We start from the raw sequence: 57,671 nt of genomic DNA, 5'->3' as shown, positions 1-57,671 counted from the left end.
TGCGTCAAAGGGCCTCACTGCCGATCCGCCTTCAGGTTTCCGCACAGCGCGGCAAGGCGGACGAGGTTGCCCAAAAGCTTTCCGGGGAACGCAGCAACGGGGTGATGGTCGATCTGGTGTGCAGTTCGCAGGAAAAACTCGCGCGTCTTGGCGATATCTCGGCACTGGGGCCGTTGGTCGATGATGTCGACGTCATTCCGCCCAGCCTGGAAGATATCTATAGCCATTTCAGTAAACGGGGGAACGCATGAACAAGGTTCTGGCGACAGCCCATAGCGAATTCATCATTGCCCTTCGTAACCGCTGGATTGCGATCTCCGTCGGGATGATGGTGTTGTTTGCGCTTGTATTATCGGCAGCAGGCAGCGCTCCGACCGGTACGGTTGGTGCAGATAAACTGTCAATCACTGTCGCAAGCCTGACATCCCTTGCGGTATACCTTGTGCCGTTGGTTGCACTTTTGATGTCATTTGATGCAATCGCTGGCGAGATAGAACGTGGCACCTTGTCCCTTGTTCTGACCTATCCCGTGGCCCGTGGAGAACTGGTTTTCGGGAAGTTCCTGGCCCATCTATCGATCCTGACTATCGCCGTCTTGGCGGGGTATGGAATTGCCGCCGTCGCTGCCATTGCAACCGACCCCAATGCACTTGTCGGTATCCCCGCACTGTTCCGACTGTTCTGGTCGTCACTTCTTCTTGGCGCAACATTCCTTGGGATCGGTTATGGCATATCATCATTTGCACGCAGACCCGGCGCAGCAGCGGGATTGGTGATCGGGCTCTGGCTAGTTCTGATTGTTTTATATGACCTTGGCCTGTTGGCGGCCATCGTCGCCGATGATGGCGGCACCTTCACTACGCACTATTTTCCCTGGCTGTTGCTTGGCAATCCCGCCGATGCATTTCGGATATACAACCTCGCCGCTTCGGATGCGACCGCGGCTGCAGCTGGATTGACAGGGGCTGCCAACAGCATCCCCGCTATTCATGCCCTGATATCCATCCTGGTTTGGCCGGTGATTGCCACAGTCCTCGCCTGGCTGACTTTCCGGAGGGTCACGCCATGATATCCCCCCCAACGTTGCTTCTGATCGTAATCAACCTGATGTTTCTTGCCGGATGTCAGCAACAAACTGAAGAAACCATGCCGCCTCCGGTTGCCATGACCGAAGAAGCTGTCGGACATTTCTGCCAGATGGACATTCTTGAGCATGCCGGCCCCAAGGCACAAATTCATCTTGACGGCTTGCCCTACCCTCTGTTTTTCAGCCAGGTTCGCGACGGCATCGCCTATGAACGCATGCCCGAACAAAACTATAAAATCAGCGCCATCTACGTCAGCGACATGTCCAAGGCCCATGACTGGGAAAATGTTGGACGAGAAAACTGGATAACGGCAAGCAGCGCGCATTATGTCGTCGCCTCTACCATGACCGGCGGCATGGGGGCATCGGAACTTGTTCCCTTCTCCGATCAGGACGATGCCAGAAAATTTGTCGCCCGCCATGGTGGCCAAATAATGCGCCTTGACGACATTGATGACGCGCTCGTTCTAAACAACACCACGGTCATGCCATCTAACGAGCCGCTCGAAACGGCGATCATTCCAGATGACGACGATTATCGCGCGCGTCTTGAAAAACTTCGCAAAGAATGAGGTTCGCCATGCCCGAATTTTCACGACGTCGGTTTCTGACCATATTTGCCGCCGCAGGCACACTCGCGACGGTGCCGTTTACATTAAAGGCACAGCAACCAATCCGAACATGGAAGGGCGTTGCAATGGGGGCTGCTGCCTCGATCAGCCTGTCGCATCCTAATGCTGACAATATCCTGTCGCGCGCAACCCGCGAACTCGAACGACTGGAAAATATCTTCAGTCTTTATCGCGAACATTCCACGCTTGCACAATTGAACCGCGATGGCGTGATTGATGCACCGCCGTTCGAATTTTTGGAATGTTTGGGGCTGTGTGGGATCATAAACCGGGCAAGTGGTGGGCTTTTTGATCCAACGGTTCAGTCACTTTGGCGACTATATGCGCAAAGCCATTCACAGGGCCGCCCCCCCGAGAATGAGTCAATCCGTGAGACGCTTTTTAGAACAGGCTGGGACAAGGTTGCTATCAATCAGGGTCGAGTCAGCTTTAAAAGACCGAATATGGCAATGACCCTGAATGGAATTGCCCAAGGCTATGTTGCAGACCGAATTGCCAAGCTGCTTCGACATGACGGATTGAATAATGTGCTGATCAATACCGGGGAATTCGCAGCACTTGGCGGTCACCCGGAAGGTAAAGACTGGCCTGTTTCGATTGATACCGGTTTGGGAATTCGAAAAGAAAAGGTGATGTTGCGTGACAACGCCTTGGCAACTTCACTGCCAAACGGCACCTTTTTTGATCAGGCAGGTTTGGTTGGACATATCATTGATCCACGCACAGGCCGTCCCACGCAAGCACGCACCGAGGCTGTTAGTGTAACAGCAACCTCTGCTGCCGTGGCAGACGGGCTCAGCACGGCCATTTGCCTTATGAGTAAAGGCGAAGCAGCCAAGTTTCTCACGCAGTTCCCAAGTGCACAAATGGCTTAACTTTGGCACCGGTTGCGATGTGCGTCGCTTACACGTGGCTGAAATACTGCTGCCCTAACGCGCCAGTTCCAGAAGTGCGGCTCGATCAAGGACTTGCAGTTTCGGCCCCGCAGATATGGCGCCAGTTGCTTCGAGCTTGCGCAACGATCTGGAAAACGTTTCTGGTGTAATACCGATCCGGCTGGCGATTTGGCGCTTATCTGGGAAGTTTTTGCCACTTGCGCCGTCGATGGTTGCGCCATTCCGGTCTTCAAAATCGATCAGAAACGCTGCAATCCGTTGGATCGGACGTGTGTGGCGCAGCTTATAGATTTCTTCAAGGAAGAACCGCTCCCAACGTAACAGGCTTGCCAACACATCACCAAGAACGTCAGGCGCACTTTTCAAAATGCCAAGATAGGCCATGCGCGGAATGGCAACGATTTCGCAATTTTCAACAACCTGACATTCAACCGGATAGGACCGACCGGCAAAGGAAACTGCCTCTGCAAACGACCCGGCCTCGGTCAGGAAATGCATTACCGTTTCATCCCCCTGTGCGGATGTTTTCACGAGGCGCAAATGACCGGACAGCAGAATATAGAAATACTCGGCCACATCCCCCGCCCGGAAAAGATGTTCCCCGCGGGCGTGGCTTTCGACCTTGCATGTTCCGAGCAAAGTATTTAGCCGCTCTTCCCCAAGTGCGGCTAACAGTGGCACCTGAGAGATCACATCGTGATCCGCGCTAGATAGCGACCTTGAAACCATCTGACTGTTCCTCCCAGGTTCCACTGTTTGAAAGGCCACACCACTCGGCCAGCATCTCGGTATCTGCAATACGGATGATGTGTCCGCTGGAATGCTGGGACACGCCATGTTCCGACAACTTTTTAAGTGCCCGGGAGAACGTCTCGCTGGTCATGCCAATCTTGCGGGCCAACGCGGACTTTTCCATGGTAAGCGGTGTGTCATACGCATCCCCGACAGGAACGGCATTGGCAAGCAAATAGATCCCCAGACGTTGGGCCGCTGACCGGCATTTCAGTTCCTCGGTCTGGCGCAGCATTTGACATAGTCTTTCTGTTACGACCGACATCATGGCTAATGCCCGTTCAAAGTGCGCGGAAAGAAAGTTGGCAAAAGCAGCCCCGTCAATTCGAATGGCGGTCGTCGCGTCCAACGTTTTGATAGAAGCGGCGTAACAAGCTTCCGGCGCCAGCGCACACTCGCCGACAAGCTGGCCGTCCCCCAACAAATCAATAACGCCGTTCTTGCCATCTCCATTCGTGTAGGACAGCTCAACATGCCCATTCACAATCAGAAACAAGGCCGAAGCAGGGTCTTCGGCACGGATCATCACCGTATCGGATTCATACCGGACCCACGTGCATAATGATGCCAGTTCCAGAATGTCGTCTTGCGGCCAGTTTTTGAAATAGCGGCCAGACTGGAGAACACCCGAGATTCGATCAATATCTCTCATTGTGAAGTTTCCATGGAAAAACGCGGTTTTTGTTAAGCATTGGAAGAAATCTAACATTCAACCGGGCGGGTTGGATTGTTCCATGTCAAACACGTCGGTCAGGTCCATAAAACCAGGTACACTATCCAGTAAAAAAGCCCTGCCAATCAGCAGGACTTTGCCAAAAAATGCGCTACGACATCGCTGTCACATTGTGCAAAAACTATTCAAACCGTGGGAACAGGATCGAGTTTTCCAAATACATATGGGCAACAAGATCTTCGATCAGCTTGCTGGTCCCGCTGTACAATCTGCGCCACGAACCACATACCCCGTCGGGCAAGGTGCAATTGTTCGTCAGTTTCTGCAGTTTGTGAATGACTTGACTATGATCGTCATGCTCTTCGCGCATACAATGGATAGGCATAGCCAATGCTGGCGTGATCGGGGTATTCCGGCTCATTTCACGCATCGCTGGGAAAAGAACATTTTCCTCTTTGGTCATGTGCATATCAAGGTTTTCGGCCATTTCGATCAATGCATCAGCCAGCCCTACCGGTGCGTCCGGATGGTCACCATGGACAATTTCAATTTCGCGAGACAACGCAATTAGCTCAATCAGTTCATCGCGGTGAACATCGTGATAACGCGTAAGAATGAAATCGATAAACCCATCGACATCCCCCACATTTGGCAAGGTCAAAGGCCCCTTGGGAAGCGCACAGAGTTCCTCCGCAATCACATGCGGATCAAGCTCCTTGCGCTTTGCAGCTTCTTCAAGCGTCCGGTCAGGATGACAACAAAAACCGATGCGATGGCGGCGAAAAACCAAGGTTGCGCCGGGGAAACATGAAATCAAGCCCCCCAGGGGCTGATCAAGAAGTTCGTTAGGCGTAACGGTCAATGTTGCCGTATTCAATGCATCTTGCATAAAGGTGTCCTCCCTAAAATCGGCATCCAGCAAACGAAAGGGAGTTTAAACCAGCGATAATTTGGCAGATTGACGATGGTCAAATGATATCATCCCCAAAAAAAATGCTGCGGTCGCCTCTGACCGGTTATCCCGTCAAAATAACGTTCTGTCGGGTTATTCCAACTAAGCGTAATTCCAATCTCGCGGCGACTTGACAAACATCAAACACCAGTCTGTGCAGACCAGCGATACTTCGCCATACAAAACGCCGGAGTACGCTGTGACAGAAACCTATCCATCCTTTACGCCATTTTTGCTGGCAAACCCGTTCATACGCAATGCACCGACATTTTTGGTCGCGCGCATATGCCACCAAGCGATGGCGACGATGCATCATCGCTACAGACCGGTATTTGAACGGATCGCCGAACAAGAAGCATTCGCCCTACTGATTTCTCCGACTGACCTAGATCTGCAATTCTATTTAAAAATAGATGCCGATCATCCTGAACTCCGACCCGCGAGACATGGCGAAGAAGAAACTATCGCAGCACAGATATCAGGCCCGCTTCCCGCACTGCTGGAGCTTCTTCAGGGGTCATCAGATGGTGACGCACTGTTCTTTTCGCGCACATTGCGGATCGAGGGACGCACCGAACTTGTTGTCGCACTTCGCAATGCCCTGGATGGAGAGTCCATTGATCTGCGATCCGCTGTGGCGGAAAGCTTTGGCATAATGGGACCTGCAGCCAAGGTAGCACTTGGCCTTGCGGAAAAGATTTATCGGCAACTTCAGCACGACATGAACCGGACGGCAGACGCGTTGACGTCACCTACTGCCACACGTTTGCTCGGCTTGGAGAAACGCACGTCCGCGCAAGCGGCCACAATGGCTGAGATTGAGAAAACAATACAAAGGCGGAACCGCCATACGCGTGTCAAACCTTCCGGCACGGCCAAGGATGATTTCGCGCTACCCGCCAATCCCTGATCCACAACCAGTTACAGGTTCAATATGGAACTCGTATGTCCTGCAGGAACACCTGCCAGCCTGCACGCTGCCGTCGCGGCGGGTGCTGATGTTGTATATTGCGGTTTTCGGGACGCGACGAATGCCCGAAACTTTCCGGGATTGAACTTTTCACGTGCTGAATTACGCGATGCCGTCGAACATGCACACAAGCACGGAGTTCATGTCTATCTTGCCTGCAATACCTATCCACAGGCCGGGGCAGAAGAAATCTGGCATAAGGCAGTTGATGACGCCGTGGCAATTGGTATCGATGCTATCATCCTTGCGGATATCGGTTTGCTGCGATATGCGCGCGACCGTCATCCGGACGCCCGTTTGCATCTATCCGTACAGGCGTCGGCTTCGAATGAAGAAGCCATTCGATTTTATCATCAGGAATTCGGTGTGCGGCGTGTTGTGCTGCCCCGTGTTCTCTCGCTTGATGAGATACGTACCCTGAATCAGCGCATACAGGTTGAAACAGAAGTATTCGCATTTGGCGGGATGTGCGTCATGGCCGAAGGTCGTTGTTCACTGTCTTCATACGCGACGGGCGAAAGTCCGAATATGAACGGTGTCTGTTCACCAGCGGCACATGTTCACTATGAAGAACGCGGTGACGCGACAGTTTCCCGACTGGGTAACTTCACCATCAATATCTATGACAGCGATGAAAAAGTCGGATATCCGACGCTCTGCAAGGGTCGGTTTCGCGCCATGGACAAATCCGGCTATCTGTTTGAAGAACCCACGAGCCTTGATGTCACCGCCATACTGCCGGAATTGGCCGATGCCGGTGTTTCAGCCCTTAAGATCGAAGGACGACAACGCGGGAAGGCATACATATCACAGGTCGTCGGCGCTTTTCGTGCGTCACTGGACAAAATCGCCAAGGGACAACACGACGCGCGATCAAAACTCAGCACGCTGAGTGAAGGTCAAAGCGATACCACAGGTGCATACCGGAGAAATTGGCAATGACAAGATCGCGATTGGTGATGGGCCCGGTTCTTTTTCATTGGGATGAGAGCCGTAAAATAGACTTCTACAACCGCATCGCAGATGAAACCGACATCGATACCGTCCATGTCGGCGAGGTCGTCTGCGCAAAGCGGATGCCATTCTTTGACAAGCGCTTGCCTGACGTTATCGAACGACTTCAGCGCGCCGGAAAGGAAGTGGTTCTTTCAACCTTGGCACTGGTGATGAATGAGCGCGAAGTTAACCAGCTACGTGACATCGCACAAATGCCCGGCATCCTGATCGAGGCCAATGATGTTTCCATTTTGCGCTTGCTCGCAGGCCAAACGCACATGATTGGCCCTTATATCAATACCTATAATGAAGGGACGTTTTCCTATTTTGCCGATAAAGGTGCAAAACGGATTGCCCTTCCTTGGGAATTGCCTATGTCTTCGATTGCCAAATTATGTAACGTGCGCAAGGCGGTCGAGATAGAGGTTCAAGTGTTTGGTCGCATCCCGTTGGCCATTTCGGCCCGCTGCTATTCAGCAAGGGCACACGGCCTGCACAAGGACGGATGCCGTTACGTATGCAGTGAACATCAGGACGGTATGGATGTTGAAACTCTGGATGAAACGCCATTTCTGGCGGTGAACGGGTTACAGACCCTGTCCTACCACTATACAGAACTCTCCGACCATATCGCACAGATGCAGGATACTGGTGTTTCTGCATTCCGCCTGTCCCCGCACAGCCTGAATATGACAAAGGTTTCAGACCTCTATCGCCAGGTGTTGGCACACGAAACCAGTCCGGAAGAACTCAGGCATCACCTAAACGAGATGCACTTCCCGATGTCCTTCGCCGATGGTTTCTTGCACGGTGTTCCCGGCGCAGAGTTTCGTCAGACACTTGATCAAAGAGCAGAGTAGACATAGAAAACCGCAGCTTCCCGAACGTATTTAGCACATTGGTTTGGGCATCTATAAATCGACTATCGCTATACCAAAGCGCTGCAAGAACAGTTGTCTTCCAACCATTCGAACAACTCATTCTCTTCTGGGTTCAAAACGACCTCAAGCCCACCGGCAAACGCCTTAAAGGCGTCAAGGTTTAACTGGTTAAGCCCCACCAGAACCGGGATGTTATTCACTAGCGCATCAGCAATGACATCACGAAAGCCATGCCCTTCAGCCTCGTGTTTACCAAATTTGTTAATGACCAGAACATCCGCACCTTTACTAATTTCTTGGGTCACATGACCAACAGCATCTTCAAGCGCACTGGTATCCAGTCGACATCCGCGGGAATGTTCCCCCAATGTCTGGGAAATGCGAATGATCGGACCATCCGGCAGCACCTTAACATCCATATCGCATGGCCCATCAGTCTCGCGCTCGGAATTGATTTGCACGGTTCCACAAACGCGCCACCCCATTTCTGTAATACGCTGCGTCACGCGCGAAAGAAGCAAATCGGTATCTCCCCTGCCAGGAGCCATTGTGTAAGCGATTTTCATCTTAGTGTTCCTTTATATTCCGCTGATAGCAATGCTTCGTTCTGCGTCAGAACGTGACTTCATCAGATGTCTGAACGTCAGATGCTCGGATCGTGCAATCGAGATCACGTAGAAGACCGTCTTTCAGGCTATAGATCAGACCGTGAATCTTGATGTCCGCACCGGCCCGCCAAGCGCGACGCATAATCGGAGTTTCTGCAACCCGACCAACACCTTCGATAACATTGAGCTCTGCCAACCTGTCGCGCCGCACCTCGATATCACCGTGCTGCGCTAGTTCGCGGGCATGAAAACGTGCTTGGCGTCGGATGGGTTCAAGCCAGTGATCGGCAAGACCATGGGGATAGTCTTCGGTTGCGGCTTTCACCCCGCCACAGCCGTAGTGACCACAGACAATAATCTCACGGACCTTCAGGCTCTCGACCGCAAACTCAAGAGCAGACAGCAGATTCAAATCCGATGAATGCACCACATTGGCGACATTGCGGTGAACAAAGACTTCCCCGGGATCGAGTCCGGCGACTACGTTCGCAGGAACGCGGCTGTCTGAACAACCGATCCAGAAGAACTCAGGGGCCTGATGACTTGCCAGTCTGGAAAAGTATCCAGGTTCTTCTTTTTGGCGAGAACGCGACCAGACCTTGTTGCGTTCCAATAGGTTTTCAAGCATGGAAACCTCAAACCGGTTGGAGGTACTACGCACAAAATGCGTACCTAGTTTGGCTTCGTATTGTTGGCGGCTTGCCCAAGATCCGTGCCGGTAATCGAGGCCGACGCAATAAGTCCATCGACAAACAGCTTTGCTTTACGAGCCCACTGGGCTTTTTCCATTGCTTCGGAGATTTTTGGTTTCACGGCCTCAAACGGCAGTGGCTGCCCCTCTGCCAATGCATCCAGCCGGAGGACATGATAGCCATATCTGCTCAGCACAGGCTCTGACGCAACTTCACCCTCAGAAAGCTGGCGAAGAGAGGCTTCAAATTCTGGCACCGTATCGCCGGGGCGCAACTGACCAAGCGACCCGCCCGCAGACCGAGACCCACAGTCGCTTTGCGTGCGTGCGATCTTTTCGAATGTATTACCGTCTTTACGAAGGTCACTGAGGATATCGTTTGCCCGTCTGAGGGCCAGTTCTCTCTCCACGGCGTCATTCGGATCGCATTTGCAAAGAATATGGGAAACTTCCCACAGGGGCATGGTACGAAACCGTTCGGGGTCCTTCTGCCATTCTGTGCGAATCTCTTCCTCACTCGGGCGGGTGATTTCGATTTCTGCTTCAAGCAATGCGCGGATCATCGCCTCTTCGCCGGTTTCGAACCGGTTTGGCGAGACTTCCTGCGGTTCAGCTTCAATGCCGTTTCTGCGCGCTTCTTGAAGCAACAAGGTTCGGATGACCAATGCGTTGGCCGCGTTGCGCAAGGCGTCAGCAAAATTGTCCTTTGACGCCGTGTGGTTTTGCAGTTCCGCAGCAACGGCTGTCTGCGGGATGGTTTCGCCATTGATGACGAGGTCAGGAAACATTTGTATATTCATAGCGCTTTGTCCTTTGTGTGCAGAAGGAAGTCGGCGCATGAATGCGCCGAGCGTCCATTATCGGTGTGACAAAGGTTTGGTCCGGCGTGAACGGACAATCTGATAGCCCGGACGCATGAAGTACCGCACTGGAACTGAAAGCATGTGCACAAGGCGCGTGAACGGGAACACAAGGAATATCGTCAGTCCCAGAACCAGATGCAGTTTGAAAATCCAGGCCACATCGGCAATGTGGCTGGCGGCATCAGACTGGAAAGTGAAAATTCCCTGTGCCCAAGACATGAACTTGGTCATTTCATGCCCGTCGAGATGTTCGAGCGACACAAAGATGGTACCAATCCCAAGAACAAGCTGTGCCAGCAACAGCGCAAGAATGCCGATATCGGCAAAGCTTGACGTTTTGCGGATACGCGGGTCGGTCATCCGACGATGGAACAGCATCAGACCACCAATGAGCGCCATGACACCGGCAATACCGCCGGCAACAACGGCCAGTGTCTGCTTGGCCCCATGACTGATGCCCAAGGCGTCAAAAATCCAGATCGGCGTCAATAGGCCAATCAGATGGCCAAAGAAGATCACCAGAACACCGACATGGAACAAAACCGAGCCCATCATCAATTGTCTGCGACGCAGAAGCTGACTTGAGGATGTTTTCCAAGTGAACGGATCGCGTTCATATCGGGCGATAGAGCCGATAATCAGGACCGATAGCGCGATATAGGGATAGATCCCGAAAAGGAAGTTATGCATTTGGGCCTCCTTTACTCTGCTGCTTCCGGCGGTACCGGTCCAGCGGGTTGATCAATACGCGACAGAATGTCACGCACCTGCGGGCAACCGGCATTCGGGTCCGGTCCGAACGTGACCTCGCTTTCCTCCCAGACCTCATCAAGTGCTTCGAGGTCATCGGGATCGTCTTCAGGCTGTTCAAGCAGTTCGGCAACAGCAGTTGCACTGACTGTTACGTCTGCCAACTGCGTTAAAGCGGCAAAGACTGCCTGATAGGGGCTTTCGCGATGCTCAAGACGGGCGCGAACGGCATCGAAAATATGAGCCGCATCCGCAAGGACCTCCTTCGCATCTGCCGGGGGCTGGGTTGCAAGGAATTCCAGTAACACAGGCAAATGATCGGGTAATTCCGTTGTTGCCGGTTCAAAGCCGCCAGCCCGATATGTTTCAAGCAGGCTAACCATGGCCCCGCCACGATCACGGCTTTCGCCGTGAACATGTTCAAACAGATTGAGCGAAAGGGTCCGTGACCGATCGAACAGCATGACAAAGCGTTCTTGCAGATCGTAAATGTCGTCGCTCGATAGCTCTTCGACCAGCGGGCGTAAATCGCGACGGGTCGCAGCTGTCAGCCGCGTTTCGGATGCCAGCACAGCGCCGATTTCAGGCATGGCACCTTGCAGTTCCTCCGTCGGGTAGCTCAACAGAAGCGAGAGTGATTTGATCGTGCGGTCCATCAACGTACCTCCTGTGGCATTTTCAGAGGCTTCTTGCTGCCTCCAAACAGGGAACCCTGACTGATCCCCGAAGAACAGCCATTGCAGTTGGTGAACCCTTCACCGCCACGCAGATCATAGGCTTCTTCGACCTGCTCGCGATGTGTCGTTGGAATGACGAACCGGTCTTCGTAGTCGGCCAGCGCCATGATTTTGTACATATCTTCGATGGTTGCACCATCCAGACCGACGCGTTTTGCCACGGTCTCGTCGATGACACCTTCGACGGTTTTTGAACGCATATAGGCACGCATTGCCAACATCCGCTCAAGCGCATGTGCCACCGGCTCTTCGTCGCCAGCCGTCAGCATATTGGCGAGATACTTCAACGGAATGCGGAGATTGCGTACATCAGGCATCGCACCGTCCATACCGATCGCACCTGCTTCCGCTGCATTCTGAATTGGGGAAAGCGGCGGGATGTACCACACCATCGGAAGCGTGCGGTATTCCGGATGTAGCGGGAAGGCAACCTTCCACTCCATGGCCATTTTCCAGATCGGGCTTTCCTGTGCCGCCTTGATCCAATCTTCGGGAACACCATCAGCACGCGCAGCGGCAATGACTTCCGGATCTTTGGGATCAAGGAACACGCCAAGCTGGGCGTCATAAAGATCGGTGGTTTCTTCAGCATTGGCCGCTGCTTCGATCTTGTCTGCATCGTAAAGCATCACACCAATATAGCGGATGCGCCCGACACAGGTTTCCGAACAGACGGTCGGGTTTCCCGATTCAATACGCGGATAGCAAAGCGTGCATTTTTCCGACTTTCCCGTTGACCAGTTATAATAAACCTTCTTGTACGGACAGCCCGAAACGCACATGCGCCAACCACGGCATTTTTCCTGATCAATCAGGACAATACCGTCTTCTTCGCGCTTATAGATTGCACCGGAAGGACAACTAGCTGCACATGCTGGGTTCAGGCAGTGTTCGCACAGGCGCGGCAAATACATCATGAATGTATTTTCGTATTCACCGTAGATGTCTTTCTGGATGCCCTCGAAGTTATAATCTTCCGAGCGCTTCGAAAATTCCCCGCCCAGAATTTCTTCCCAATTCGGACCCTTTTCGATTTTTTCCATCCGTTCGCCGGAGATGCGCGAACGCGGACGTGCGGTCGGAAAGGCTTTCATTTCCGGGGCGGATTTCAGGTGGTCATAATCGAAATCGAATGGCTCGTAATAGTCGTCGATTTCCGGCAGATCCGGGTTGGCAAAAATGTTTGCCAAAATCCGCCATTTCGATCCCTGTTTGGGCTGAAGCTTTCCCGACTTGGTGCGTTCCCAACCACCATTCCAGCGGTTCTGGTTTTCCCAATCGGTCGGATAGCCAGTGCCCGGTTTGGTTTCGACGTTGTTGAACCAAGCGTATTCAACGCCATCGCGGCTCGTCCAGACATTTTTGCAGGTGACCGAACAGGTATGACAACCGATGCATTTGTCGAGGTTCAGCACCATGCCGATTTGTGCGCGGACTCTCATTTCCCGATCTCCTTGTCGTTTGCTTCTTCGTCGAGCCAGTCGACCTTCTGCATTTTGCGGACAATGACGAACTCATCACGGTTAGCACCGACGGTTCCGTAGTAGTTGAAACCATATGATTGCTGGGCATAGCCCCCAATCATGTGCGTAGGTTTAAGGGTCGTGCGGGTGACAGAGTTATGAATGCCGCCACGTTTGCCGGTTTTTTCCGAACCGGGCGTATTCACGATTTTTTCCTGGGCATGGTACATGAAGGTCGTACCATCCTTGATGCGCTGGGAAACGACCGCACGTGCGGTCAAGGCACCGTTGGTGTTGTAAAGCTCCACCCAGTCGTTATCGACGATCCCCGCGCGCTGTGCGTCGTTTTCGCTGATCCAGATGACCGGACCACCACGGTTGAGCGTCAGCATCAGCAGGTTGTCGGTATAGGTCGAATGGATGCCCCATTTCTGATGCGGTGTGATGAAATTCAGCACCACATGCGGTACACCATCGCGGGCTTCATCGTTGATTTCCTCTGTCACCGTCTTAAGGTCGACCGGCGGACGATAGGAAACAAACCCTTCCCCGAAGGCCCGCATCCAGAGGTGATCCTGATAAAGCTGCTGACGCCCCGTCAGGGTTCGCCACGGGATCAACTCGTGAACGTTGGTGTAACCCGCATTGTAACAGACATGTTCTGACTCAAGCCCCGACCACGTTGGCGAAGAAATGATCTTGCGCGGCTGGGCGGCAATATCGCGGAAGCGGATTTTTTCATCTTCCTTGGGCAGGGCAAGATGGGTGTGATCCCGTCCGGTAACCTTGCCAAGCGCATCCCATGCCTTGACCGCCACCTCTCCGTTGGTTTCCGGTGCCAGCATCAGAACCACTTCCGTGGCATCGATATCCGTATCAATCTTCGCACAGCCTTTGGCAGCCCCTTCCTGCCACATGCCGTTCAGATCGCGAAGATGTTGCACCTCTACCTCGGTTTTCCAGTTGATGCCCTTGCCACCATTGCCCAACTTGTCGAGCAACGGACCAAGTGCAGTAAAGCGGTCGTGGATTGCGGTGTAATCGCGTTCAACGGCGATATAGTTCGGTGCGGTCTTGCCGGGAATAAGTTCGCATTCGCCTTTCTTCCAATCCTTGACCTGATCCTGGGCGACTTCACCCGGGGTATCATGCAGGATCGGTAGAGCGACGATGTCGGTTTCCTTACCAAGGTAACCCGGTACGATTTCCTGGAACTTCTTGGCAATGGCCTTGAAGATTTCCCAATCCGACTTGCTTTCATAAGCCGGGTTAACAGCAGCCTGAAGCGGGTGGATGAACGGGTGCATGTCCGATGTATTTAGGTCGTTCTTCTCGTACCAACTTGCAGTTGGCAGAACGACATCGGAATAGACCGCGGTCGTGCTCATACGGAAATCAATACAGACCAGAAGGTCAAGCTTTCCGCGCGGAGCTTCTTCATGCCATTTGGCTTCCTTCGGCAGTTGCCGACCTTCTTCACCAAGATCCTTGCCCATAACACCGTGATCGGTGCCAAGCAGGTGCTTCAGGAAGTACTCGTGACCCTTGCCCGAAGAACCCAACAGGTTGGACCGCCAGACGAACAGGTTGCGCGGCCAGTTTTTGGGATCATCGGGATCTTCGCAGGACATTTCCAGATCACCGGCTTTCAATTGCTCGGCAACATAGGCGGGGATTTCCTTGCCGGCTTTTTTAGCCTCCTTGGCAACATCCAGAGGATTGGTTTTTAGCTGCGGTGCCGATGGCAACCACCCCATCCGTTCTGCACGGATATTGTAATCGATCATTGAAACATCCCAATCGCCTTCCGGTGCGGTCGGAGACAGGATTTCATTGGCCGTAAGGGTCTCATAACGCCACTGATCGGTATGGGCATACCAAGCACTGGTGGAATTCATGTGCCGAGGCGGACGTCCCCAATCAAGAGCAAACGCCAGCGGTTGCCAACCGGTTTGCGGACGGAGTTTTTCCTGTCCGACATAGTGGGCCCAACCGCCACCCGATTGGCCGACACACCCGCACATCACCAGCATGTTGATGACACCACGATAATTCATGTCCATGTGGTACCAGTGGTTCATCGCCGCACCGATGATGACCATTGATTTGCCTTTGGTCTTTTCGGCATTCTGGGCAAACTCACGGGCGACATGAATGATCTTGTCGGCCGAAACACCGGTAATTTTTTCGGCCCAGGCCGGGGTGCCTGGCATACCGTCAGCATAGTCATTGGTGACCCAGTCACCACCCAGTCCTCGATCAAGGCCGTAATTGGCACAGAACAGGTCAAATACGGTCGCAACCATGACCTCGCCATCGGCAGTCTGGACGCGTTTGACCGGAATGTTGCGGGTCAGGACATTGGGATGCTGAGCGTCAGTTGCAAAATGTTCCGAGGCATCACCACCGAAATAGGGGAAATCGACACCGGTAATCTCGTCATGATCTTCTTCAAGGATCAGCGACATTTTCAGAGAGGTATCCGCCCCGGCAGCGCGCTCTTCGAGGTTCCATTCACCAGCTTCACCCCAGCGATATCCAATCGAGCCATTCGGCGCGACCAAGCCACCCGACTTTTCGTCGATTGCGATGGTTTTCCATTCCGGATTATTTTCTTCGCCGATCTTGTCGCTAAGGTCTGCGGCACGCAGGAAGCGGCCGGGTATTAGCGAACCGTTTTTTTCGTCGAGTTTAACCAACATCGGGAAGTCCGAATATTTGCGGCAATACTCTTCGAAATAATCGGTCTGACGGTCGAGATGGAATTCGCGCAGGATCACATGACCAAAAGCCAATGCCAATGCAGCATCCGTACCCTGCTTGACGTTCAACCAGACATCGCCAAATTTTGCTGCTTCGGAATAATCCGGGCAAATAACGGCCGATTTGGTTCCGCGATACCGGGCCTCGGTATAGAAATGGGCATCCGGTGTTCTGGTTTGCGGCACGTTCGATCCCCAAAGGATCAGATATCCGGCATTATACCAGTCAGCCGATTCCGGAACGTCGGTCTGCTCGCCCCACGTCATCGGCGATGCCGGCGGCAAATCGCAATACCAGTCATAAAATGACATGCACACGCCACCCAGAAGGCTGAGATAGCGTGAACCGGCCGCATAGCTGATCATGGACATTGCCGGAATGGGCGAGAAACCAAACACACGGTCAGGGCCATATGTTTTCGCGGTAAAGGCGTTGGCGGCTGCAACCAGTTCGGTTGCCTCATCCCAGGTTGCTCGGACAAACCCGCCTTTGCCGCGGCTCGCAACATAGCTTGCACGCAAGACAGGGTCATTTTGAATGGCTGTCCATGCCTGAACCGGGTTCATTGTCGAACGCATCCGGCGCCACAGCTTCAAAAGCTTGCCACGGATCAGCGGGTTTTTGACACGGTTGGCAGAATACAGATACCAGCTATAGCTTGCCCCTCGGGCACAGCCGCGCGGTTCATGGTTTGGCAGTCCTGCACGAGTACGCGGGTAATCGGTTTGCTGGGTTTCCCAGGTGACGATCCCGGACTTAACATAGATTTTCCAGCTGCACGATCCGGTACAGTTTACACCGTGTGTCGAGCGAACGATTTTGTCGTGGCGCCAGCGGTTGCGATAGGTATCTTCCCAGTCGCGGTTCTCGCGGGTGACCTGACCGTGATTGTTTGAAAACCTTTCCAGTTCCTTGTTCTGGAAAAAGTTAAGTCTGTCTAACAGGTGACTCATGGCGTTTCTCCTGAAGGCTGCGGGCCCTGCCTAACCGGTTAGGTTGGGCAGGGAGAATTTCGGTTAATCAGCACGAAACCGGTGCGTTCTTGCGGCTGTAATAGAACCAGGTGATGGCAACACAGACCGCATAGAAGCCTGCAAAGCACCAAAGCGCGCCTGCGGGACCGCCAGTCAGTGCGATGGAGGTGCCATAGGCTTTTGGAATGAAGAACGCGCCATAGGCAGCAATCGCACTGGTAAAGGCGATGATGGCGGAGCTTTCGAGTTCCGACTGTTTAAGCTGGGCTGCCTGATCAGCATCGGGCATCAGGCGCGGGATTTCCTGACGCATGATCGATGGAATCATCTGGAAGGTTGACGCATTGCCGACACCGGTCAGGAAAAACAGCGCCATAAAGCAGGCAAAGAAGCCCCAGAAATGACCGCTGGTTCCGCCAAGCGGCAGGAATTGAAGGACGCTGACAACCGCAACAATCATGCCGATAAAGGTCCAGAACGTTACCCGTCCGCCACCAAGCTTGTCAGAAATCCATCCTGTGCCAGCACGGCTCAGCGCGCCAACCAGCGGGCCGAGAAATGCATATTGCAAGGCATCAACTTCCGGGAACTGGGTTTTCATCAGCAGCGGGAACCCAGCGGAATAGCCGATAAAACTGCCAAATGTGCCGGTATAGAGGATGCACATGATCCAGTTATGTTTGCGGCTAAAAATGATCGACTGCTTTTTGAAGCTGGCTTTGGCATCAGCGATGCTGTTCATGCCAAACCATGCCGCAATGGTCGAAACCACGATGAACGGCACCCAGATGAAACCGGCATTCTGCAGGAAGATTTCGCCGCCACCTGCAACGCTTTGGGCTGCTCCACCAAAGGCGCCGAACACACCGGCCGTGATCACAAGCGGGACCACAAACTGCATGACCGAAACACCAAGATTGCCAAGTCCCGCATTCAGGGCCAGGGCGTTACCCTTTGCCCTTTTCGGATAGAAATAGGCGATGTTTGCCATCGAGGAGGCAAAGTTCCCGCCCCCGAACCCGCACAACAGTGCGAGAATAAGGAACCAGCTGTAGGACGTGTTGGGGTCCTGTACGGCAAAGCCGATACCAAGTGCTGGCAGCAACAGGGATGCCGTGCTGAGCGTTGTCCAGATGCGGCCGCCAAAGATTGGAACCATAAAACTATAGAAAATGCGAAGCGTTGCCCCAGACAGGCCCGGAAGTGCGGCCAGCCAGAACAGTTCACCGGTGGTGTAGGTAAAGCCGATGACCGGCAGCTTGGCGACAACAACTGACCAAACCATCCAGACCGAAAATGCCAGCAAAAGGCACGGAATGGAGATCCAGAGATTGCGGGTGGCAATTGCACTGCCCTTGCTTGACCAGAACTCTGTGTCTTCGGGTCGCCAATCGGTCAGGACAGCGCCTTTTTGGCCATTGTTTGCATGCGTGACTTCCAAGGGAACCTCCCGATGAAACTGGTGGAGAGGCAGAGCGCAACCTGCGCTCTGCCGGTTTGCATTACTGAGCAGGTTTGGTAACGCCCGACGTCTTGCCGGCTTCAGTTTCCGGCTTTTCCAGTGGTTTCTCGGGCACATCCGAAAGGTATTTTTCGTCGGCCAGTGCCGGATGACGCGAACGTTCCATGCGGCGGATCACGACATGCATCCAGATCGTGGACACTGCGACCAGAACGAACAGCAGCATGAATGGCGCGGTCCAGACATTGGTCAGATCAAGAAGCACGCCGAAGGCGATTGGCAGGAAGAAACCGCCGAGGCCACCGATCATGCCAACCAGACCGCCAACCGATCCGACGTGATGTGGGTAGTAAACCGGGATGTGTTTGTAGACGGCGGCTTTGCCGAGGCTCATGACGAAGCCGAGAACGACTGTCAGGGCGACAAACATGCCAACCGAAACACCGAAATTAAACTCGATGGGGCCGTTGATTCCCGAAACCAGATAGGTCGTCTGCGGGTAACTCATGATGAACAGGACGACCAGGGAGACGATGAAGGTCATATACATGACCGCACGTGCCCCCCATTTGTCCGACATCCAGCCACCCAGTGCTCTAAAGACCGAGCCAGGCAGCGAATAAAGTCCGGCAAAGACACCCGCCGTCGTTAGTTCCAGCCCATAGGCGCCGACATAGTAACGTGGCAAAAAGCTTGCGAGTGCGACAAAGGCTCCAAAAACGAAGAAGTAATAGGTTGCAAAACGCCAGACCTGAATGTTCTTAAGCGGCTCAAGCTGCGAGCTGGCTGATACCGGGCCTTCACCGGATTCCTTGCGCGCTTGCTGCACTGGGTCGGTTTTTGCAAACAGGAAGAACAAAACGGCAGTGATGACAAGGACAACGGCATATACACGGGCCGTTCCTTCCCAACCAAGAGCAACCACCAGAAATGGGGCGGCAAAGTTCGTTACAGCCGCGCCAACGTTACCAGCGCCAAAAATACCCAGAGCAGTACCTTGACGTTCCTTTTCAAACCAGCGTGACGTATAGGCGACACCAACGATAAAGGACCCACCCGCAAGACCAAGCCCCAGGGCGGCGACAAGAAAAATTTCATAACTGTGAACAGACGTCAGGAGCCAGACGCAGACGGCTGTGATCAGCATCTGCAGCGGAAACATGACTCGACCGCCAAATTGCTCTGTCCATACGCCGAGGAAGATACGGCTGACTGAGCCGGTCAGAACTGGTGTTGCGACCAGCAAACCGAACTGGGTGTCACTCAGCCCCAGTTCCTGTTTGATCTTCACCCCGATGATGGAAAAAATTGTCCATACCGCGAAGCATATCGTAAAGGCAAAGGTGCTAAGACCTAGGGCACGATATTGATCAGTTCGTGAAACCCCTTTTAACGTATGCATGGTCGATCCCCTCGAACATCTGTCTGCACATTGCAGCGCTTGCTGCGGTGCTGATCATCGAATGAGACGAGGGCAATCAGGGTTGATCTAAATCAGAAAACATGGAACCCTTCGGTGAAATAAACAGGCTCGCCAAGTATTTCGCGCAACGATTTGCTAAAGCTCAAGCCAGAGAGAGATCAGGAGCAAATAGACGCTTGATAAATATCAAGTGACTGGTCGATATGTTCCTGAACAGGGTTAGAAGTGAGGAACAAATGCTCGATTCGACCTTCCCGGAGGTACGTAGCCTTGATCTCTTCGCAGATATGAGCGACGAGAGTTACGCCAAGCTGATGCGTGGCGCCTATCTGCAAACTTTTCCGCCGCATGTTGACTTGATCACAGAAGGCGAAGAGGCCGACTTTCTGCATGTACTCGTTTTGGGTTCAGTTGACCTTTTCTCCAGTTGGAATAACCGAGAAACCAGTGTCTCAATTGTCAAACCTGTGTCGACCTTCATTCTGGCGGCGACAATCCGTGATGCACGCTACTTGATGTCAGCCCGAACCATGGAAAAAAGCCGTATCGTGATGATACCCAGTCAAGATGTCCGCGAAATTTTCGATCTGGATGCGGGTTTTGCACGTGCAGTGGTGGTTGAACTGGCCGCTTGCTATCGCTCAGTAATCAAGACCACAAAAAACTTGAAACTGCGCACAGCACTTGAACGACTTGCAAACTACCTGCTCAGTCGCTCCAAAGACCACAATGGCGCTCAACACTTTGCTTTGGACCTCGAAAAGCGTCAGCTTGCCTCTGTTTTGGGAATGACACCTGAAAACCTGAGCCGTGCTTTCAAAGCCTTGCAAGCATACGGGGTGACCGTGAGCGGGGAGAACGTTGAGTTAAGTGATATTACCGAGCTCGAAAAGTTCGCCAAACCGACAACTCTTATTGACGACAATCAAACGTAAGGAGCGAAGTTATGGTTAAATCTATGCCCGGTGCTGCAGGAACATTGGCGGAACAGTATCCGGATATTTGGAAGGCTTATGCTGATCTTGGTAAGGCGACAGCAGAAGCAGGCCCACTGACAGACCGTGAACGTCGTCTTGTAAAACTTGCGTTGGCAATTGGTCTTGGTTCAGAGGGCGCTGTGCATTCCCATACCCGGCGTGCGAAGGCAGAAGGCATCGGGCTTGATGACTTGTTGCAAGTCGCGATGCTGTCGATTGGACCAGCCGGTTTGCCACGTGCAGTTGCTGCCAAAACCTGGATCGAAGACATCTAACAGGTTCCTTGAGCACCTTAGGAATTGAACAGGCTCACGCAACCAACTTTTTGTGTTGCGTCTCGGCGTCAGGCGGCTTTTGTCTGGAAACGCCAATTTGCCTAGAAACATTAAGGTGCAGAAATGGCAACCAAAATCAGGATTCAGGAACCGCAGCAAGGGAATACAGGCTTCCTCAGCCACGGCTTTCGACCGTTCTTTTTGCTCAGTTCGATTTGGGCGGCCGCTGCGATGATCATCTGGGTACTTTTGCTCATGAATGTCATCGCGTTACCTCTGACGTTTGATATCGTCTCCTGGCACGCACATGAGTTCCTCTTCGGATATCTTGGCGCCGTCATTGCAGGTTTCATGCTAACTGCTGTTCCCAACTGGACAGGACGGCTTCCTATTCGCAATCGACGTTTGGGAATGCTTGTGTTGCTTTGGATGGCAGGGCGTATTGTAATTTTGCTCGCAGCACATTTTCCTGCTGGCATTGTTGTTTCCATCGATTTGTCATTTTTGATCGTCTTTGCCTTGATGATTGCACGAGAAGTCATCGCAGGAAAAAGCAAACGCAATTTTATCGTCCTCGGGCTGCTTGGGACTTTGGTCCTCGGCAATGCAGTTTTTCATTGGGAAATCTTGCAGGGAGAATACGCGGCACAAGGCGTAGGTTTGCGTCTGGGTCTGGCTGCGAGCATCATGCTGGTGGCATTGATTGGTGGACGCATCGTTCCATCTTTCACCCGAAACTGGCTCGCCAAACAAAAAGTAACTTCACTTCCTGCACTGGTTGGAAAATTTGATATGGCCTGTCTGGTCATGTTGTTTGTTGCGGTAATGCTTTGGGTCGTTTTCCCTTTCGAGGACTTTACTGCCCTGGCACTTGCTCTCGCAGGCAGCCTTCATTTTGTGCGCCTATCACGCTGGCAAGGACATCAAACAGGGAAAGAGCCACTTGTATGGATTCTGCACGCTGGATACGCGTTTGTCCCCTTGGGGGCTGTTGCACTTGCAGTCGCAACCCTCATGCCCTCACTGATGGATAGGGCCTCGGCACAGCATCTCTGGATGGGGGGTGCGATCGGTGTGATGACAATTGCGGTAATGACGCGAGCCACGTTGGGGCATACTGGTAGCGATCTGGTAGGCGGCGCAGGCACAACTTCTTTGTATGCCTGCATCATTTTAGCGACGCTAACGCGGGTTACAGCTGGTTTTCTGCCCACATTTTCGATGTCTCTTTACGGAATTTCTGCCGCTTTGTGGGTTGCGAGTTTCACTGGTTTCGCACTTCTGTATGGACCACTATTGCTCAAAAAAAGAACATGACAGACGGAAGCTAAAAGCTTGGCCAGTTAACTACACGTCAAGCGAAGCATAAATATCTTGCTTCGCAGTCGGAGTGGCTATCAAAGAAATCGGGGTTTTGTGCTCCATACCCCCGAATTATGACAAACCATTTGCGGTACCGACGCATATATGCGTCGGCTTGAGGCGGCATAAATTTTGGTGTCACGTGCCACAAAAGCTGACATTCAACATACAGCAAAATCAGCTACTTAGAATTTCCGATTGCCAGATAAGTTGACATGGATTGACACATAAGCTGACAAAAAGCTGCGGAATTGACAGAAAAGATGACAATTCCTGGATCTGCGCAAACCTAGCCTGGCTAAGACCTTTCCGAACGCACTTTTGTCTGATCATTCGACCAGCTCCAGGCCTTTGGTGATTTGCGTCGCTGGGCATCCATCAGATGTTGGCGAAGACGATAGGATGCATCTACGACCTGTCCGGTTTCCAGAAGGTCCAGAATTTCAAGATGCTCGCCCGATTCATTGATCAAACGCGATTTATCGACCTGTGCCCGGTACTCCATCAAGCGGCGCATCCGGTTGACACGTTCGAGTGACATGACAAAGAACGGATTTCCCGACATCCGCACAAGGGCCTCGTGAAACTGGGTGCCGTGCCCCAAAACCGTTTCATTTGGCGTTTCTTCCGGGTCCAGTTTGTAAAGCCATTCCTGGGTTTTGCGGAGTTCGGCCAGCACCGCGCGATCCAGCTTGAAGTTCGGTTCAAGCATCGCAATCGGCTCGATCGCAATTCGGAAACGGTAAATCTGATCAAATGCCTCGGGAGTTTTGGCGACAGGCAGAAAACGCCAACCGTGACCTTCCTTACGCTCGACCCAGCCTTCGCGAAGGGCACGGGCAAGGACTTCGGCAAGACGTGCCTTTGTCAGATCATAACGTTCACGCAGTGCCTGTTCGGTCATTTCATCGGGAATACGATCCGCAAGCCAGTCATCCGCAAGCTGATGATAATCGCGCGAAAGGTCATCCTTCTCGGACCTGGCCTGTGAAAGAGCTTCCTCCGGAATATTCCGGGCAACGAAAAATCCGCGATTTTGCTCACGAATCAGAACGCCGCGATCAGCCAGAATATCGAGCGCATTGCGCACCGGAGTCCGGGAGACTCCATAACGATCGGCGATCAATTGCGCTCCGACGTGATCGCCCGACACAAAATTCCCTGCAGAAACATCCTGCATCAGCCGGACGGCAATTTTTCGGGACAGATCATTCGATCTCATTTCGGGAAGTGCTCCATCATTGGATATTTAACGTCGAAAAAGCACGACTTTCACTCCAGCGCAAGCATTTAGCCGATCCACGATCAGCAAGTTTTACTTAGCACGAATGCCCATTCAGGAACATCACAAAACACACCTCTGATTTTTTGTATTGCATTTTTAAATCTAAAAGACCAATCTTTGCATCCCAAACCAAATAAGGGAGGAAACTCATGAAACGATTTATCGGTGCGCTTGCGATTGCAGCAGCCATCACCACGCCGGCCATGGCCCAGGATTTCAAACCAACCAATCCGGAATGTATTGCGCCGGCATCGCCTGGTGGCGGATGGGACTTCATCTGCCGCACGGTTTCGAAGCTGTTCAACGATCTGAACCTTGCCGATAGCGCGATCCAGGTTACCAACATGACCGGCGGCGGCGGCGGCGTTGCTTATGCCCATGTCGTTGCCAAACGTAACGAAGACGACAATCTTATTGTTGCTGCTTCGAATGGCACCACAACCCGCCTTGCACAGGATGCCTATCCGGGCAACACCGAGAATGATGTCCGCTGGCTGGCATCGTTTGGTGCTGAATACGGTGTAATCGCCGTTGCCGCAGATTCGGAAATTGATGATCTGAAGGAACTGGTCGAACAGGTAAAAGCCGACCCGCGTTCTGTTGCCTTTGCCGGAGGCTCCGCTGTTGGCGGTTATGACCATCTGAAAGTGCTGAAACTTGCAAAAGCTGCAGGCGTTGATGACGTTCGCCAGATCAAATATGTCGCGTTTTCTGGCGGCGGCGAAGCAATGGCACAGGTTCTTGGTGGCTCTATCCAGGCCTTCACTGGTGACTTTTCGGAAGTTCGCGGCTTTGTAGAAGCAGGCGACATTCGTATTGTTGCGGTCCTTGCGCCGAAGCGTCTGGAAAACTTCAACCAGTTCCCGACTGCTGTTGAGCAGGGCTATGCGGTAACCGGCCCGAACTGGCGCGGTCTCTATGTCCCCAAAGGCATGTCTGACGAAGCATATGCCTATTGGAGCGAAGCCGTTCAGAAGATGGTTGCATCCCCGGAATGGCAGAAAATCCGTAGCGACGCCGGCATCGAGCCGCTTGATTACTTCGGTGAAGATGTTGCTGCCTTTGTTGAAGGCAACGTCTCGGAAATTCGTGCCCTTTCCAAAGAAATCGGCCTGATCAAGTGACCAGCCGGGCGGTCATCAGAGAGAGGTGACCGCCCCCTTTCCCGGAGCGCGCAATGAGCGATCGCATCATGGGGATCATTGGTCTCGCCCTGTCCGGATTTTATCTTTGGGCCGCATCAATTATCCCCGAAAGCTTTATGATGGATGCCATCGGCCCATCAACTTTCCCGAACATTATTGCCGCCATCTTTGGCATCTGTTCGATCTACTTTATCGCCAGACCAGATCCCGAACCACGTTGGCCAGCACTTAATCGCCTTGCGGAAATCGGCTTCACTGTTGTGGTTTGCCTGTTTTACGCAATCTTGCTGCCCCATCTTGGCTTTGTCATTTCCACGGCATTGGCCGCCTCTTATATGAGCTGGCGCCTGGGTGGCAAGCCGCTGGCAGCAGTCCTGATTGGCTTAGGCATTTCGGTTGGCATTTATGTCTGCTTCAAGCTTGTGCTTGGCCTGTCACTGGCCACCGGTCCGCTCGGCTTCTGAGGTATTCAAATGGACATTTTTTCTACTCTAGGAGACGGCTTTGCCGTTGCCCTGACGATTGATAATCTTGGCCTTGCATTGGTTGGTGCCTTTCTGGGCACTCTGATGGGGGCTTTGCCCGGCCTTGGCCCGGCGAATGGCGTTGCCATTCTGATCCCGATTGCATTCTCGCTCGGTCTTGGCCCTCTGCCCTCGTTGATCCTGCTGACAGCGGTGTATTACGGGGCAATGTATGGCGGGCGCATTTCATCAATCCTGCTTAACATTCCGGGCGACGAACCCGCAATGATGACCTGTCTTGACGGATATCCCATGGCGCAAAAGGGCAAAGCTGGCGAAGCATTGTCGCTGTCTGGCATTGCATCTTTTGTCGGCTCCATCATCGCGACCCTGGGGCTTGCCATTCTGGCACCACAGCTGGTCAAGATCGCCCTTCTGTTCGGACCTGCTGAATATTTTGTCCTGTTCACCATTGCTTTTGCGACGCTTGGCGGGATTTCATCGACCAACCAGGCCAAGTCTGCTTTTGCAGCAATGCTTGGATTGGGCATTGCGATGATTGGAGTTGATACGCAAACCGGTGTTCAGCGCTTTACCTTTGGCGAAGTTCATTTGTTTGACGGCATTGACTTCCTTGTCGCAATTGTCGGTCTTTTCGCGCTGTCAGAGGTGTTTGTTTTCCTTGAACATCGCGATGATCAGAAAGCGGATGCAGACAAAATGCGACCACTCGGGCGTTTGGTTGCGCCTTTGGCAACAATCCGGTCCTGCATACCGACGATGGGCCGCGGAACAATCATCGGCTTCATTGCCGGTATTCTGCCAGGGGCCGGGGCATCACTTGGGTCATTCCTTGCCTATTCCGTGGAAAAGCAGGTTGTTGACAACAAAGGCGATACATTTGGCAAAGGCGATCCGCGCGGGGTTGCCGCCCCGGAAGCAGGCAACAATGCGGCTGCTGGCGGCGCGCTGGTCCCGATGCTTTCACTTGGTGTTCCAGGATCTGGAACGACGGCTGTACTGCTTGCAGTCTTGCTGTCATTGAACATCACCCCGGGCCCGCTGCTGTTTACCAAAAGCCCGGACATCGTCTGGGGCCTGATCGCTGCGATGCTGATTGCAAACGTGATGTTGCTGATCCTCAACATTCCGTTGGTCGGACTGTTTTCACGTGTATTGCTGATCCCGACACATATCCTGATGCCATTGGTGGCGATGGTTTCATTTGTCGGTGTTTATGGCATTTCGGGTTCAAGCTTTGATCTGATCCTTATGGTCATGTTTGGCGTTCTGGGCTGGATCCTGCGCAAGCTTGATGTCCCATTGGTTCCGATCATCCTCGGAATTCTTCTGGGGAACGAAATGGAGGTGAACCTGCGTCGTGCGATGACCCTGTCGGATGGCGACTGGACTGTCCTGTTTGCAAGCCCGCTTGCCATTTCGCTCTGGGTTATTGCTATCGTCGGCTTTGTTGCACCGATGATTTTCGGCGCAAGAATGCGCAGAAAACTCGAAAAAAGCCGCCAGCAATCCGAAAACGAACTTGCTGATTAACAAGTCGCTGGCGCCGGACTCCGTTCTGGCGCCAGCAAAATTCATCGATTGCATTTTTCGATCAGAAAAAACACCACAGCAAATCTGCGCGCAACCGGCTTCCTGCGAAGATACGGAACTGCTGCCCACAGCCCATGTTGATGAAAACGACCAAAGGCCACACCATGACAACGCCCTTACACCTCAATCTGGCCTCTGGCTCTCTTGAAGTTACCGATCTGCGGTCCGTACTCGGTCCGCTTCTGCCAAAACTTCCGCACGTGCTGCGCCTGCTTGCCGAAAACCACCTTCGGACAGCAGGCCAGCCCGACCAACTGATCGATGCCTTGGAAGCCTGGGTCCATAACAGGAAATGCGATTTCGAGCTGATCTTCCGACCGAACCGCCTCTTGATGCATGACACGACCTGCACACCGGCACTGGTCGATGTTGCCGCCATGCGCGATGTCATTGCAGAAGCAGGCGTTGATCCCGAAACCCTTTCCCCGTCGCTTCCGGTACAGGTATCCATCGATCATTCGGTGGCTGTCGACGCCTTCGCGGTCAAAGACGCGCTTCGCCAAAACCTTCAGAACGAGATCGAGCGCAACGAAGAGCGTTATCGCTTTATGAAATGGGCGTCGGAAAACATGGAAACAGTCCATGTGAACGCGCCAGGCACCGGCATCATGCACACCATCAATCTTGAGCAGCTGGCAACTCTGCTTGTGCTGAATGACGATGGCACCGCCCATCCTGACATGATGCTTGGCACTGATAGCCATACCCCAATGATCAACGGGATCGGCGTTCTTGGCTGGGGCATTGGCGGACTTGAAGCCGAAAGCATCATGTTTGGCGAAACGGTTTCGATTGCCCTTCCCGATATTGTCGGCGTCAAGCTGACCGGAAAGCTGTCCGCAGGCGTGCTTGCCACCGATCTTGCACTGGAAATCACACACAGGCTGCGTGAACTGGGCGTCACAGGAAGCTATGTCGAATTCTTTGGTCCCGGCGTCAAAACCCTGAGTGCCGATGCCCGTGCCGTAATCGCCAACATGGCCCCGGAATATGGTGCCTCAACGGGCTTCTTCCCGGCTGACAGTCAGGCTGTTGACTATCTGAAACGCACAGGCCGCCCGGAAAATCTGACAACAAAGATTGAACCGGCTCTACATGCAATGGGATTGTGGTTCGATCCGCACGAAAATCCGAACTTCAACCGGATGATCACGATTGAGCTCGACAGCCTAAAGCCTACGATCGCAGGCCCCAGACGCCCGCAAGACAGCCTTTTGGCTTCTGCCGCCCGCAAGGCAACTGAAAAAACCATTCAGCGCAACCTCCCAGCCCTGACCGGCAATCCGCTCGACATTCCCGATGGCGCAATCGGTATCGCAGCGATTACAAGCTGCACAAACACAAGCGACCCCCGCCTTTTAATCGCTGCGGGGTTGCTGGCCAGCAAGGCCCGTGCACGCGGCCTGATGCCACCGGCCTGGGTGAAAACCTCGCTCGCCCCCGGATCCCCCTCGGCAGCATCCTATCTTGAGCGGGCAGGCTTGCTTGATGACCTTGAGGCTATTGGCTTCAACATTGTCGGGTTTGGATGCACGACCTGTATCGGCAATTCCGGTGCCCTGCCTGAAATTGTTGAAACAGCCCTGCAAGACGGCAAAGCCGTCACCGCCGTATTGTCTGGCAACCGCAACTTCCCGGGTCGCGTTCACCCGAAACTGGATCTTGGCTTTCTGGCTTCGCCACCCATGGTGATTGCTTTTGCACTTCGCGGACATATCCGAAGCGACATCATGTCCGACCCGATCAGCAACGATCAAAACGGCATCCCCGTCTATTTGACTGACCTGTGGCCGGACGAAGCCGAGATCGAAGCTGCCTTTGCACGGGCCTGTCGCGCCGAAGACGTGCAGGATGACTTCAAAAAAGCCGCCAGCAACCCGATATGGGCGAACCTTGATGTCCCCAAACAGGCAAGGTTCCCTTGGGACAGCAAGTCACGCAGCTTGCGCCCGCCAAAATTTGTTGCACGCGATCAGGGATCCCGTCTGGGGACCTACCAGGCACGCGCACTTATTGTTCTTGGTGATGACATCACAACAGATCACATTTCCCCGGCGGGCTGGATTGATCACAAAAGCAGTGCCGGCCAGTGGCTGGTCGAACGTGGTGGCGATCCGGAAAACCTCAATGTCTACGCCAGCTATCGAGGCAACTGGGAAGTCATGCTCCGGGGCCTGTTTACCAATAAATCGGCCAAGAATCACCTCGCAGAGGACCTGCCACCGGCAACAACGCCGATGCCCGATCACCGTATCCTTCCGCTTTTTGAAGCTGCAAAGGAACTTGAAGCAAGCCATCAAGACACCATTATTCTGGCCGGTGAACGTTATGGCATGGGGTCCAGTCGCGACTGGGCGGCCAAGGGTGCTGCACTTTTGAATGTACGCGCGGTCATAGCACGAAGTTTCGAGCGCATTCACAGAACCAACCTGATTGGTATGGGGGTTCTTCCCGTGGTGATCGAAGGCGATTTCATTCCATCGGAACAATCGATTACCATTCACGACCGATTTGAAATCGATATGCCCGACGACCTTCTGGCTCCGGGATACAAACCGACCGTCAGGCTGCTTCGGGGGAACGGCACAACAGAAAACATCCTGTGCAAGGTCGCGGTTGCAACATGGCAGGAGGTCGGAACCCTGCGGGCAGGCGGTGTTTTACCTAAAATCCTGCATCAGACCATAGCAAGCCTAGACGAATGACTTAACTGCTTTTTCCTTATGGGTCCTCCCACAAACCCATAAGGTACACTGCCTGCCATGGTAGCGTTGAACGTTACGCCCAACCTTCTGCAAAACTGTGGCAGGCAACTTTCTATCTGGCAAAACCGCCAACACACAACCGAGGGAAAAGCATATGGACATACGCAATGAATTTGCACCAACCGGCACCTTGCGCGTTGCCGTCAATGTCGGAAATGGCGTGCTGACCAGTTATGATGAAGAAACCGGCCAACCGGGCGGTATCACGGTCGAAATTGCACATGCACTGGCCAAAGAGCTTTCCTTACCGGTTGAACTGAAGATATTCCGGTCTGCCGGAAACGTCGTCGAAGCCGTTCAGAATGGCGAATGGGATGTCGCGTTTCTCGCTCGCGACCCAAAGCGCGCAGAAGTGATCGGCTTCAGTTCCCCCTATATCCTGATCGAGGGCAGCTACCTCGTTCGTGAAAACTCGGATTTCCTGCGCAACGAAGATGTCGACAAACCGGGCGTCCGGATTGCTGTTGGCAAAGGGGCGGCATACGACCTTTATCTGTCACGCAACCTGCAACACGCCACTTTGGAACGCGCCTCTACCACACCCGGCGCGGTTGATCTCTTCCTTGAACAGAACCTTGATGTTGCAGCAGGTGTGCGCCAACCCCTTAATGAATATGCCGCACAACATGACGGCGTGCGTGTTCTTCCCGGTCGCTTCATGGTGATCGAACAAGCCATGGCTGTTCCGGCAAACAGGGTCAAAGCCGCCCGCTATCTGGAAACATTTGTCCATCGCCTGATCAGCTCGGGAAAAGTTGGCGAATTGATCACCCGCTTTGACAAACATCAGGCTTCCGTTCCCAAATTGCCCTAACCCCGCACACCAACCATATCGTCCGACTGGCAACGTCTTCATGGCATTACCCAACCACCTGACCGAACAAAGCCGTTTTGTCTTCGCCCTTTTGATCGGGGCGGCCGGCGGCACCGTCTTTAATGCATTTGCACTGCCCTTGGCCTGGATGCTTGGATCAATGACCGCGGTCGGGGCTGCCGCAATTATGGGATTGCCGATTGCGGGCTCCAAGCCTGCACGACCGCCAATGTCTGCCATTATCGGTGCAATGCTTGGCACACAGTTCGGACCACATCTGATTGCGGATATGATCAACTGGTGGCCCGCCTTGATCGGGCTGGCCGTTTACCTCCTGATCGCGGCAACACTGGTTTATTGGTATCTCGTCAAGATTGTCGGACTTGATCCGGTGACCGGATATTTTTCCGCAATGCCCGGCGGTTTGGTCGATATGGTGTTGCTTGGCGCAGAACGCGGCGGCGATGAACGCACCATTGCCTTGATGCATTCATCCCGGGTTTTCCTTGTGGTGTTTTGTATTCCGCCATTGATTACGCTTACAACCGGCGCCCAAGCCGGAAGCGGCAATGCCACCAACTATGTTGCCCTGTCCGAAATGATGCCCGTCGACGCGATGTGGTTTCTGGCGGCGATCATTGTTGGCGTGGGATTTGGACGTCTGGTGCACCTGCCTGCGCCCTATATTCTTGGCCCGATGATCGTCAGCGGCACCCTGCATTTTGCCGGTGTTTCAAACTTTGTTGTACCGACCTTCATCATTTCTGCTGCACAGGTTGTTCTTGGAACTTTGATCGGTTGCCGCTTTGTTGGAACAGCCCCCAAAGAAATCTTGCGCATCATGCTGATGTCTGGCGGATCGACCCTTATTCTTCTGATTGTCGCGCTCACCATGTCCTATGCACTGCGGTTTGAAATCGACATCCCGATCGAGGGTATTTTCCTTGCATTTTCGCCGGGCGGACTGCCAGAAATGAGCTTGGTTGCTTTGGCCCTCAACATTGAAGTCTCATTTGTCGCTCTTTGCCACATCAGTCGAATTGCGATGATTGTACTTGGGGCAACCCTGCTTTCGCGCCTCAGAAGTTAGGCAGAGTTCGAGAATTCTCGATTTGTTCAACCGTTCTATTCCCAATCATTGCGTCAACGCGGCTCGTCTGCTTCGAAATTGAGAAAATCGCAACGCACGTCATCAGGTAAATTCGTTGCGGCAGGGTTTTCGGCCAACACTTCACGGAACGTGAGTGGATTGCCGAATTGCTCGATAATCGCGGACCGGTTCTTTCGAATATGACTAAAAAATTCGGTTATTAGAGCCACTTTAATATCAACATTCTTGCCTTGCGCACTATTTTTGGCGGCAGTCGAAATTGATATCGACTCGCACAACTTATCTGCATTGATTTTACGTCACAAAACACCGAAAGGAACAGTTCGGGAAAAGACTTAATGATCAGGAAGAAGTAAGACAAGAACCGCACCAGAGCGGTTCTTGTTCTAGTGGATTGTGATGCGCCTACAGTCCGAATTCGCGTCTTTTCTCTGGGAAACGCAGTACCTTCCTTATGTCGCCACGTAAACTCGATCTCCAGCGATATCCCAAGCATCTCACTCAGTGGCACGCAACAACAATGGCCTGCCTTTTATCGAACCGGTCCACTAGTGCCTGGATAAAACCGCTCTGGAGTTTTTCAGAGATAATTTGGTTAATTCCCACTTCCAATGCTGCGTATCGAACTGGCAGCGCAACCGTCTGTTCGATGGTCATGAAACTCTCAGACAAAACTCGAAACCCTGGTGTTTGTGCCACAAAAGCTTGTAGAGGTTGACGCACTCCAGCGGCCGCCTCAAGTTTTTGTTCTATAAACAGATTGACCGCACTTGGTGTCGTCGAGGCACGCAGCAAGGTTGCAAACTTCAACGTTCGAGACAGATACAGGTCGTAAGCTGCTCCTTTGCCGACAGCGATCCGTGTACCCGGCTGGTCAACGTCGGCGTTACTCTGAAAGTCGGACTCTTCTCGAACCAAGTAACTACCCTCAATTAAAAGGTAAGGTTCCGAGAACCAGATCGCTTCTGCACGTTTGGGATCACGTGCAAGAAATGCAATATCCCAGACATCCTGCCCGGCAGCTTCTACAACCTCACGTGCAGAATTGAAAATGACATACTCAACAGGGAGATCGAAGTCCGATGCAATTTGGCGGACAAACTCCACAGATATCCCGGATGGAGGAGCCTTTTCATCTCCTTGTTCTGCTAAAACGTTGTTACCAAGGTTAATAGCTGCTCTCAGCGTTCCATAAGGAGCAAGTGATTGCTTAATCTCTTTCATCTGACCAATCCAGTTGATGTGGAACAACGGCTAAAAAAATGGCCGCCTGTAAGGCGCAATGTGGTTTGTTGGGCGTAACAATCCATCGATCACGTCGGTACAGGCGGCCTACCCGAGAAGGTTGTGGGATCCTTTTCGAGCGTTTAGTCAACGTCTGATGCGGTAACTTCTCGTTCCAGTTTTCTGCGCAGGCGACGTGCCATAAAAATAGGCAGGATGAAACCAACGACCGCCACGGTCCAAATCCCAATTGATAGCGGGGACGCAAACAAGATACCCCAGTCACCATCGGAGATTGTCATCGCTCGCCGCAGGTTCTGCTCCATCAGGTTCCCGAGAAGCACACCGAGAATTACAGGAACAAGTGGTACGTCCAGTTTACGCAAGACCCAACCAACAACACCAAACACCACCATCACGATCAGATCAAAAGTTGATCCAGAGATACCGTAAATCCCAACAAATGAGATCATAGCAACACCAGGCATAAGATAATGCGTCGGGATCATCAGCACTCGAACAAACATTCCAACAAGCGGAATATTAAGCGCCAGCAACATAAAATTGCCGATGAAAAGTGCGGCGATGAGACCCCAAACAACATCAGGGTTGTTCTGGAAGAGCAAAGGTCCGGGTGTGATGTTCAATGCAAGAAGCATTGCCAGCAGAACAGCTGTCGTACCCGAGCCCGGAACACCAAGGGCCAACATCGGGACCAATGCACCACCAGCTGCTGCATTATTCCCAGCCTCTGGCGCGACGACACCACGCGGGTCACCTTTTCCAAATGTGTTCTCGCGATCAACAAGTTGTTTTTCGAAGCTATACGAGATGAACGACCCCAAAGATGCTCCAGCACCAGGAAGCACGCCAGCAAAGAAACCAAATAGCGTGCTGCGGCACATGGTGGGAAACGTTTTTCTTAGCATCCACAAAGGCGGGGTGATTCTGCCAAGCTTGATACCAGACGTGTCGCTTTTTTTCAGCGAAGACTTGTGTTCAAGGAAAACAAACACTTCTGACAGCGCAAAAAGGCCAACAATAGCAACAAGAAAGTCGATGCCGTCATAAAAGTGTACTTGTCCAAACGAGAACCTAGGCACACCTGTCTGCGTATCGACACCAATCATTGCAATCGCCAGACCAAGCGCTGCAGCAAATGCGGCTTTGGCCTGATTGGTACTGGCCACTCCGCCAAGTGTAGCGAACGCAAGCACGAAGAGGGCAAAATACTCTGCAGGTCCAAAAAGAAGCGCAACCTTAACCAGCAGTGGCGCCAAAAATACCAAGCCCCAAGTCGCAAAGAAAGCGCCGAAGAACGAACCGAACCCAGACAATGCAAGAGCTTCGCCTGCTTGGCCCTTACGTGCCATCGGAACGCCATCCAGTGTGGTCATCATGGCAGGCTCGTCACCTGGTATGTTCAATAATATGGACGAAATTCGTCCGCCATACATTGCGCCGTAGTACACACTGGTTAAAAGGATGAGTGCCGGTGTAGGCGCCAATCCCAGGCTAAAAGCCAGAGGAATCAAAATAGCAACGCCGTTAGATGGACCTAAGCCCGGCAATGCACCAATTACAGTACCCAAGAGACAACCGAGGAAAGCCAAAGCGAGGCATTGGAATGTCAATGCAACACCGAAGCCGTCAGCGAGAGACGAGAGAGTTTCTAACATTTATCCAATCCTCAAAAGCCCCAGGGGCCTCGCGCTAGTGATAGGCCTAGCACCAAATGGAAAAGTGCATAAATCCCCAAAGAGATCGACACTCCCCCTATGGCAGCTCCTTTCAATGGAGCTCCAAGACGCAGGCAAAGGTAGAATGCGGCAAAGATTGTCGAGACGACGAAACCAACCAGTGGCAAGACAAACGAATACGCAATCAATACGGCAACTGCCGCTGAAAGTTCGGCAAAGGTTCTCATTCCCGGCCAGTCTGCGCTGCCGCCGGGCAGAAGCATGATCGCGACGCTGGATAATGAAAGCACTACGCCAAGAATGATTGGGAATGTCTTGGGCCCAATTGGGTCAGAGATGAAACTGAGCGGAATGAGTGTGGCCTGCCAGATGAAGAAAACCCCCAAAAGCAGTCCAATTCCGCCAAACACGCGATCGCTCACGAATGTTACTCCTGTTGTAGAGTGGTCCGCCAACTTGCAAGTTGGCGGACGCTAGGGCGGTAGGTGGATTACTTGATCAGGCCGATCTCTTTCGAGAGGGTTTCGATATCGTTGACCGAAGCACGAACGAAGTCTTCAAACTCGGCACCGCGAAGATCCAGTGGAGCCAATCCGTTTGCCTCCATGGTTTTCTTCCACTCTGCGGATGCATAGACTTCGCCTACAGAGTTCACCCAGAAGTCATACGCCTCTTCGGACATATTCAATGGCGCGTAAAAACCACGCCAGTTTGCACCAACAACGTCAATGCCCTGCTCCTTTGCAGTCGGGAATGACGCAAATTCACCGTCGAGACGTTCTGGCGCGAGAATGGCGAGAACTTTCAGATCCCCAGACTCAACAAAGCCTTTTGCTTCAGAGGCATCGCCAGTAAATGCCTGGACCGTACCGGCCATGATCTGAACCACAGCTTCTGCACCACCATCAAACGCAACATATTTGACTTTCCGGACGTCATTGATTCCAGCTTTCTTGGCAGCAAGAAGGACTTTGAGGTGATCCCATCCACCTACAGCTGAACCACCCGCGAAGTTAACAGATGAAGGGTCTTGTTTGATTTGATCCATTAACTCGGTCAGTGAACTAACCGGAGAATCGGCAGCTACGCCGATAACACCGTAATCAGCGCCGATTGTTCCTACCCAACGAACCTGGTCCATCGTGTTTCCAGGATATGCACCTTGGGCGAGACGCGTGGCAGTAGCAGAAGAAGCTGCTACAATCAGATCATTGTCGTCATTCATTTTGTTGACAACTTCGGCATAGGCAACTCCGCCGCCGCCGCCTGCAGCATTAACAACACGCATCGTGCTTGAGATAAGCTTCTGATCTTGCATCGCCTTACCAACTTGACGGCAAGTGAAATCCCAGCCGCCACCAGCACCTGACGGAGCAATACATTGAGGGCTTTCTGGCTCGAATGCGAAAGCCGTCGTTGCCCCGCCACTGGCAAATGCAATGAGACCAGTTACGCACAAAGCTCGAATTGATTTCATCATTTTCCTCCCGATGAATTGGAACAAAAGCGTTCCCTTTTCCAGACCCGTTCATTTCACGGCACGGATCCGACTCTCTGATTATCGTTTGCTGAAACGGGAAGTACCGACTTCATCCGATACAAGACACTTCGGTTACTTGACGACATAGACGGACACCAAGCCTCTTCCTCGTTTCTTGGTCGCTCTCTGCTGCAGTTGCTGCGATTTCTCGGTTCATTCCGAGATATCGTCCGCTTGCTCTTATTGTCATAAGTGAAAACATATGACTTGTTTTATGTCAACACATATGACAATCATGTTTCAGAATTTGACCAAGGAGGAATTCATGTCCCGCACAAATCCACATAAAAACAGAGAGTTAGATATCTCTGGAAAGCGGTACCTCTATATGCCGATTTCAGAAATTGCAGGCTGCGAGAGCTTGCCCATAGCGCTGAAAGTCGTACTGGAAAACCAGTTACGCCACGCACACCGGCACGAAGATCACGCGAAAAATATCGATTCCCTAGTCAACCGAAGGGTAGGAGAAGGGATTCCCTTCTTCCCAGCTCGAGTATTTTTGCAAGATCTTCTTGGTGTTCCGTTGATGGTTGATCTCGCCTCTCTGCGAGATGCCGTCGCCAAGGCTGGCGGCAATCCGTCTGACGTGAACCCACGCGTTGCGGCAGACCTGGTCATTGACCATTCATTGCGCGTCGATGTGTCTGCCAGTGATGCAGCACGAAAAATTAATCTCGAACTGGAGCATGAGCGCAACGTAGAACGCTTTGGTTTCTTGCGCTGGTGCCAAACCAGTTTCGACAAGCTACGTGTAGTCCCGCCCGGAAAAGGCATCATGCACCAGATCAACATGGAGTATCTGGGCAAGGTGATTTGGACTGATGAGACCGATGATGGCACTTGGGCATACCCCGATACCCTTGTTGGTACAGACAGCCACACAACAATGATTAATGGTTTGGGTATTCTTGGTTGGGGTGTTGGCGGCATCGAAGCTGAAGCCGTCATGCTCGGACGCGCTGTTTCACTTCCGATTCCTGAAGTAGTTGGTGTCGAAATCACCGGCACAATTCCCGAAGGCGTTATGCCAACAGATATTGTTCTGGCAATTACCGAGCGCCTAAGGGCGGTAGGTGTTGTCGGAAAGTTTGTTGAATTCTTTGGCAAAGGCCTTGATGGCTTGCCAGTTGCAGACCGCGGTACGATTGCAAATATGGCACCTGAATTTGGTGCAACTTGCGTGTATTTCCCGCCAGATGAGCGTCTTTCAGACTATCTCCGAATGACCGGTCGCACGGAAGAACACATTGCCTTGGTCGAAGCATATGCCAAAGCACAATTGATGTGGCGCGACAGCAAATCTTCCGCACCAGTTTTTGAGCAAGTCGTTCAGTTTGATCTTTCTGAAGTTGAAAGCTCGATTGCGGGACCGTGGAGGCCAGAAGATCGAATTTCTTTGAGCAATGCCAAACAAGCGTTCCAGGCACTCCAGAAGTCAATAAACTCTCACCGTGACCTGCAGGCAGAAACAAATATCCCTTCAAAAGGCCATAGCTTGAAGGACGGCGATATTGTTATCGCTGCGATCACCAGTTGCACCAACACCTCCAATCCAATCAACATGATCGGTGCGGGCTTACTTGCAAAACGTGCAGCAGAACTAGGTTTAACCGTCAAGCCTTGGGTGAAAACTTCGTTAGCACCCGGAAGCCAAGTTGTTGCCGCGATCTTAGAAAACACTAGCTTGCAATCTCACCTCGACAAACTTGGCTTCCAGGTTGTCGGGTTCGGCTGCACAACATGCAACGGCATGTCTGGGCCAATTGACGAAGCTTTGGCCCAGACCATTGATAACGAGAAGATTCTCGCAACAGCAGTACTGTCCGGTAACCGTAACTTTGAAGGTCGAACTCACCCCAACGTTCGTGCCGCATATTTGGCGTCCCCAGCTTTGGTCGTTGCCTATGCAATTGCTGGCAATCTCAATATAGACCTGCGGACCGAACCGCTAGGTCAAGATCGTCACGGCACCCCTGTTTTCCTTGCTGACATCTGGCCGTCAGCGACAGAAATTTCATCGATTGTCTCGACAGCCTACGACCCGAAGTTGTTTGTTGAGAAATATAGTGAGATTTTTGACGGCGATGATAAATGGGTTTCATTGTCTGAGAAGCCAGGAAGCCAGTTCTCGTGGAAAGCGGACAGCACTTACATCCGTCAGGCACCGTACTTTGACGAGCTCTCACCACACCGAAATGAGGTGAGAGACATCAAAGGAATGCGACCACTGGTTATCCTGGGTGATTCCATCACAACAGACCATATCTCACCTTCCGGAGCAATTGACGACAATTCAGCGGCCGCGAACTTCATGGTTGGCAAGGGTGTGCAGAAAAGAGACTTCAACTCGTATGGCACACGACGCGGCAACCATGAAATAGCTGTTCGGGCGACATTCGCAAACATCCGCCTCAAGAATAAAATCGTCGCAGGCACTGAAGGAAGCATCACCAAACTAATGCCTGAAGGTGAACAAATGTCCGTGTACGATGCTGCCGAAATCTACAAGCAAAGAAATGTGCCGCTTGTTGTTGTGGCAGGTAAAAACTATGGATGTGGCTCCTCCCGAGACTGGGCAGCAAAAGGCGTTGCACTTCTGAACGTCAAAGCAGTCATAGCAGAGAGCTTTGAGCGAATTCACCGCACCAACCTCGTTGGTATGGGTGTTCTTCCACTGGAACTACCTGCCAACACCAACGCAAACACCCTGCAACTTGACGGAACCGAAACGTTTGATTTGCTTAACTTGGAACAATCGGTTGGAGTTCGCTCAACCGTGCAATGCCTTGTTCACCGAGAGAACGGCGACACGTCCAGCATCAACCTGACTGTTCGTATCGAGACTGAAGAAGAGCTCGAATATTGGCTGGAGGGCGGCATCTTGCCCGCTGTTTGGCGCGAATATGTGTCAACGGTTAACGCCTGAGGAAAACGCCATGAACCAGTATTTTATTCCAGCTTCATTTTATCGCGGCGGCTCTAGCAAGGGCCTGTTCTTTCATGCCAAAGACCTACCTGCAGAAATTGAACGACAGGATGAGATCTTCCTCGCAGCAATGGGGAGCCCTGATCCGAACGGTCGACAGCTTGACGGTATGGGTGGTGGTGTCTCATCTCTGTCAAAAGCAGTGATCATCGGCCCTTCAACTCACCCGGATGCCGACATCGATTACACTTTTGCCCAGGTTGCAGTCGACAAGGCTGTTGTCGACCGCGGCGCGAATTGTGGCAACCTGAGCTCTGCTGTTGGTCCATTCGCGATTGAGGAAGGCTTAATTTCTGCAACAGACGGCATAACATCGGTCCGAATTCATCAGGTCAATACGCGTAAAATCATTCACGCGCAGGTTCCTGTTCGACATGGCAAGCCGCTGGTTGAGGGAGAACTGGCAATAGCTGGAGTCTCTGGCAGCGGGGCGAGAATTCGACTTGATTTCAAGTCTCCCGGCGGGTCGATTACATCCGGCCTGCTCCCGACGGGAAACGTCGTTGACCAAATTGTCATGGATAACGGACGTAAGCTCAGTATCTCCATGATCGATGCGAGTAACCCGGTTACATTTGTTGCAGCAGAAGATCTTAACCTGCAAGGTCTACGGCACCCCGACGAGATAGAAACTTTACCTGGTCTGATGGCAACTCTTGATGACATCAGGCGGAAGGCTGCTGTTTTGATGGGGCTTGCAAACACACCTGAAACCGCAGGACTGGCAAATCCCAAAATCGCTATTGCGTCGCGCCCTAATGCGTTTGTTGCACTCGATAGTTCGGCCTTTAACAAGAACGACTATGACATTGGCATCAACATGCTTTCAATGGAACGCGCCCATAAGGCCATCACCCTTACAGGTGCGATGTGTGCCGGTGTTGCTTCTCTAATTGAAGGAACGATCCCCCATGCCATATCCTCAAGCAAGCCCAACACCGCAGAGATTCGTGTTGGCAACCCTTCTGGGATTGTCGGGGTGAGTGCGAAGGTCGATCAAGTTGATGGTTGGAGCGTTGACTATGCTAGTGTATTCCGAACAGCACGCTGCCTAATGAAAGGAAGCGTTGCAGTACCGGCACGGTTGGCCGATCAATAAATAAAGCAGGCATTCATGAGTGTTGTCCCCAATCAGCTACATATTCAACTTGCGCAACGTATATTACTATTTGCGCGTACATCCGGCTTGGAAGCAGGGCATCACTTCACCGAAACATCCTTGCAACACTTGCTAGGAACGTCGCGCGGCCCGATCCGCGCGGCGCTCAACTATCTTTCCGATCAAGGCTTTTTAGAGAAACGGCCAAATCGTGGGTTTTTTCTGCTTTCTGTACCTAACGATGCCTTGGATCGCATTTCCGATGCACCAGAAGCAGATGATGAACGCATATATCTTGCCATCGCGGCAGATCGACTTGCGTCAACCCTGGAGGAAAAAGTCACCGAAGCCGAATTAATGCGGCGCTACGACGTTCCGCGATATAGCTTGCGTCGCGTCCTCGGACGTATCTCATCCGAAGGCTGGATTGAACGCAAAGCCGGAAACGGTTGGTTGTTTCTACCAATGATTGACTCGGTCGAAGCCTATCGGGAAAGCTATGCACTTCGCCAGATTCTTGAACCGGCAGGCTTACAGGCGGAAGGATTCAAAGCAAATATTACGGTTTTGAAGCACCTAAAAACCCAGCAAGAATTCATTCACGACAAGGGCTTTGAAACACTCGGGCAAATTGAACTGTTTGAGGCCAACTCGCAGTTCCATGAAAGCCTCGCTGAGATGTCAGGTAACCGGTTTCTCGCACAATCAGTTGCTAAACAAAACCAACTTAGACGTCTTGTTGAGTATCGTCAGACGATTGATCGTGCACGCGTCAAACGGCAAACGGAACAGCATCTTGAGATCATTGACGCTCTAATGACTGGCGACAATACGAAGGCTGCGGAACTTCTCAGGCGGCATATAGGAGGTGCATCGGAAGAAAAAGTGCAGCCAAACATCTTTTCATCGCGCTCCTGATTATGCCTTAGAACGGCCAAGTTTGTACATTTCGTCAACTACGATTGCTTCGCTTGACCAAAAATCGCCATTGTCGAACGATAATCTGTATTATGTATCCACGTCCAATCCGAAGTCCCCAAACCAGCTCTTATGGAACACGTCTAAATACATAATATTTTGTATGAAAATTAGGGTCATGTCAGTTCACTGGAAGCGATCTAACAATGGCAGGCCCTTCAACAAGCAACTGACAATTTTATGTATTTCCGACAATGAATCCAAATTCTGTATCGATTTTCAAAACATATAATTCAACTTATAATTTAATTTCGATTTAAAATGAAGTGGCCTAAGTAGCCTGTTGCAGGCTAAGCCAGCCTGGAAAAGACCTGATGCCAATTGAATAACTTATAAGACTCGGGGCTGTTTTCTTAATTTATGCTCCGGCTGGGGGCAACGCATGGCCGACCAGGTCAAACTCCAGGCGCGAATTTCTGGTCGGCGTGAACAACAAACCAGCTAATTGCTGTTTCGTTGATGCTCTAGACACAGATGAGAAGAAGCTGCCGCTGTAGTGCGAAATCGTTGTCAACTTCTTGGCACGAATGACAGCTTTTATGGCACAAAAGGTGACATTAGACATCTCGCGAAATCAAGCACTTGGCATTTCGGATTGCCAGATAAGTTGTCATCGATTGTCACAAAAGCTGACAAAAATCTGCGGAATTGTCAGAAAATCTGACAATTTTCGACGAGTCAAAAAAAGAAGGTATGGTACACAGGCACATACTTTTTTCGCACACCATAGCCGTACAGTGCTCAGAAACTTTTCGACGCTCTGTTATTTTGTCTGATGCACATAAATAGGTGCTATAATTGGGAACAAGTTGCACTCTACCAATGCAGATAAATGGTGCGACACAGGCAGCCTGAATGCCCAACAGCATGCACAGCGCGATTCAGGTATCCTTCAACGGCAACCGCGGATCACAACCATACTCGATCTGAGCTTCGCGAACGCCGTTAGGTCATGCCCTTGCATTAACAAAGGGGGGGGGGAGGCGACCTAGTACGTCAGGATGCCAGCTACATGGCCGTTCTATTCAAACCCCTAGCAGGCTTGAAAGGATCAAGCTGCAATGTAGGAAACCTAACTTCAATTGCAGTCCGGGTTTACCCAGGGGACTAGGCTAAAGCGGCGCAATGATTGTCTTTGTAAAACACGCACATGGATCAGCTCACACATCGGCGTCAACGGATGATATTGAAGCCAAGAATCAGAGAAATATCACACAGAAGTAGCTGACACTAAAAAGACAAACATTTTTTCAACCCTGACACTTCGAAAGGATGTTTGACAGCTAGACCGCTCGAACAGAACTCAGGAATTCTTGCACTTTCTCACGTAATTTGTCTGTCTCATGTAATAAGCTGCCTGAAGCATCTAGCACTTGTTCAGCTGCCCCACCAGTCGAAACCGCAGCTTCATTCACGCTAATAATACTACTAGTAACTTCAGAAGTACCCCCAGCGGCTTCTTGGACGTTGCGAGTGATCTCGAGTGTAGCAGCTCCCTGCTGCTCAACAGCGCTTGCAATTGCTGCCGAAACTTCACTAATCTCCGAGATAGTGGAAGAGATTGCAGCGATTGCCTCAACCGCGCCATCAGTCTCACTTTGGATATTTGAAACCTGGGCAGTAATCTCATCAGTCGCTTTTGATGTCGCTGTCGCCAAATTCTTTACTTCCGCAGCCACCACAGCGAAACCCTTACCCGCGTCACCAGCGCGAGCAGCCTCAATCGTCGCATTTAGAGCAAGAAGGTTAGTTTTCTCTGCAATATCGCTAATCAACCCAACAACGTCACCAATCTTTTGCGCTGCATCCGCCAACCCACGTACCCGGACATTCGTTTCTTCCGCATTTACAACGGCCCGAGCCGCAACCGTGGATGACTGCCCCACCTGTTGATTTATTTCGCTAATCGAAGCGCTTAACTCTTCAGTTGCACTCGCGACTGTTTGAACGTTAGCCGAAGCCTGCTCGGCCGCTGTCGCAACTATCCCAGCTTGTCGGCTTGTCTCTTCTGCAGTATTGGTCATCCCAGTCGCAGTCGATTGCATTTCTTTGGCCGCAGTTACGAGGGCTTTGAGCACGAAAGTCATTTCACTGTCAAACCCGGCGGTAAGTTCGCTTATCTTCTCGGCTCGTTTTTCTCTTAATTTTAATGCTTCAGCTTCTTTCTCAGCAAGCTGATCAGCACGAATCATGCCTTCTTTGAACACCAATACCGCTTGAGACATTTCTCCAATTTCATCTCCACGATACTCTCCTGGAACATTTGCTTCTTTGTCGCCCGCAGCTAATTTTTTCATCACTTCAGTAATTTGCACAATAGGTTGAGAGATACCTCTCCCAGTTAACCACGCGAAAATTATGCCAATGATGATTGCAGCACCCGCTAGTATCTCGCTGATCAAGACAGATCTTTTAGATGCAGCTGCAGCCCTAGGGCCGATCTCATCTTGTTCTGCTTTCACATCAAGCTTGAGGTCTTCTAACTCGCTGGCAACGATCGGCCCGATACGCTCTAACTCATTAGAAACCAAATCGCCACGTAGTGGATCAAAAACCGAGAGAGAAACTATTTCTTCAAAAGCTTCAGAATATGCTGTCAAGTTATCTGAAACTACTCTCGATGCCTCTTTTCGGCTTCCTTCGGACAGTAAAGACCCTAGTTCTTGATTCAACAGCTTAGTCGTGTCGAGTATATCAAGTACTATCTGGGCATCTTCAGGGCTATTGCTTAATAGATAATCTTTAACTGCCACCCGTGCCTCCAACAGCTTCTCCTGCACACGGACTGCTTGATTTGATTGGAGAACAACTTCTCTGTAACGCGAAAAGTCTGTTCCCACACTACTCATGGAAACTACGCCCAGCACGGCAACGGTAGCCAAAAGCAATAAGATGAGCGCAAAGCCACCGAAAACTTTTGTCGAGATTTTTAAATTACGCATTAGGTTAGTCATCGTTTTCCTCCGAACGGCCAGCATTCTCTGGCTGCTGCTTCCAATTGTTATTCTAAGCCAGTTTAAGTCACTGGCCCTTTTATAATTAGAGATCGAAGATTTTATTCTATTTTATTTCAGTAAATGAAGTCGCGTCAGCCAGAATAAACATCTCCTGAGACTGGAAATAGACATGCTCACAAAACTAACCGCGACACTTACCCAAATCGGCGGTCTCGATGCAGAACTGGGATAACTATCGACGAAACGGAACCGGTAAAATTTAGTGATCATTCGCGCCGCAGCATGAAGCTGCTGGTAAAAAGTCCAATCTTGTGAACATGCAATATCAAACAGCCTTATGACATCGCGAAAAAAAGGGAGGCACACAGCATATGAGCACACCTCCCTCGCACAACTGGAGCGCATCAAGCTCCAGGAACTTTTTGATCTTTCGTCTCTTTCGTCGAGGTGGGAGACGTTGAGAAGTAGTTTCGTGCAAGTAATGCACCACCCACAAAAATCGCTGCCAGTGATACGAGCATGTACGGCGCAACACTGCCAACAGCGACGCAAACGAATAAACTTCTCATTAGTCGGGATAGAGTGCCGTTCATATAGCCCTCTATTGCAGCCGCCAGTGAAATCGTTCCAATAACACCGCCGATCACAGCAAGCCCAATCTCAAGGGGTGAACCGGACCCAATGATGGCAGGATTCCAAATAAAGACGAATGGGACAAGGAAGCCAACTGAGGCAAGTTTGACTGCATCAAATGCAATCTTAAATGGATCTTCCTGTGCAATGGCCGCTGCCGCAAGAGCCGCAACCGCAATTGGTGGCGTCAAGGCCGAGAGGATCGCGTAGTAGAGCAGGAACATATGAGACTCAAGAAGCGGATATCCCAACTTTGATAGCGCCGGCCCGACAAGAACTGCCGCAAGGATGTAAGCACTTGGTGTTGGCATCCCTAAACCAAGAATGATGGTCACCACAGCCGAAATCATCAAGGTGATAACCGGATCTGCACCACTGATTGTCATGATCACGTTTGCCGCTTTCATGCCAAGGCCCGTCATAGACAGACCACCGATTACAAGTCCCGCAGCCGCGCACGCGCCGGCAACGGGGAGGATACGCAATGTGGTTTCACCAAGGCCTTCAACTACACGCCAAACGCTCATGCGGGTTCGCGCAGAGCAAGCCGCTGCAATGACTACAGAAGCAGCTCCCAAGCCTGCCGTCATGGTTGGCGAATAGCCAAGCGACAGTGCGAGTATGATCACCGCGATCGGGACAATAAACATCCAGCCGTTAATCAGAGTTGCCTTGAGCGTAGGGACATCATCCGGATAGGAGCGCAAATCGCGTTTGACCGCGCGCAGGTGAACCTGTGAGAAAACTCCAAGATAATAAAGGATCGCTGGAATAATCGCGGCGTAAACGACTTCGCGATACGCAAATCCTGTGTACTCAGCAAGAATGAACGCTGCTGAGCCCATGATAGGAGGCATGGCGCTGCCACCTGTGGACGCAGCAACTTCAACAGCACCGGCGAAACGCGATGAATAGCCAAGACGCTTCATGATTGGGATCGTTATCGAGCCTGTCGCGACGACATCAGATACGGGACTGCCTGAAATCGTTCCATACATGCCTGATGAGATAACAGCAACCTTTGCCGGACCACCGGGGCTCTTTCCGGTCAGCGAGGCAGCAAGGTTGAAGAAGAAGTCCCCGCCGCCAGCAAATGACAGCAACGTCCCGAAGAGAACAAATAGGAAAACATAGCTAGCGACAACCTGGATCGGGACACCAAAGACACCGTCCGTTGTAAAGATTAGTGCATCCAGCAGGTATGTGTATTCGATCACTCCGTGTCCAAAGGGCGGAGGTAGCATGTGACCGAACAGGTTGTATGCCATAAAACCGAGAACAACGATCGTAAGACCTGCACCCGTCGTGCGACGCGTCGCTTCAAGTGACAATAATAGAAGTGACGACCCAAAGAAAAGTTGAGCAGGTGTAAGCTCTTCAAGCAAAGTGATTCGACTTGAAATCACACTTGCATTCACGAGGAAAAACGCTCCGGTAGCGAGGCTCAGTACACTTAACACCCAATCAATAATGGTCGGCTCGTCCCGTGCATTAGTTGTTGCACCGACCACCAAGAAGAGCATCGAGAACAAGGCGCTAAGAAACAGAATGCCAATTATAAGCGGGTCCGAGATAACGAAGAGGTTGCCGTAAATAACCCCGATCGCAAATAGTGCCGCCAAGCTGATCAAAACTTTGTGGGGTAAGGCCGCAAACTTACGTTTGCGGCCTGTGCTAACAAGTGACTTCATCATTTGAGAAGTCCTGCCTCGCGATATGCCCGTTCTGCACCGGGATGGAACGGCAGAACATCCTGATCAGCCATCAATTCGGTGTTGAGCGCCTTCATTGATCCATGCACTGCTCGCACCTCGTCGATATGAGCGACAAGTGATTTGGTCAATTCATAAGCAGTTGCTTCTGGCATTTTTTCGGTTGTAACGAGAAGCGCCCCGAGAGCAGATGTTTCGACATTGTTTGGCTGGTTGGAATAGCTGCCCGCCGGAATGGTAAATTCTTGGGTTCCAAACCGTTCATTGGTTGCATCAATCACGTCCTGTGGAATGTCGAGGACAATGACTTCATTGTTTTCATCAATAGCGCGGAATGAGGAATGGAGAACAAACACACCATTGGTAACCATGTCGATACGACCATCCTTCAGCAGCTCTGCCTGGTCGTTTGCCCCTGCCTGAACAATGCGCCCACCATTTGCCTCAACAGCTTCCTTGGTTAAACCGGCTTGTTCGAGCATGAACAATGCTACGTTGGACGTAATATTACCCGAACGGTTTACGCCAATACGCACCGGTGCTTTTGCTGTTGCAAGATCGTCGAGGCTATCAATGTTGTATTCGTCGGCAATCGACTTCGCCAGAAAGAAATGCATCGGCGCCCAGTTATACATGTAACCAATTGCACGCATGTTGTTTACAGGGGCCTTGAAGGGCTCTTCTCCTGCCAAAGCAATCTTCACTTCGGCATTGTGAACCAATCCCATGTCCGTCCGATTTGCTCCCAGCAAACCTATATTTGCAAATCCACCACCAGTTGCCTGATATGTCACAACGGAATTTGGATCTGATTGTTTTACAGCACGGTCGATACCTGCGCCGAGAAGAGACCACAAGCCACCCGGGTTCCCACCCGACAATGTCAGGTTTACCGGTTCAGCCTGTGCAGTGTTAACGCCGAAGGCCAGTCCAATAGCCGCGGCAAGAGTCAAAAGCCTCATTCTTTCCTCCCTAATGGGTACGATCTCTGATTATGGTTTTGTTTTATTGTTATTGGACGCTGAACCTTTTCCGGTTACCGCAAAGCAGCGTCAGGCCTCGAAAGTGATATTCACGTTCTTCTGTTCGGTATAGGACAGCATCTCACCGAGGCATTCTTCACGCCCGATACCTGATTGCTTCATCCCGCCGTATGGGGTGCCAAGAAAATGGTCGCTGGAATTGTTGACCCAGACATATCCGGCACAAATGTCATCCACGGCACGCATTGCCTGGGAAAGGTCACGCGTCCAGACTGAGGCCGTTAACCCGTAATCAACGCCGTTCACGGCATCGATAAGAGCGTCATACTCCGTCCACTTCAGAATACTTAGTACGGGGCCAAACACTTCTTCTTGGGCAATGCGCATATCAGGCGTCACATCGGCAAACACCGTCGGCCTGACGAAGAAGCCACCCGCGAGATCGGCAGGAACGTCGCCTCCCGCGACCATCCTTGCCCCTTCGCCTTTGGCAATATCGATGTAGCGGAGAACCTTCTCGTACTGACCTCGTGTAGATAAACACCCCATCTGAGTGTCCGGGGAGAGTGGATCACCCGGGGTAATATCGTTGAAAGCAGAAGCCAGTTGTTCGACGACCAAATCATAAATACTCTCATGAACGAAAACACGACTGGTCGACCCACATGACTGCCCCGCCGTCCAAGGCAAATTCATGCCCTTAACCGCACTTTGAACAGCTTTTTCAACATCGGCATCGGGGAATATGACAAGGGCGTTTTTGCCCCCTAGCTCAAGAGAGACATGCTTAAGGGTATCCGCGGACTGGCGCATAACAGCACGTCCGGTTGCAGCACTGCCAACAACACTGACGCTGGCAATCCCCGGATGGGTCGAAAGACCTGCACCCAGATCGGAGCCACCATTCAGAATATTCAAAACACCGGGCGGGAAAAGACCACCGATCAGTTCTGCAACCTTCAGACTTGAAAGCGGCGTTTCCTCGGATGGCTTAATAATAACGCTGTTACCAGCCATAATCGGTGGCGCGAGCTTGGCACATGCAAACATCAATGGATGGTTGAACGGGACAATACGGGCAACAACCCCGACCGGCTCGCGAACGACATAGTTCACTTTGCCCGCGCCAACCGGAACAGTCTCGCCCTTGAGCTCCGTCGCAAGACCGGCAAAGAAATCCATCAAGGTCGCGGCAAGTTCGACATCAAACAGCATCCCGGTCAGGGAATTTCCGCTATCGAGCGCATCAAGATGGGCAAGCTCGTCCTTGTTTGCGCGGATGATGTTCGCGGCTTCACGCATCACTTGTGAACGTTCGCGCGGTGTCGTGCGCGCCCAAAGTTTCTGCCCTGCCGCTGCCGCTGTCACAGCGGCATCAAGATCAGATGCTGCACCACTATCTACCTTTGCGATTTCAGTTCCGGTAGACGGCGCAAAGACCGAGATTTGGGCATTTGCGGCGCGATGCCATGCCCCTCCATAATAGAGCCCTTTGGGAACTCTCTCAGTCAGCAATACCTCGGCAGTAGAAGCTTTTAATGGCTTCATGCTGTTTTCCTCCCAGGAAAATCCGCGATTTTTATTGTGCGCGGGAAGGTCGTTATTTTATTTTTTATAAGATATCTAAGTTAAATGGCAGGACGTACGATCCGTCAACAATAAAATTAGATATCTTAGTTATTTTTTTATCTGAAGGGCAGATTCGGAGCCGAACCTGCCCTTGCAAACACTACTCTGCAGCGACGCTTGCTCCTTCTACAAGCGTACGCCAATCAACGGTCTGCGGATAAACTCCCTCACGCGAAGCGATGTTTACATGGGGGACTCTTGGTTCCGTTGTTCCAAGGGCTTCACCGCCGGCATCAACTTTCCTCGCGGCGTCCACCATCAGACGACGAAACTCGACAATCGCCAGATCGGATGCGCCCAAGATATCGTCAGACCGGTCAACAATCGCCCCCATAGAAACCCACATCACGATATCCTGGTTCGGAATGCCTAGCACACCGGTAAAGTTCCCAAGTTTCATCGCTTGCCGGTCCTGCAGGAAGTTGTTGTGGAGTTGTCGCTGGGAAACCCATCGTTCATCCAGATGAATGCCTTTTTGGGCATGGTTGAACTTGCGCCACTCTTCGGTTGTCGGGCAGGCCTTCCCACCCCACGCGATGAAATGGAAGTGCGTGGTTTCATCATCGATCGGTACGATGACGCTCGCGACATTGTAATTGTTGTTCGGCGGAATCAATGCAGTGTATGGCGCGATGTATTCGGTAATACGCAGATAATGATGCGTACCTGCATTTTTGATCGGCTTGCGGATCGCAGCATAGTGGAAACCATAGCTGGTTGTCTGCGTCTGCATGCGCGGCGACTTGTCGGTGGACGGACGATACCACGCCTGATCGTCTGCAGACGCCCCTTCGACACGCGCGGGTTTCATGTCAGAAGAATGCAGGCTGGAAGAGTGAGCAGAGTCGATCTGACCTTCAGTGATCTGTGCCCAGTTTGCCGGAATGCGAATTTTCAGGATTGAAACCTGCGTGTCTTCGGTCGGTGCAAAAGCGGGCGGAGAAAACGGATACATGCCTTCTTCTTCGCCAAGCCACGCCCAGACAAATCCACCCCACTCGACAGTTTTATAGGATTTGTGTTTGACCTTTTCGTGAAGCGGGCTGCCTTCAGGTTCGGACGACATGGCAACGCAGTTGCCTTCAACGTCGAATTTCCATCCATGATAAAGGCAGCGCAGTCCGCAATCCTCATTACGACCGAACACAAGAGACGCACGTCGGTGCGGGCAAAGCTCGTCAAGCAGCCCAAGCTTACCTTCTGAGTCGCGAAACGCGACGTAACGGTTACCCACCGCTTCAACAAGCAGCGGCTTGCCGTCTGCTTCAGCGACTTCCTCGATCAGACAGACCGGCGTCCAGTGCTGGCGCATCAGCTTGCCCATCGGCGCATCGCCAGTGACGCGGGTTAAAAGATCATTCTCCTCATGGCTCAGCATCTCGCGAACTCTCCTCCGTGTTGCTTATTCTTAGATATCAAAGTTTATATACATGACCTGATTACAGGCGTCTAGTGACTTGACAAAAATTATTAGATATCTAATTTATTGCGTAAAGTTAATTCGGGAGGAAAAAATGTCAATAGAATTAGAAAGCATAAAAATGCGCGTTGTGGCCCGGCGAGAGCTCACCCCCCACATCTGCGAGTTTACGCTTTCTCCCGTGGAAGGCATTGAACTTCCAGCATTTGAACCCGGCTCGCACATCACAGTTGAGACCCCCTCCGGGGCGATGCGCCGCTATTCACTGGTTAATGATGGACACAGCCCCGAGGAGTATGTGATCGCCGTAAAACGTGAACCTGAATCGCGTGGCGGATCCTCTTCGATGCACGAGTCGGCGCTTGAAGGAACCGAGTTATCGATCCAGCCGCCCGAGAACACCTTTGCCCTGAAAAATGCGTCAAAATACCTTCTGATTGCCGGGGGCATCGGCGTCACACCTATCTATGCGATGGCCAATCACCTGACGATGGAGGGAAAACCCTTCAAGATCATCTATTGCACACGCACTGCGGAAGATACGGCATATATGGCCGAGATGAAGGAATCCTTCGGCTCAAACGTTACCTTCCATCATGACAATGGCGACCTTGAACAGGTTTACGATTTCTGGGACCACTTCGAAGAGCCCAGCCAAATCCATGTCTATTGCTGTGGACCATCACTTTTGATGGAAGAAATCAAGGCGATTTCCGGTCACTGGCCGGAAGGGCGTGTCCATTTCGAGGATTTCAAGGCCGTTGAGGCCGTCCGTGAGGATGACAAGGCGTTTGAGGTCACGCTCCTTAATACCGGAGAGACAATACAGGTCCCGGCAGATCGATCTGTTCTTGAAGCTTTGCGCGACAGCGGCATCAAAACTGTCAGCTCATGCGAGAGTGGCACGTGTGGTACATGCCGCTGCAAGCTGATCGAAGGCGACGTCGACCATCGCGATATGGTGCTGATGGATGAAGAAAAAGACAGCCAGATCATGATCTGCGTCTCCCGCGCCAGGGAGGGTAACCTTGTCATCGAACTCTGAGTGCTGGTCTGAACAGCCCCCATTGCGTCTGGGTGTGATCGGGCTCGGACGCGGGTTCATGCTGACATTGCCAAGCCTGCTTGCCGATGAACGCGTCAAACTCATCGCTGCCTGTGCCCCGCGGGCATCATCGCGTGCTGCATTCGAAAAGGAATTCGGCGGTCGAACATATGACCGCGTTGAAGACATCTGTGCTGACCCAGACGTTGAAGCTGTTTACATCGCAACGCCGCATCAGATGCATGTCGATCACGTTTCAATCGCCGCCCGAGCAGGAAAACATGTGCTCGTCGAAAAGCCACTGGCGATTAGCCTTGAGGATGGCATCAAGATGGTCGAGGCCTGCGAGCAGGCTGGCGTACAGCTGATTGTGGGACCAAGTCATAGCTTTGATGGAGCCGTCAGCCTTGCCCACGATATCATTCAGTCCGGCAAGGTTGGTCGTGTCAGAATGATCCAAGCCCTGAACTATACCGACTTTCTGTACCGCCCGCGCAGACCGGAGGAACTCGTTACAGCGGAAGGTGGTGGCGTCATCTTTAGTCAGGCTGTCCATCAGCTTGATATCGTCCGGCTTCTGGGCGGCGGCATGGTGAAGACCATTACGGCAGCTACTGGTAACTGGGATCCAGAACGCTCTACAGAAGGTGCGTATAGCGCCCTTGTCTGTTTTGAAGGAGGCGCCTTTGCGTCTTTGACCTATTCGGGCTATGCGCATTTTGATTCAGACGTCTGGCAAGATTGGGTTGGTGAATTGGGTTACCCCAAAGACCCTGCCAATTATGGTCAGGCCCGCATCGCACTTTCAAAAGTATCCTCCCCGCAAGAGGAAGCCGCCCTTAAATCTGGCCGGACATATGGGGAGACACCAGTGCCACCGCCAGCTCCCCATCATGAACATTTCGGACCAATTGTTGTTTCCTGTGAAGGAGGCGATTTGCGCATCACGGCAGATGGCGTTTGGTTGCATGGCGATTTTGAACAAAAGTTCATACCAGCTCCAATGCATGCCGGCCCGCGATCTGAGGTTGTCTCGGCACTGATCAGTGCGGTGCACCTGAACGCACCGCCATCACAAACTGGCCGCTGGGGACTGGCAACACTCGAAGCCTGTCACGCAATTCTGCAATCGGCAGAAACAGCAGGAACCGTGAAATTGGTTCATCAAATACCGTCAAAAGAAACAAACACCGGAGGAAACTCGTGAGCAACCTGACCCTTTCACTGGCTTATGGGGACTATGATCGCACCAGACCGATTTTTGATGGTCGCGTCAAAATTGATGGCGTCGACCCTGTCTCGATGCTCCTGTCACCCGAAGAGATGTTCTTCCGGGCGTTTCGCAACGAAGACTTCGACGTAAGTGAACTTTCATTTTCATCTTATTGTGTGAAGCTTGCCCGTAACGAAGCACATTACGTGGCGATCCCGGTATTTCTCTCTCGCGCCTTCCGGCATACCTCGGTTTACATTCGCACGGACAAGGGTATCAACAAGCCAGAGGATCTAAAGGGCCGCAAGATCGGCATTGCCGAATATCAGCTGACCGCCAATGTTTGGGTGCGCGGCATTCTGGAAGACGACTACGGGGTAAAACCATCCGATATCCATTGGGTACGTGGTGGTATGGACACCCCGGGCCGCCCGGAAAAGATTAAGGTTGAGCTTCCCGAAGACGTCAAAATGACCCAAGCCCCCGAAGGCGCGACCCTCAACCAGATGCTGGCAGATGGCGAGATTGATGGCTTCATCGGCCCGCGTTGGCCGAAATGCTTTAACGAGGGCCACCCGCATGTTGGCCGCCTGTTCTCAGACAGCATTTCTGCAGCTGAGGGCCACTACAACCGCACCGGCATTTTCCCGATCATGCATGTGCTAGGCGTCCGGAGAAGTCTTGCAGATCAACATCCATGGCTGCCCGCCGCGTTGCTTAAGGCTTTCTCGCAATCCAAGCAAATGGCCTTAGATGCTCTGAGCGACACCTCTGCAACCAAAGTCACCATGCCGTTTGTCGAAGACACCCTTGATCGTGCCAAGAAACTTCTGGGCGACGATTTGTGGCCATATGGAGTAGCACCAAACCGCAAAGTGATCGAAACCTTCCTTGACTACCATTACCGCCAAGGCCTCTCACCACGGAAGCTTTCTATTGATGAACTCTTCCATCCGTCCACTCGCGAGGTTTTCAGCCTATGACCACCAATAATGCAAAAACATCGGGCGTATTTCCCTCTCTCCCGGCCATTCTGGTCGAAGAGGGCGTACGCGCCGCTCTCAAGGAAGACCTCGGGCGCGCTGGTGATCTGACCACCGATGCAACGATCGGGCCGGAGCTGCGCGCACAAGTATCCCTCGTTTCCCGCGAAGCCGGGAGCCTTTGCGGTGTTGATTTTGCCCGGACTTCTTTTGCTCTTGCCGGTGCGGGGCTCCAATTCGAGGCCTTCCGAAAGGATGGGGATACGCTCGCACCAGGTGACGAAATCGCGCGGGTGACAGGAAACGCACGTGCCATCCTATCCTCCGAGCGGGTAGCACTGAACTACCTCTGCCATCTGTCTGGCGTTGCAAGCACAACCGCAAAGTTTGCCGACTTAATTGCGCACACAGATGCAAGGATTTGCTGCACGCGTAAAACCACGCCGGGTTTACGAGCCTATGAAAAATACGCTGTGCGTTGTGGTGGCGGTGCGAACCATCGCTTTGGCCTTGATGATGCAGTTCTGATCAAGGACAACCACATCGCCGTTTGCGGTAGCATCACCAAAGCAATCGAAGCCGCGCGCAATTATGTCGGGCATCTTGTTGTGATTGAGATCGAAGTCGACACACTTGAACAGCTCGAAGAAGCGCTAAGCGCCGGTGCAACGACCATTCTTGTCGACAACTTCGGAATTGATGGTCTGAAAGAAGCGGTAAAGCTTAACAACGGTCGCGCGCGGATTGAGGCATCAGGCGGTATCAATATCGACACAATCAAGGATGTTGCCGAAACAGGGGTTGATTTCATCTCAAGTTCCAAGATCACCATTTCTGCACCGACCCTTGATATCGGTCTCGACGTCACACTGGGGTAGAACAATGAAACAATTTCAGCCTGGCGATATCATCGAAATCACGCTCCCCCAAGGCTTTGGTTACTTACAAGTCACGCATAACCATCCTGCGTACCCAGAAGTAGTTCGCGCCTTGCCCGGGCACCACCCAGCTCGCCCGGCAAACATTGCAGAGCTTGCAAAAGGCAAAACCGAATTCACCTTCATGCTCCCGCTATTCTCAGCACTTAAACAGGACATGATCAAAGGCGAAAAAGTCGGTGCCGCGAAAATACCGGCCAGCGACAGCACCTTTCCTACGTTCCGGATGCCAATCCGCGACAAACAAGGCAACGTCGTATATTGGTGGTTCTGGGATGGCGAAGGATTGCACTATGACGCAAATCCAGACGCATCAACGGACCAAATGCCGCTGCGAGAAATCACAACGGCAGATGCCTTGATCGCAAAGCTGTCAGCAGTCTGAACGAAAGCCTTAGGTCGGAATGCGGGTTGGTGGGACTTTACGTCCTTCCTCTCCCGCCTTTCGTTCATCTTCCTCGAGATTCTCAAGAATAACCAACATGCCCTTACGGATGGTTTCGACCTCGTCTGGTGTCAAACCATCCAAGGCAACCTCGTTCACCTCAATCGCGAGCGGTTCAAGCTCGATACGAAGCTCCTTGCCCCGTTTGGTCAGGAATACATGCTGTTTGCGGCGATTACCGGCCAAGGTACGTTTTTCAAGAAAGCCAAGCGCTTCAAGACGTTGCAAGGCTGTATGTGTCGTTGGCTCGGTAAGACCGGCTTCTTCAGCCAGCTCACGTTGAGTCAAACCCTCCTGCTGCCACAGGATGCGCAGGAAAATCCACTGGCCAAACGTCACGTGATGCGACGCAAGACGTATTTGCAGAGAACGGTTAAAACCGCGGGTTGCCAGCCGGATAATATGCGCAAGACGTTCGCGTGAATCCGGAACTCTGTTTTTTCTATCGACCATAAATTGATGGATGCCCCTAAAACCAACTGATCTTGCTTTTCGGATTGACTGATACAGCCGTCTTTTGCCGGTGTCAAACGTGCTTAGCCGGGAGCTCGCCAAGCACGTTTGCACATTACGCCAACGATTACCCTTCGTCACCTTCGGCAGTTTCTTCAGCAGTACGCGTCATGCCCGACGACATAGCTTTCGTGTAACCGGGGGTTATGCGCGCATCAATCACGACGGCTTTTCCCGCCTTGACGATTGGCAAAGCTTCTTCAATGGCGGCATTTAGTTCTTCCGGTGTGGACACAGGACCAAATGCCCTCAAACCTTGCGCCCGGGCCATTGCCGCCAAATCGATATCCGGCCCGCCAATATGTTGGCCAATCCATTTATTTTCGACCGGACGTTCGCGACTGATGGCGACTTTTTCCTGATGAATTTCATCGTTATAGAAAGACCGGTTATTGGCAATGATCGCAAGAAACGGAATGCCATAGCGTGCAGCAGTCCAAAACGCCGAAACCCCCATTAGGAAATCACCATCACCTAAAACGGCAACCGGAAGACGATTTGTATCGCGCAGCGCCAAGGCCGCACCGACCAGCATACCCGGACCCGACGCAATCCCGGCTCCACCATCATAGCCAAGGTAGTCAAGTGGGTGGCGGAAATGCCAAAGATCACCACCCCAGCTAAGCGGCAACCGAACAAGCGACACGATCTCTTCGGAGAGAGCCTCCCCCAAAGATGCAGCAAGACTGTCTACGTTAAGCGGGGCTGATGGGGTTGCGATATCGCCAGTGCATAGTGCCGGCAGACTTTCCAGACTACTGGTTGGTGCAATGTCAGCTTCTTTGCAAAGTTGTTTGATAACCACATCCGGTTCAGTAGCGATATGCAGATCAGCCCTGACATTTGCCTGATGATCCATGCTCCAGCCATTGTGGATCTGATGATCGAGGGAAATCTGAACAATCTTTGTATTTTCCGTCCTCGACCCCGCCTGCTTCAGAGTACCCGCAACATCGACCCAGTCAAAACTGACGATCAGGTCAGCATCACTCAGGACACGAGCTCCGTCTGGCGACATAAAGAAGCCAGGAGCACCGGTATGGAGCGCGTGATCCGTCGGAAATGCGGCCCCAAGCTTGATGTCGGTCAGGACGCGGGCATTGAATGCCTCAGCGAGTGCGACGCGGCGCGTCCAATCTTCCTCGTTTCGCGAAACACGGCCCATCAGGAACACAGGCGCTTTGGCCGTTCGAAGCATCGTCTGCAATCCGATCAGCGTTTCGCGTGATGCTGCAGGTTGCGCAGGCAAAGCATGACGACTGACATCAGGAAGACTTATTGATTCGGTAACCTCCTCTTCCTGTACCGAAACGTCAAAACAAACGTAAACTGGCGCCATCGGAACCGTTTTTGCAATTGTTGCCCCGCGCATCATGGCTTCAAGCGAGGCACGAATAGAATAGGGTTGATCATCCCATTTAACATAGGGGCGCACCAAAGCGGCCTGATCACGGGATGTATGTATCCAGTCAATCCATGGACGCCGCTCGGCAGCGTCGACGGGACCGGTGGCACCAAACACCAATACAGGCACACGATCACACCAAGCGTTATAAATCGACATGGCAGCATGCATCAACCCGACATTGGCGTGAACGATGGCCGCCATTGGGCGTCCGGTAACCTTCGCCCAACCATGCGCGATCGCAACCGTATGCTCTTCATGCAGGCACAGAAGCATTCTGGGATTTTCATTCCCAAGATGGTTGACCAGACTATCATGCAAACCGCGGAAGCTTGATCCTGGATTAAGGGCAACAAATTCCACATCAAGGGCACGCAACATCTCTGCAATCAGGTCACTACCCCAAACCCCTTCCGATCCTGATGCAACAGGATTCTCGACTTTTTCCATTTTTCCTCCCGGACTTTTCAGTGCTTTATCAAAGCAATTTAGAATTTTTCTTTTTAAATATTTCGATATCTAACATTATGTCAAACGAGATTTCCTCGCGAACAGGACAGATGTCTCAAAGGAGAGATGGATGGGCTTTGGATTGCAATACGCTGCCGACCCAAAACGACTTTTTTTTAGAGATCACCAATCCCTACTTACCGATAAGCAGCACCCAACAGAGCGAGAAATATGAAGAAATTGAATTGCTAACGATTTACGCGCTGATACTGGCCGTTTTCTTTGTCATTGGCGGCACGATGAACTTGCTTGCGTCTGATGTAACGCAAGCAGATTACGCAAGATGGGGTCACCCGACATGGTTTCCGTATCTCACTGGAATTTTGGAGTGGG

At 52.1% G+C, this 57,671-nt stretch carries 49 protein-coding genes (2 of these 49 cut by a window edge); 25 read left to right on the top strand and 24 right to left on the bottom strand.

The genetic code is table 11. The features are described from left to right. The 4 genes in view from WA429_RS04385 to WA429_RS04370 are tightly spaced (at most 8 nt apart) and all read left to right on the top strand, a layout consistent with a single transcriptional unit that may run on beyond the window. Positions 1 to 251, top strand: partial view of an ABC transporter ATP-binding protein gene (locus tag WA429_RS04385; RefSeq protein WP_044827772.1) — the 3' end only. Its footprint begins 640 nt before the window's first position; only the last 251 of its 891 coding nucleotides appear in the window; its start codon lies beyond the left edge, outside the window; the stop codon is at positions 249 to 251. Then, the gene (locus WA429_RS04380; RefSeq protein WP_287466738.1) at positions 248 to 1,069 is read left to right on the top strand and encodes an ABC transporter permease; all 822 of its coding nucleotides are present in this window, start codon (positions 248 to 250) and stop codon (positions 1,067 to 1,069) included. The genes WA429_RS04385 and WA429_RS04380 overlap by 4 nt, the downstream gene beginning before the upstream one ends. Continuing rightward, positions 1,066 to 1,659, top strand: coding sequence for a nitrous oxide reductase accessory protein NosL (locus WA429_RS04375; RefSeq protein WP_287466739.1), 594 nt, complete (start codon positions 1,066 to 1,068; stop codon positions 1,657 to 1,659). Before WA429_RS04380 ends, WA429_RS04375 begins: the two co-directional genes overlap by 4 nt. Positions 1,660 to 1,667: 8 nt before the next feature. Next, positions 1,668 to 2,594, top strand: coding sequence for an FAD:protein FMN transferase (locus WA429_RS04370; RefSeq protein WP_287466740.1), 927 nt, complete (start codon positions 1,668 to 1,670; stop codon positions 2,592 to 2,594). Between the two features lie 54 nt (positions 2,595 to 2,648). Here WA429_RS04370 and WA429_RS04365 read toward each other — a convergent pair whose 3' ends face one another. The 3 genes from WA429_RS04365 to WA429_RS04355 form a co-directional block, all read right to left on the bottom strand. Beyond that, entirely contained in the window at positions 2,649 to 3,308 is a 660-nt protein-coding gene (locus WA429_RS04365) for a Crp/Fnr family transcriptional regulator (RefSeq protein ID WP_336107168.1), read from the bottom strand. Between the two features lie 13 nt (positions 3,309 to 3,321). Continuing rightward, positions 3,322 to 4,059: a Crp/Fnr family transcriptional regulator gene (locus WA429_RS04360; RefSeq protein WP_287466742.1), complete on the bottom strand. Its 738-nt coding sequence runs from the start codon at positions 4,057 to 4,059 to the stop codon at positions 3,322 to 3,324. Positions 4,060 to 4,261: 202 nt separating this feature from the next. Further along, positions 4,262 to 4,969 carry a DUF542 domain-containing protein gene (locus tag WA429_RS04355; protein WP_287466743.1) on the bottom strand — a complete coding sequence of 236 codons (708 nt, stop codon included), beginning with the start codon at positions 4,967 to 4,969 and terminating at the stop codon, positions 4,262 to 4,264. 262 nt (positions 4,970 to 5,231) lie between these two features. Between WA429_RS04355 and ubiT the strand changes: the two genes are divergently transcribed. From ubiT to ubiV, 3 genes are read left to right on the top strand one after another with little or no spacing between them, the layout of a single operon-like run. Then, positions 5,232 to 5,942, top strand: a complete 711-nt coding sequence (ubiT, locus tag WA429_RS04350) for a ubiquinone anaerobic biosynthesis accessory factor UbiT (protein ID WP_287466744.1) — start codon at positions 5,232 to 5,234, stop codon at positions 5,940 to 5,942. A 24-nt stretch (positions 5,943 to 5,966) separates the two neighbouring features. Next, a complete protein-coding gene (ubiU, locus tag WA429_RS04345; protein WP_101245620.1) occupies positions 5,967 to 6,944 on the top strand; it encodes a ubiquinone anaerobic biosynthesis protein UbiU in 978 nt (325 codons plus the stop codon). Next, the gene (gene ubiV / locus WA429_RS04340; protein WP_287466745.1) at positions 6,941 to 7,858 is read left to right on the top strand and encodes a ubiquinone anaerobic biosynthesis protein UbiV; all 918 of its coding nucleotides are present in this window, start codon (positions 6,941 to 6,943) and stop codon (positions 7,856 to 7,858) included. The genes ubiU and ubiV overlap by 4 nt, the downstream gene beginning before the upstream one ends. 68 nt (positions 7,859 to 7,926) lie before the next feature. On the opposite strand, the gene WA429_RS04335 is transcribed toward ubiV, so the two are convergent. From WA429_RS04335 to WA429_RS04295, 9 genes are all read right to left on the bottom strand, one after another. After that, positions 7,927 to 8,445 carry a DUF2478 domain-containing protein gene (locus WA429_RS04335; protein ID WP_101245618.1) on the bottom strand — a complete coding sequence of 173 codons (519 nt, stop codon included), beginning with the start codon at positions 8,443 to 8,445 and terminating at the stop codon, positions 7,927 to 7,929. Positions 8,446 to 8,491: 46 nt separating this feature from the next. Next, positions 8,492 to 9,115: a carbonic anhydrase gene (locus WA429_RS04330; RefSeq protein WP_287466746.1), complete on the bottom strand. Its 624-nt coding sequence runs from the start codon at positions 9,113 to 9,115 to the stop codon at positions 8,492 to 8,494. Positions 9,116 to 9,159: 44 nt separating this feature from the next. Beyond that, positions 9,160 to 9,978, bottom strand: coding sequence for a peptidylprolyl isomerase (locus WA429_RS04325; protein WP_101245616.1), 819 nt, complete (start codon positions 9,976 to 9,978; stop codon positions 9,160 to 9,162). 57 nt (positions 9,979 to 10,035) lie between these two features. Next, positions 10,036 to 10,731: a respiratory nitrate reductase subunit gamma gene (gene narI / locus WA429_RS04320; RefSeq protein WP_101245615.1), complete on the bottom strand. Its 696-nt coding sequence runs from the start codon at positions 10,729 to 10,731 to the stop codon at positions 10,036 to 10,038. Positions 10,732 to 10,742: 11 nt separating this feature from the next. After that, a complete protein-coding gene (gene narJ / locus WA429_RS04315; RefSeq protein WP_044827783.1) occupies positions 10,743 to 11,447 on the bottom strand; it encodes a nitrate reductase molybdenum cofactor assembly chaperone in 705 nt (234 codons plus the stop codon). Then, the gene (narH, locus tag WA429_RS04310; RefSeq protein ID WP_287466747.1) at positions 11,447 to 12,970 is read right to left on the bottom strand and encodes a nitrate reductase subunit beta; all 1,524 of its coding nucleotides are present in this window, start codon (positions 12,968 to 12,970) and stop codon (positions 11,447 to 11,449) included. Before narH ends, narJ begins: the two co-directional genes overlap by 1 nt. Continuing rightward, entirely contained in the window at positions 12,967 to 16,707 is a 3,741-nt protein-coding gene (locus WA429_RS04305; protein ID WP_101245614.1) for a nitrate reductase subunit alpha, read from the bottom strand. Before WA429_RS04305 ends, narH begins: the two co-directional genes overlap by 4 nt. Before the next feature lie 67 nt (positions 16,708 to 16,774). Continuing rightward, on the bottom strand, positions 16,775 to 18,169 hold the full coding sequence (locus WA429_RS04300) for a NarK family nitrate/nitrite MFS transporter (protein WP_228196235.1): 1,395 nt from the start codon (positions 18,167 to 18,169) through the stop codon (positions 16,775 to 16,777). A gap of 61 nt (positions 18,170 to 18,230) precedes the next feature. Then, positions 18,231 to 19,592, bottom strand: a complete 1,362-nt coding sequence (locus WA429_RS04295) for an MFS transporter (protein ID WP_101245613.1) — start codon at positions 19,590 to 19,592, stop codon at positions 18,231 to 18,233. Positions 19,593 to 19,849: 257 nt separating this feature from the next. Here WA429_RS04295 and WA429_RS04290 point away from each other — a divergent pair, with 257 nt between their 5' ends. The 3 genes from WA429_RS04290 (at position 19,850) to WA429_RS04280 (ending at position 22,182) form a co-directional block, all read left to right on the top strand. Further along, positions 19,850 to 20,548 carry a helix-turn-helix domain-containing protein gene (locus WA429_RS04290; protein WP_206926898.1) on the top strand — a complete coding sequence of 233 codons (699 nt, stop codon included), beginning with the start codon at positions 19,850 to 19,852 and terminating at the stop codon, positions 20,546 to 20,548. An 11-nt stretch (positions 20,549 to 20,559) separates the two neighbouring features. After that, on the top strand, positions 20,560 to 20,865 hold the full coding sequence (locus WA429_RS04285) for a carboxymuconolactone decarboxylase family protein (RefSeq protein WP_206926897.1): 306 nt from the start codon (positions 20,560 to 20,562) through the stop codon (positions 20,863 to 20,865). A 123-nt stretch (positions 20,866 to 20,988) separates the two neighbouring features. Beyond that, complete coding sequence (locus WA429_RS04280; RefSeq protein ID WP_287466707.1) at positions 20,989 to 22,182, top strand: NnrS family protein; 1,194 nt, start codon at positions 20,989 to 20,991, stop codon at positions 22,180 to 22,182. A 343-nt stretch (positions 22,183 to 22,525) separates the two neighbouring features. On the opposite strand, the gene WA429_RS04275 is transcribed toward WA429_RS04280, so the two are convergent. After that, the gene (locus tag WA429_RS04275; RefSeq protein WP_287466706.1) at positions 22,526 to 23,449 is read right to left on the bottom strand and encodes a GntR family transcriptional regulator; all 924 of its coding nucleotides are present in this window, start codon (positions 23,447 to 23,449) and stop codon (positions 22,526 to 22,528) included. Positions 23,450 to 23,661: 212 nt separating this feature from the next. On the opposite strand from WA429_RS04275, the gene WA429_RS04270 reads away from it, so the two are divergent. From WA429_RS04270 to WA429_RS04245, 6 genes are all read left to right on the top strand, one after another. Beyond that, positions 23,662 to 24,636, top strand: coding sequence for a Bug family tripartite tricarboxylate transporter substrate binding protein (locus WA429_RS04270; RefSeq protein WP_287466705.1), 975 nt, complete (start codon positions 23,662 to 23,664; stop codon positions 24,634 to 24,636). A gap of 53 nt (positions 24,637 to 24,689) precedes the next feature. Continuing rightward, positions 24,690 to 25,121 (top strand): tripartite tricarboxylate transporter TctB family protein, encoded by a 432-nt coding sequence (locus tag WA429_RS04265; RefSeq protein WP_287466704.1) that lies wholly within the window; start codon positions 24,690 to 24,692, stop codon positions 25,119 to 25,121. A 9-nt stretch (positions 25,122 to 25,130) separates the two neighbouring features. Next, positions 25,131 to 26,675 carry a tripartite tricarboxylate transporter permease gene (locus WA429_RS04260; protein WP_287466703.1) on the top strand — a complete coding sequence of 515 codons (1,545 nt, stop codon included), beginning with the start codon at positions 25,131 to 25,133 and terminating at the stop codon, positions 26,673 to 26,675. Between the two features lie 164 nt (positions 26,676 to 26,839). Further along, a complete protein-coding gene (acnA, locus tag WA429_RS04255; RefSeq protein ID WP_287466702.1) occupies positions 26,840 to 29,440 on the top strand; it encodes an aconitate hydratase AcnA in 2,601 nt (866 codons plus the stop codon). 154 nt (positions 29,441 to 29,594) lie between these two features. Continuing rightward, on the top strand, positions 29,595 to 30,314 hold the full coding sequence (locus WA429_RS04250; protein WP_287466701.1) for an ABC transporter substrate-binding protein: 720 nt from the start codon (positions 29,595 to 29,597) through the stop codon (positions 30,312 to 30,314). A gap of 40 nt (positions 30,315 to 30,354) precedes the next feature. After that, a complete protein-coding gene (locus WA429_RS04245; RefSeq protein ID WP_287466700.1) occupies positions 30,355 to 31,404 on the top strand; it encodes an AbrB family transcriptional regulator in 1,050 nt (349 codons plus the stop codon). A 522-nt stretch (positions 31,405 to 31,926) separates the two neighbouring features. Here the strand turns inward: WA429_RS04245 and WA429_RS04240 are convergent. The 4 genes from WA429_RS04240 to WA429_RS04225 form a co-directional block, all read right to left on the bottom strand. Further along, positions 31,927 to 32,649 (bottom strand): transporter substrate-binding domain-containing protein, encoded by a 723-nt coding sequence (locus WA429_RS04240; protein ID WP_287466699.1) that lies wholly within the window; start codon positions 32,647 to 32,649, stop codon positions 31,927 to 31,929. 143 nt (positions 32,650 to 32,792) lie between these two features. After that, positions 32,793 to 34,328, bottom strand: a complete 1,536-nt coding sequence (locus WA429_RS04235; protein WP_287466698.1) for a tripartite tricarboxylate transporter permease — start codon at positions 34,326 to 34,328, stop codon at positions 32,793 to 32,795. A gap of 11 nt (positions 34,329 to 34,339) precedes the next feature. Then, on the bottom strand, positions 34,340 to 34,771 hold the full coding sequence (locus WA429_RS04230; protein ID WP_114103876.1) for a tripartite tricarboxylate transporter TctB family protein: 432 nt from the start codon (positions 34,769 to 34,771) through the stop codon (positions 34,340 to 34,342). 68 nt (positions 34,772 to 34,839) lie between these two features. Further along, a complete protein-coding gene (locus tag WA429_RS04225) occupies positions 34,840 to 35,826 on the bottom strand; it encodes a Bug family tripartite tricarboxylate transporter substrate binding protein (protein WP_287466697.1) in 987 nt (328 codons plus the stop codon). Positions 35,827 to 36,154: 328 nt separating this feature from the next. Between WA429_RS04225 and acnA (WA429_RS04220) the strand changes: the two genes are divergently transcribed. From acnA (WA429_RS04220) to WA429_RS04210, 3 genes are read left to right on the top strand one after another with little or no spacing between them, the layout of a single operon-like run. After that, positions 36,155 to 38,815: an aconitate hydratase AcnA gene (gene acnA, locus WA429_RS04220; RefSeq protein WP_287466696.1), complete on the top strand. Its 2,661-nt coding sequence runs from the start codon at positions 36,155 to 36,157 to the stop codon at positions 38,813 to 38,815. Between the two features lie 10 nt (positions 38,816 to 38,825). Beyond that, on the top strand, positions 38,826 to 39,974 hold the full coding sequence (locus WA429_RS04215; protein ID WP_287466695.1) for a 2-methylaconitate cis-trans isomerase PrpF family protein: 1,149 nt from the start codon (positions 38,826 to 38,828) through the stop codon (positions 39,972 to 39,974). 15 nt (positions 39,975 to 39,989) lie between these two features. Beyond that, the gene (locus tag WA429_RS04210; RefSeq protein WP_287466694.1) at positions 39,990 to 40,892 is read left to right on the top strand and encodes a GntR family transcriptional regulator; all 903 of its coding nucleotides are present in this window, start codon (positions 39,990 to 39,992) and stop codon (positions 40,890 to 40,892) included. 1,343 nt (positions 40,893 to 42,235) lie between these two features. Here WA429_RS04210 and WA429_RS04205 read toward each other — a convergent pair. From WA429_RS04205 to WA429_RS04185, 5 genes are all read right to left on the bottom strand, one after another. Next, a complete protein-coding gene (locus tag WA429_RS04205) occupies positions 42,236 to 43,906 on the bottom strand; it encodes a methyl-accepting chemotaxis protein (protein ID WP_287466693.1) in 1,671 nt (556 codons plus the stop codon). A 407-nt stretch (positions 43,907 to 44,313) separates the two neighbouring features. Then, positions 44,314 to 46,236, bottom strand: coding sequence for a TRAP transporter permease (locus WA429_RS04200; RefSeq protein WP_287466692.1), 1,923 nt, complete (start codon positions 46,234 to 46,236; stop codon positions 44,314 to 44,316). Beyond that, positions 46,233 to 47,216 (bottom strand): TAXI family TRAP transporter solute-binding subunit, encoded by a 984-nt coding sequence (locus tag WA429_RS04195; RefSeq protein ID WP_250282177.1) that lies wholly within the window; start codon positions 47,214 to 47,216, stop codon positions 46,233 to 46,235. The genes WA429_RS04200 and WA429_RS04195 overlap by 4 nt, the downstream gene beginning before the upstream one ends. A gap of 90 nt (positions 47,217 to 47,306) precedes the next feature. Continuing rightward, entirely contained in the window at positions 47,307 to 48,785 is a 1,479-nt protein-coding gene (locus tag WA429_RS04190) for an aldehyde dehydrogenase family protein (RefSeq protein ID WP_120224396.1), read from the bottom strand. A gap of 181 nt (positions 48,786 to 48,966) precedes the next feature. Next, a complete protein-coding gene (locus WA429_RS04185) occupies positions 48,967 to 50,244 on the bottom strand; it encodes a Rieske 2Fe-2S domain-containing protein (RefSeq protein WP_120224395.1) in 1,278 nt (425 codons plus the stop codon). A gap of 136 nt (positions 50,245 to 50,380) precedes the next feature. Here WA429_RS04185 and WA429_RS04180 point away from each other — a divergent pair, with 136 nt between their 5' ends. The 5 genes from WA429_RS04180 to WA429_RS04160 are packed head-to-tail and all read left to right on the top strand — an operon-like array spanning position 50,381 to position 54,850. Then, on the top strand, positions 50,381 to 51,331 hold the full coding sequence (locus WA429_RS04180) for a PDR/VanB family oxidoreductase (protein WP_250282175.1): 951 nt from the start codon (positions 50,381 to 50,383) through the stop codon (positions 51,329 to 51,331). A 34-nt stretch (positions 51,332 to 51,365) separates the two neighbouring features. Further along, complete coding sequence (locus WA429_RS04175; RefSeq protein WP_287466709.1) at positions 51,366 to 52,538, top strand: Gfo/Idh/MocA family oxidoreductase; 1,173 nt, start codon at positions 51,366 to 51,368, stop codon at positions 52,536 to 52,538. Then, positions 52,535 to 53,527: an ABC transporter substrate-binding protein gene (locus WA429_RS04170; RefSeq protein WP_199679424.1), complete on the top strand. Its 993-nt coding sequence runs from the start codon at positions 52,535 to 52,537 to the stop codon at positions 53,525 to 53,527. The genes WA429_RS04175 and WA429_RS04170 overlap by 4 nt, the downstream gene beginning before the upstream one ends. Next, on the top strand, positions 53,524 to 54,405 hold the full coding sequence (nadC, locus tag WA429_RS04165; protein ID WP_250282171.1) for a carboxylating nicotinate-nucleotide diphosphorylase: 882 nt from the start codon (positions 53,524 to 53,526) through the stop codon (positions 54,403 to 54,405). The genes WA429_RS04170 and nadC overlap by 4 nt, the downstream gene beginning before the upstream one ends. A gap of 4 nt (positions 54,406 to 54,409) precedes the next feature. Next, entirely contained in the window at positions 54,410 to 54,850 is a 441-nt protein-coding gene (locus tag WA429_RS04160) for a hypothetical protein (protein ID WP_120224391.1), read from the top strand. 9 nt (positions 54,851 to 54,859) lie between these two features. On the opposite strand, the gene WA429_RS04155 is transcribed toward WA429_RS04160, so the two are convergent. After that, positions 54,860 to 55,363: a MarR family winged helix-turn-helix transcriptional regulator gene (locus tag WA429_RS04155; RefSeq protein WP_250282170.1), complete on the bottom strand. Its 504-nt coding sequence runs from the start codon at positions 55,361 to 55,363 to the stop codon at positions 54,860 to 54,862. A gap of 127 nt (positions 55,364 to 55,490) precedes the next feature. Next, entirely contained in the window at positions 55,491 to 57,278 is a 1,788-nt protein-coding gene (locus tag WA429_RS04150) for a thiamine pyrophosphate-binding protein (protein WP_287466691.1), read from the bottom strand. 20 nt (positions 57,279 to 57,298) lie between these two features. Here WA429_RS04150 and WA429_RS04145 point away from each other — a divergent pair, with 20 nt between their 5' ends. Then, positions 57,299 to 57,671, top strand: partial view of a DoxX family protein gene (locus WA429_RS04145; protein ID WP_287466690.1) — the 5' portion only. It continues 296 nt past the right edge of the window; the window shows 373 of its 669 coding nt (coding positions 1-373); the start codon lies at positions 57,299 to 57,301; its stop codon lies off the right edge, out of view.

The sequence above is a fragment of the Thalassospira sp. CH_XMU1420-2 genome (assembly GCF_037029325.1).
GTDB classification, from domain to species: domain Bacteria; phylum Pseudomonadota; class Alphaproteobacteria; order Rhodospirillales; family Thalassospiraceae; genus Thalassospira; species Thalassospira povalilytica.
The sequence above is the reverse complement of the archived record's forward strand: the minus strand, read 5'-3'. Positions and strand labels throughout refer to the sequence as shown.

What these genes read in the sequence shown, in the direction of transcription:
- WA429_RS04380 (WP_287466738.1), top strand. Translation starts at nt 248, where the DNA reads ATGAACAAGGTTCTGGCGACAGCCCATAGCGAATTCATCATTGCCCTT.
- WA429_RS04375 (WP_287466739.1), top strand. Translation starts at nt 1,066, where the DNA reads ATGATATCCCCCCCAACGTTGCTTCTGATCGTAATCAACCTGATGTTT.
- WA429_RS04370 (WP_287466740.1), top strand. Translation starts at nt 1,668, where the DNA reads ATGCCCGAATTTTCACGACGTCGGTTTCTGACCATATTTGCCGCCGCA.
- WA429_RS04360 (WP_287466742.1), bottom strand. Translation starts at nt 4,059, where the DNA reads ATGAGAGATATTGATCGAATCTCGGGTGTTCTCCAGTCTGGCCGCTAT.
- WA429_RS04355 (WP_287466743.1), bottom strand. Translation starts at nt 4,969, where the DNA reads ATGCAAGATGCATTGAATACGGCAACATTGACCGTTACGCCTAACGAA.
- ubiU (WP_101245620.1), top strand. Translation starts at nt 5,967, where the DNA reads ATGGAACTCGTATGTCCTGCAGGAACACCTGCCAGCCTGCACGCTGCC.
- ubiV (WP_287466745.1), top strand. Translation starts at nt 6,941, where the DNA reads ATGACAAGATCGCGATTGGTGATGGGCCCGGTTCTTTTTCATTGGGAT.
- WA429_RS04335 (WP_101245618.1), bottom strand. Translation starts at nt 8,445, where the DNA reads ATGAAAATCGCTTACACAATGGCTCCTGGCAGGGGAGATACCGATTTG.
- WA429_RS04330 (WP_287466746.1), bottom strand. Translation starts at nt 9,115, where the DNA reads ATGCTTGAAAACCTATTGGAACGCAACAAGGTCTGGTCGCGTTCTCGC.
- WA429_RS04325 (WP_101245616.1), bottom strand. Translation starts at nt 9,978, where the DNA reads ATGAATATACAAATGTTTCCTGACCTCGTCATCAATGGCGAAACCATC.
- narI (WP_101245615.1), bottom strand. Translation starts at nt 10,731, where the DNA reads ATGCATAACTTCCTTTTCGGGATCTATCCCTATATCGCGCTATCGGTC.
- narJ (WP_044827783.1), bottom strand. Translation starts at nt 11,447, where the DNA reads ATGGACCGCACGATCAAATCACTCTCGCTTCTGTTGAGCTACCCGACG.
- narH (WP_287466747.1), bottom strand. Translation starts at nt 12,970, where the DNA reads ATGAGAGTCCGCGCACAAATCGGCATGGTGCTGAACCTCGACAAATGC.
- WA429_RS04305 (WP_101245614.1), bottom strand. Translation starts at nt 16,707, where the DNA reads ATGAGTCACCTGTTAGACAGACTTAACTTTTTCCAGAACAAGGAACTG.
- WA429_RS04295 (WP_101245613.1), bottom strand. Translation starts at nt 19,592, where the DNA reads ATGCATACGTTAAAAGGGGTTTCACGAACTGATCAATATCGTGCCCTA.
- WA429_RS04290 (WP_206926898.1), top strand. Translation starts at nt 19,850, where the DNA reads ATGCTCGATTCGACCTTCCCGGAGGTACGTAGCCTTGATCTCTTCGCA.
- WA429_RS04285 (WP_206926897.1), top strand. Translation starts at nt 20,560, where the DNA reads ATGGTTAAATCTATGCCCGGTGCTGCAGGAACATTGGCGGAACAGTAT.
- WA429_RS04280 (WP_287466707.1), top strand. Translation starts at nt 20,989, where the DNA reads ATGGCAACCAAAATCAGGATTCAGGAACCGCAGCAAGGGAATACAGGC.
- WA429_RS04275 (WP_287466706.1), bottom strand. Translation starts at nt 23,449, where the DNA reads ATGAGATCGAATGATCTGTCCCGAAAAATTGCCGTCCGGCTGATGCAG.
- WA429_RS04270 (WP_287466705.1), top strand. Translation starts at nt 23,662, where the DNA reads ATGAAACGATTTATCGGTGCGCTTGCGATTGCAGCAGCCATCACCACG.
- WA429_RS04265 (WP_287466704.1), top strand. Translation starts at nt 24,690, where the DNA reads ATGAGCGATCGCATCATGGGGATCATTGGTCTCGCCCTGTCCGGATTT.
- WA429_RS04260 (WP_287466703.1), top strand. Translation starts at nt 25,131, where the DNA reads ATGGACATTTTTTCTACTCTAGGAGACGGCTTTGCCGTTGCCCTGACG.
- acnA (WP_287466702.1), top strand. Translation starts at nt 26,840, where the DNA reads ATGACAACGCCCTTACACCTCAATCTGGCCTCTGGCTCTCTTGAAGTT.
- WA429_RS04250 (WP_287466701.1), top strand. Translation starts at nt 29,595, where the DNA reads ATGGACATACGCAATGAATTTGCACCAACCGGCACCTTGCGCGTTGCC.
- WA429_RS04245 (WP_287466700.1), top strand. Translation starts at nt 30,355, where the DNA reads ATGGCATTACCCAACCACCTGACCGAACAAAGCCGTTTTGTCTTCGCC.
- WA429_RS04240 (WP_287466699.1), bottom strand. Translation starts at nt 32,649, where the DNA reads ATGAAAGAGATTAAGCAATCACTTGCTCCTTATGGAACGCTGAGAGCA.
- WA429_RS04235 (WP_287466698.1), bottom strand. Translation starts at nt 34,328, where the DNA reads ATGTTAGAAACTCTCTCGTCTCTCGCTGACGGCTTCGGTGTTGCATTG.
- WA429_RS04225 (WP_287466697.1), bottom strand. Translation starts at nt 35,826, where the DNA reads ATGAAATCAATTCGAGCTTTGTGCGTAACTGGTCTCATTGCATTTGCC.
- acnA (WP_287466696.1), top strand. Translation starts at nt 36,155, where the DNA reads ATGTCCCGCACAAATCCACATAAAAACAGAGAGTTAGATATCTCTGGA.
- WA429_RS04215 (WP_287466695.1), top strand. Translation starts at nt 38,826, where the DNA reads ATGAACCAGTATTTTATTCCAGCTTCATTTTATCGCGGCGGCTCTAGC.
- WA429_RS04210 (WP_287466694.1), top strand. Translation starts at nt 39,990, where the DNA reads ATGAGTGTTGTCCCCAATCAGCTACATATTCAACTTGCGCAACGTATA.
- WA429_RS04205 (WP_287466693.1), bottom strand. Translation starts at nt 43,906, where the DNA reads ATGACTAACCTAATGCGTAATTTAAAAATCTCGACAAAAGTTTTCGGT.
- WA429_RS04200 (WP_287466692.1), bottom strand. Translation starts at nt 46,236, where the DNA reads ATGATGAAGTCACTTGTTAGCACAGGCCGCAAACGTAAGTTTGCGGCC.
- WA429_RS04195 (WP_250282177.1), bottom strand. Translation starts at nt 47,216, where the DNA reads ATGAGGCTTTTGACTCTTGCCGCGGCTATTGGACTGGCCTTCGGCGTT.
- WA429_RS04190 (WP_120224396.1), bottom strand. Translation starts at nt 48,785, where the DNA reads ATGAAGCCATTAAAAGCTTCTACTGCCGAGGTATTGCTGACTGAGAGA.
- WA429_RS04185 (WP_120224395.1), bottom strand. Translation starts at nt 50,244, where the DNA reads ATGCTGAGCCATGAGGAGAATGATCTTTTAACCCGCGTCACTGGCGAT.
- WA429_RS04180 (WP_250282175.1), top strand. Translation starts at nt 50,381, where the DNA reads ATGTCAATAGAATTAGAAAGCATAAAAATGCGCGTTGTGGCCCGGCGA.
- nadC (WP_250282171.1), top strand. Translation starts at nt 53,524, where the DNA reads ATGACCACCAATAATGCAAAAACATCGGGCGTATTTCCCTCTCTCCCG.
- WA429_RS04160 (WP_120224391.1), top strand. Translation starts at nt 54,410, where the DNA reads ATGAAACAATTTCAGCCTGGCGATATCATCGAAATCACGCTCCCCCAA.
- WA429_RS04155 (WP_250282170.1), bottom strand. Translation starts at nt 55,363, where the DNA reads ATGGTCGATAGAAAAAACAGAGTTCCGGATTCACGCGAACGTCTTGCG.
- WA429_RS04150 (WP_287466691.1), bottom strand. Translation starts at nt 57,278, where the DNA reads ATGGAAAAAGTCGAGAATCCTGTTGCATCAGGATCGGAAGGGGTTTGG.